The 57671-nt window shown below is 69.2% G+C and carries 46 protein-coding genes, 1 tRNA gene and 2 pseudogenes (1 of these 49 running past the window's edge); 22 read left to right on the top strand and 27 right to left on the bottom strand.

Annotation, left to right across the window (positions count from 1 at the left end; translation table 11 throughout):
• A protein-coding gene (locus ON31_RS28650) for a hypothetical protein (RefSeq protein ID WP_255222293.1) crosses the window boundary here: on the top strand, positions 1 to 497 show its end. 1369 nt of this gene lie to the left of the window's left edge; the window shows 497 of its 1866 coding nt (coding positions 1370-1866); the start codon falls outside the window, past its left edge; it ends in the stop codon at positions 495 to 497.
• Positions 498 to 742: 245 nt separating this feature from the next.
• Positions 743 to 2569: a phosphoenolpyruvate carboxykinase (GTP) gene (locus tag ON31_RS28645; protein ID WP_039818060.1), complete on the top strand. Its 1827-nt coding sequence runs from the start codon at positions 743 to 745 to the stop codon at positions 2567 to 2569.
• A 102-nt stretch (positions 2570 to 2671) separates the two neighbouring features.
• Here the strand turns inward: ON31_RS28645 and ON31_RS28640 are convergent, their stop codons facing one another.
• Entirely contained in the window at positions 2672 to 4117 is a 1446-nt protein-coding gene (locus ON31_RS28640; RefSeq protein WP_039818058.1) for an aldehyde dehydrogenase, read from the bottom strand.
• Between the two features lie 263 nt (positions 4118 to 4380).
• Between ON31_RS28640 and ON31_RS28635 the strand changes: the two genes are divergently transcribed.
• Complete coding sequence (locus tag ON31_RS28635; RefSeq protein WP_039818057.1) at positions 4381 to 4584, top strand: hypothetical protein; 204 nt, start codon at positions 4381 to 4383, stop codon at positions 4582 to 4584.
• 430 nt (positions 4585 to 5014) lie between these two features.
• On the opposite strand, the gene ON31_RS28630 is transcribed toward ON31_RS28635, so the two are convergent.
• Entirely contained in the window at positions 5015 to 5872 is an 858-nt protein-coding gene (locus ON31_RS28630) for a class I SAM-dependent methyltransferase (RefSeq protein WP_081592799.1), read from the bottom strand.
• Positions 5873 to 6047: 175 nt separating this feature from the next.
• Here ON31_RS28630 and ON31_RS28625 point away from each other — a divergent pair, with 175 nt between their 5' ends.
• Positions 6048 to 7223, top strand: a complete 1176-nt coding sequence (locus ON31_RS28625; RefSeq protein WP_039818085.1) for a glycosyltransferase family 4 protein — start codon at positions 6048 to 6050, stop codon at positions 7221 to 7223.
• A gap of 484 nt (positions 7224 to 7707) precedes the next feature.
• On the opposite strand, the gene ON31_RS38690 is transcribed toward ON31_RS28625, so the two are convergent.
• Positions 7708 to 9942, bottom strand: coding sequence for an MmpA family trehalose lipid delivery protein (locus ON31_RS38690; protein ID WP_255222295.1), 2235 nt, complete (start codon positions 9940 to 9942; stop codon positions 7708 to 7710).
• 429 nt (positions 9943 to 10371) lie between these two features.
• On the opposite strand from ON31_RS38690, the gene ON31_RS28610 reads away from it, so the two are divergent.
• Positions 10372 to 11589, top strand: coding sequence for a polysaccharide biosynthesis protein (locus tag ON31_RS28610; protein WP_255222294.1), 1218 nt, complete (start codon positions 10372 to 10374; stop codon positions 11587 to 11589).
• Positions 11590 to 11710: 121 nt separating this feature from the next.
• Here the strand turns inward: ON31_RS28610 and pgfA are convergent, their stop codons facing one another.
• Entirely contained in the window at positions 11711 to 12868 is a 1158-nt protein-coding gene (gene pgfA, locus ON31_RS28605; protein ID WP_039818054.1) for a cell envelope lipid trafficking protein PgfA, read from the bottom strand.
• A 540-nt stretch (positions 12869 to 13408) separates the two neighbouring features.
• Here pgfA and ON31_RS28600 point away from each other — a divergent pair.
• Complete coding sequence (locus ON31_RS28600; protein WP_169335046.1) at positions 13409 to 14467, top strand: acyltransferase family protein; 1059 nt, start codon at positions 13409 to 13411, stop codon at positions 14465 to 14467.
• A gap of 66 nt (positions 14468 to 14533) precedes the next feature.
• Here the strand turns inward: ON31_RS28600 and ON31_RS28595 are convergent, their stop codons facing one another.
• The 4 genes from ON31_RS28595 to ON31_RS28585 form a co-directional block, all read right to left on the bottom strand.
• Complete coding sequence (locus tag ON31_RS28595) at positions 14534 to 19003, bottom strand: alpha-(1->3)-arabinofuranosyltransferase (protein ID WP_081592798.1); 4470 nt, start codon at positions 19001 to 19003, stop codon at positions 14534 to 14536.
• Positions 18957 to 19127 (bottom strand): DUF2613 domain-containing protein, encoded by a 171-nt coding sequence (locus ON31_RS35915; RefSeq protein ID WP_081592797.1) that lies wholly within the window; start codon positions 19125 to 19127, stop codon positions 18957 to 18959. The genes ON31_RS28595 and ON31_RS35915 overlap by 47 nt, the downstream gene beginning before the upstream one ends.
• Before the next feature lie 178 nt (positions 19128 to 19305).
• On the bottom strand, positions 19306 to 20394 hold the full coding sequence (locus tag ON31_RS28590; protein ID WP_039818078.1) for an isochorismate synthase: 1089 nt from the start codon (positions 20392 to 20394) through the stop codon (positions 19306 to 19308).
• Between the two features lie 138 nt (positions 20395 to 20532).
• Positions 20533 to 21015 carry a universal stress protein gene (locus tag ON31_RS28585; protein WP_039818053.1) on the bottom strand — a complete coding sequence of 161 codons (483 nt, stop codon included), beginning with the start codon at positions 21013 to 21015 and terminating at the stop codon, positions 20533 to 20535.
• 202 nt (positions 21016 to 21217) lie between these two features.
• Between ON31_RS28585 and ON31_RS28580 the strand changes: the two genes are divergently transcribed.
• Both ON31_RS28580 and ON31_RS28575 read left to right on the top strand, forming a co-directional pair.
• Positions 21218 to 21769, top strand: coding sequence for a hypothetical protein (locus ON31_RS28580; protein WP_039818051.1), 552 nt, complete (start codon positions 21218 to 21220; stop codon positions 21767 to 21769).
• Positions 21766 to 23097, top strand: a complete 1332-nt coding sequence (locus tag ON31_RS28575) for an ADP-ribosylglycohydrolase family protein (protein ID WP_218007395.1) — start codon at positions 21766 to 21768, stop codon at positions 23095 to 23097. The genes ON31_RS28580 and ON31_RS28575 overlap by 4 nt, the downstream gene beginning before the upstream one ends.
• Before the next feature lie 92 nt (positions 23098 to 23189).
• Here ON31_RS28575 and ON31_RS28570 read toward each other — a convergent pair whose 3' ends face one another.
• Positions 23190 to 24512, bottom strand: coding sequence for an acetyl-CoA C-acetyltransferase (locus tag ON31_RS28570; protein ID WP_039818075.1), 1323 nt, complete (start codon positions 24510 to 24512; stop codon positions 23190 to 23192).
• A 162-nt stretch (positions 24513 to 24674) separates the two neighbouring features.
• On the opposite strand from ON31_RS28570, the gene ON31_RS28565 reads away from it, so the two are divergent.
• Entirely contained in the window at positions 24675 to 26033 is a 1359-nt protein-coding gene (locus tag ON31_RS28565; protein ID WP_039818050.1) for a 3-oxoacyl-ACP reductase, read from the top strand.
• Complete coding sequence (locus ON31_RS28560) at positions 26033 to 26899, top strand: MaoC family dehydratase (protein WP_081592796.1); 867 nt, start codon at positions 26033 to 26035, stop codon at positions 26897 to 26899. Before ON31_RS28565 ends, ON31_RS28560 begins: the two co-directional genes overlap by 1 nt.
• A 224-nt stretch (positions 26900 to 27123) precedes the next feature.
• Here ON31_RS28560 and ON31_RS28555 read toward each other — a convergent pair whose 3' ends face one another.
• From ON31_RS28555 to gnd, 3 genes are all read right to left on the bottom strand, one after another.
• A complete protein-coding gene (locus tag ON31_RS28555) occupies positions 27124 to 27729 on the bottom strand; it encodes a TetR/AcrR family transcriptional regulator (RefSeq protein ID WP_039818048.1) in 606 nt (201 codons plus the stop codon).
• 136 nt (positions 27730 to 27865) lie between these two features.
• Positions 27866 to 29029, bottom strand: a complete 1164-nt coding sequence (locus tag ON31_RS28550; RefSeq protein WP_039818047.1) for a glycoside hydrolase family 3 N-terminal domain-containing protein — start codon at positions 29027 to 29029, stop codon at positions 27866 to 27868.
• Between the two features lie 55 nt (positions 29030 to 29084).
• On the bottom strand, positions 29085 to 30113 hold the full coding sequence (gene gnd, locus ON31_RS28545) for a phosphogluconate dehydrogenase (NAD(+)-dependent, decarboxylating) (RefSeq protein WP_029930250.1): 1029 nt from the start codon (positions 30111 to 30113) through the stop codon (positions 29085 to 29087).
• A 334-nt stretch (positions 30114 to 30447) separates the two neighbouring features.
• On the opposite strand from gnd, the gene ON31_RS28540 reads away from it, so the two are divergent.
• Entirely contained in the window at positions 30448 to 32244 is a 1797-nt protein-coding gene (locus ON31_RS28540) for a VanW family protein (protein ID WP_051037874.1), read from the top strand.
• A 365-nt stretch (positions 32245 to 32609) separates the two neighbouring features.
• On the opposite strand, the gene ON31_RS28535 is transcribed toward ON31_RS28540, so the two are convergent.
• Positions 32610 to 34436: an acyl-CoA dehydrogenase gene (locus tag ON31_RS28535; RefSeq protein WP_039818073.1), complete on the bottom strand. Its 1827-nt coding sequence runs from the start codon at positions 34434 to 34436 to the stop codon at positions 32610 to 32612.
• A 403-nt stretch (positions 34437 to 34839) separates the two neighbouring features.
• On the opposite strand from ON31_RS28535, the gene ON31_RS28530 reads away from it, so the two are divergent.
• From ON31_RS28530 to ON31_RS28520, 3 genes are all read left to right on the top strand, one after another.
• Positions 34840 to 35469, top strand: a complete 630-nt coding sequence (locus tag ON31_RS28530) for an alpha/beta hydrolase family protein (protein WP_039818072.1) — start codon at positions 34840 to 34842, stop codon at positions 35467 to 35469.
• Positions 35470 to 35543: 74 nt separating this feature from the next.
• The gene (locus tag ON31_RS28525) at positions 35544 to 36398 is read left to right on the top strand and encodes an alpha/beta fold hydrolase (protein WP_039818046.1); all 855 of its coding nucleotides are present in this window, start codon (positions 35544 to 35546) and stop codon (positions 36396 to 36398) included.
• A gap of 39 nt (positions 36399 to 36437) precedes the next feature.
• The gene (locus tag ON31_RS28520; RefSeq protein ID WP_039818045.1) at positions 36438 to 37055 is read left to right on the top strand and encodes a dihydrofolate reductase family protein; all 618 of its coding nucleotides are present in this window, start codon (positions 36438 to 36440) and stop codon (positions 37053 to 37055) included.
• Here the strand turns inward: ON31_RS28520 and ON31_RS28515 are convergent.
• From ON31_RS28515 to ON31_RS28500, 4 genes are all read right to left on the bottom strand, one after another.
• A complete protein-coding gene (locus ON31_RS28515) occupies positions 37052 to 37744 on the bottom strand; it encodes a class I SAM-dependent methyltransferase (protein ID WP_039818043.1) in 693 nt (230 codons plus the stop codon). The genes ON31_RS28520 and ON31_RS28515 overlap by 4 nt on opposite strands.
• A 57-nt stretch (positions 37745 to 37801) precedes the next feature.
• Complete coding sequence (locus ON31_RS28510; protein ID WP_039818042.1) at positions 37802 to 38911, bottom strand: glycoside hydrolase family 183 protein; 1110 nt, start codon at positions 38909 to 38911, stop codon at positions 37802 to 37804.
• Between the two features lie 155 nt (positions 38912 to 39066).
• Entirely contained in the window at positions 39067 to 39825 is a 759-nt protein-coding gene (locus tag ON31_RS28505) for a crotonase/enoyl-CoA hydratase family protein (RefSeq protein WP_051037872.1), read from the bottom strand.
• A 9-nt stretch (positions 39826 to 39834) separates the two neighbouring features.
• Positions 39835 to 40608 (bottom strand): alpha/beta fold hydrolase, encoded by a 774-nt coding sequence (locus tag ON31_RS28500; RefSeq protein WP_039818041.1) that lies wholly within the window; start codon positions 40606 to 40608, stop codon positions 39835 to 39837.
• 122 nt (positions 40609 to 40730) lie between these two features.
• Between ON31_RS28500 and ON31_RS28495 the strand changes: the two genes are divergently transcribed.
• Genes ON31_RS28495 through ON31_RS28485 form a run of 3 tightly spaced genes read left to right on the top strand, consistent with a single transcriptional unit; the run spans position 40731 to position 41607 of the window.
• A complete protein-coding gene (locus ON31_RS28495; RefSeq protein ID WP_039818040.1) occupies positions 40731 to 40955 on the top strand; it encodes a hypothetical protein in 225 nt (74 codons plus the stop codon).
• On the top strand, positions 40942 to 41238 hold the full coding sequence (locus tag ON31_RS28490) for a hypothetical protein (protein WP_029930239.1): 297 nt from the start codon (positions 40942 to 40944) through the stop codon (positions 41236 to 41238). Before ON31_RS28495 ends, ON31_RS28490 begins: the two co-directional genes overlap by 14 nt.
• Positions 41239 to 41280: 42 nt before the next feature.
• Entirely contained in the window at positions 41281 to 41607 is a 327-nt protein-coding gene (locus ON31_RS28485) for a hypothetical protein (RefSeq protein WP_029930238.1), read from the top strand.
• 41 nt (positions 41608 to 41648) lie between these two features.
• Here ON31_RS28485 and ON31_RS28480 read toward each other — a convergent pair whose 3' ends face one another.
• On the bottom strand, positions 41649 to 41951 hold the full coding sequence (locus tag ON31_RS28480; RefSeq protein ID WP_039818039.1) for a DUF1905 domain-containing protein: 303 nt from the start codon (positions 41949 to 41951) through the stop codon (positions 41649 to 41651).
• Between the two features lie 361 nt (positions 41952 to 42312).
• On the opposite strand from ON31_RS28480, the gene ON31_RS28475 reads away from it, so the two are divergent.
• Positions 42313 to 42891 (top strand): class I SAM-dependent methyltransferase, encoded by a 579-nt coding sequence (locus ON31_RS28475; RefSeq protein ID WP_039818038.1) that lies wholly within the window; start codon positions 42313 to 42315, stop codon positions 42889 to 42891.
• 33 nt (positions 42892 to 42924) lie between these two features.
• Here the strand turns inward: ON31_RS28475 and ON31_RS28470 are convergent, their stop codons facing one another.
• Both ON31_RS28470 and ON31_RS28465 read right to left on the bottom strand, forming a co-directional pair.
• Complete coding sequence (locus ON31_RS28470) at positions 42925 to 43365, bottom strand: pyridoxamine 5'-phosphate oxidase family protein (protein WP_039818036.1); 441 nt, start codon at positions 43363 to 43365, stop codon at positions 42925 to 42927.
• A gap of 159 nt (positions 43366 to 43524) precedes the next feature.
• Positions 43525 to 43598 (bottom strand) — tRNA-Gly (locus ON31_RS28465).
• A 216-nt stretch (positions 43599 to 43814) separates the two neighbouring features.
• Here ON31_RS28465 and ctaD point away from each other — a divergent pair.
• A complete protein-coding gene (gene ctaD / locus ON31_RS28460) occupies positions 43815 to 45566 on the top strand; it encodes an aa3-type cytochrome oxidase subunit I (RefSeq protein ID WP_051037870.1) in 1752 nt (583 codons plus the stop codon).
• A gap of 24 nt (positions 45567 to 45590) precedes the next feature.
• A complete protein-coding gene (dcd, locus tag ON31_RS28455; RefSeq protein ID WP_039818068.1) occupies positions 45591 to 46169 on the top strand; it encodes a dCTP deaminase in 579 nt (192 codons plus the stop codon).
• Between the two features lie 114 nt (positions 46170 to 46283).
• Here dcd and ON31_RS28450 read toward each other — a convergent pair whose 3' ends face one another.
• Positions 46284 to 46820, bottom strand: a complete 537-nt coding sequence (locus ON31_RS28450) for a YdcF family protein (protein ID WP_051037868.1) — start codon at positions 46818 to 46820, stop codon at positions 46284 to 46286.
• A gap of 347 nt (positions 46821 to 47167) precedes the next feature.
• Here ON31_RS28450 and ON31_RS28445 point away from each other — a divergent pair, with 347 nt between their 5' ends.
• Positions 47168 to 48541 carry an Hsp70 family protein gene (locus ON31_RS28445; RefSeq protein ID WP_039818034.1) on the top strand — a complete coding sequence of 458 codons (1374 nt, stop codon included), beginning with the start codon at positions 47168 to 47170 and terminating at the stop codon, positions 48539 to 48541.
• A 992-nt stretch (positions 48542 to 49533) separates the two neighbouring features.
• On the opposite strand, the pseudogene ON31_RS28440 reads toward ON31_RS28445, so the two are convergent.
• The 3 genes and pseudogenes from ON31_RS28440 to ON31_RS28430 form a co-directional block, all read right to left on the bottom strand.
• Positions 49534 to 50808 (bottom strand): annotated as a pseudogene (locus ON31_RS28440) (YibE/F family protein); the annotation flags it as partial.
• 510 nt (positions 50809 to 51318) lie between these two features.
• Positions 51319 to 52569: a pyridoxal phosphate-dependent aminotransferase gene (locus tag ON31_RS28435; RefSeq protein WP_029930227.1), complete on the bottom strand. Its 1251-nt coding sequence runs from the start codon at positions 52567 to 52569 to the stop codon at positions 51319 to 51321.
• Positions 52570 to 52597: 28 nt separating this feature from the next.
• Positions 52598 to 53938 carry an NsdA family TPR-like regulatory protein gene (locus tag ON31_RS28430; RefSeq protein WP_081592795.1) on the bottom strand — a complete coding sequence of 447 codons (1341 nt, stop codon included), beginning with the start codon at positions 53936 to 53938 and terminating at the stop codon, positions 52598 to 52600.
• A gap of 256 nt (positions 53939 to 54194) precedes the next feature.
• Between ON31_RS28430 and ON31_RS28425 the strand changes: the two genes are divergently transcribed.
• Positions 54195 to 54644 (top strand): hypothetical protein, encoded by a 450-nt coding sequence (locus ON31_RS28425; protein WP_029930225.1) that lies wholly within the window; start codon positions 54195 to 54197, stop codon positions 54642 to 54644.
• 65 nt (positions 54645 to 54709) lie between these two features.
• On the opposite strand, the gene ON31_RS28420 is transcribed toward ON31_RS28425, so the two are convergent.
• The 3 genes and pseudogenes from ON31_RS28420 to ON31_RS28410 all read right to left on the bottom strand — a co-directional run.
• Positions 54710 to 55471 (bottom strand): copper homeostasis protein CutC, encoded by a 762-nt coding sequence (locus tag ON31_RS28420; RefSeq protein WP_051037867.1) that lies wholly within the window; start codon positions 55469 to 55471, stop codon positions 54710 to 54712.
• 370 nt (positions 55472 to 55841) lie between these two features.
• Positions 55842 to 56672: a lytic polysaccharide monooxygenase gene (locus ON31_RS28415; protein WP_039818062.1), complete on the bottom strand. Its 831-nt coding sequence runs from the start codon at positions 56670 to 56672 to the stop codon at positions 55842 to 55844.
• A 233-nt stretch (positions 56673 to 56905) separates the two neighbouring features.
• Positions 56906 to 57671, bottom strand: a pseudogene (locus tag ON31_RS28410) (Fe-S oxidoreductase); the annotation flags it as partial.

Below are 57671 nucleotides of genomic sequence, written 5' to 3'. Positions count from 1 at the left end.
GGGTGGCGCAGCGTGTCGCCGCGCCGCCCCGGGTCGGTCCGGATCCGGAGCCGCGCCACGTCGGTGCGGAGGACCGGTTGATGATCGTGATCGGCGCATCCGCCGGTTTCGGGCTGGGGCGCCTGATCGTCTCCCCGTTCGCGCTCATGCCCGCGCTGGATTACGCCACCGTCCCGCTGACCCTGCTGCTGGGTGCGGGGGTGGCCGCCTGGCTGGCGCGGGCGCGCGGTCAGCTGGCCGACCGGGCGCATTTGCGCCAGTGGATCGCGGATGCGCTGGTGAATGTGAAGGCGCACCTGGAGCAGCGGGTGGCCGCGGTCCTGGTGGAGGCCGAGGATCAAATCACAGACCAGTTGGTTCGGTTGGCGACCGAGAATGTGGTGGAAACAGACCGTCGGGTAGGTGAAATCGAGGACCTGCTCCGCGCCGCCGCAGCGCGCCGACCAGGGCAATTAGCGGCCTGTGAACGTGACCTTCGCACACTGGAATTCACATAACCGCTGGTCGGCGGTCTCGACCCGATACCGACTGGACAACCCGATTCCTACGCCCGGGATATATGGCGTTAACCTCTATAGCAGGAACCCGGGCGTCCGCTTCGTCCCTGTATGCCGTCCAGCCGGGACGTGCTATCGCGCAGACGGCGGGCGGGGGCCCGACCGCAATCGGTGGCAACAGGTGTCGCGAGCTGGACTCACGCCGGCTCGAGCCATCCGAGGCCACCCATCTCAGGAGAGTTTTCATGACCTCAGCGACCATTCCTGGTCTTCACGATGGCACCGCGCCCACCGAGCACAAGGAACTGCTTGCCTGGGTTCAGGAGGTCGCAGAACTGACCCAGCCCGACCGCGTGGTCTGGGCGGACGGGTCCGACGCGGAGTGGGACCGCCTCACCGAGCAGCTCGTCGCCGCGGGCACCTTCAAGAAGCTGAACGAGGCCAAGAAGCCCAACTCGTTCCTCGCGCTCTCCGATCCCTCCGACGTCGCGCGCGTCGAATCCCGCACCTACATCTGTTCGCGCACCGAGGCCGACGCGGGCCCGACCAACAACTGGGTCGATCCGACCGAGATGCGCGCCACCATGACCGAGCTGTACCGCGACTGCATGAACGGCCGCACCATGTACGTGGTGCCCTTCTGCATGGGCCCGCTCGGCGCCGACGACCCCAAGCTGGGCGTCGAGATCACCGACTCCGAGTACGTGGTCGTCTCCATGCGCGTCATGACCCGCATGGGCGCCGCAGCCCTGGAGAAGCTGGGCACCGACAAGCCGTTCGTGAAGGCCCTGCACTCCGTCGGCGCGCCGCTGGCCGAGGGCCAGGCCGACGTGCCGTGGCCGTGCAACGACACCAAGTACATCACCCACTTCCCCGAGGACCGCGAGATCTGGTCCTACGGTTCGGGTTACGGCGGCAACGCGCTGCTGGGCAAGAAGTGCTACTCGCTGCGTATTGCCTCCGCCATGGCGCACGACGAGGGCTGGCTGGCCGAGCACATGCTCATCCTCAAGCTCATCTCGCCGGAGAACAAGGCGTACTACATCGCCGCCGCCTTCCCGTCGGCCTGCGGCAAGACCAACCTCGCCATGATCCAGCCGACCATTCCGGGCTGGCGCGCCGAAACCCTCGGCGACGACATCGCGTGGATGCGCTTCGGCAAGGACGGCCGCCTCTACGCCGTCAATCCGGAATTCGGCTTCTTCGGCGTCGCGCCGGGCACCAACCACTCGTCCAACCCGAACGCCATGGCCACCATGGAGGCGGGCAACACCGTCTACACCAATGTCGCCCTCACCGACGATAACGACGTGTGGTGGGAGGGCCTGGAGGGCACCCCCGACCACCTGATCGACTGGAAGGGCAACGACTGGTACGAGCGCGAGTCGGAAACCCTCGCCGCGCACCCGAACTCGCGCTACTGCACGCCGATGTCGCAGTGCCCGATCCTGGCGCCGGAGTGGGACGACCCGCAGGGCGTGCCGATCTCGGCCATCCTGTTCGGCGCGCGCCGCAAGACCACCGTGCCGCTGGTGACCGAATCGCTCAGCTGGCAGCACGGCGTGTTCATGGGCGCGACCATGGCCTCCGAGCAGACCGCCGCCGCCGAGGGCAAGGTCGGCACCGTGCGCCGCGACCCGATGGCCATGCTGCCCTTCATGGGCTACCACGTGGGCGACTACCTGGGCCACTGGGGCAATATCGGCAAGAACGCCGACGCCGAGAAGCTGCCGAAGATCTTCTACGTCAACTGGTTCCGCCGTGGCGAGGACGGCCGCTTCCTGTGGCCCGGCTTCGGTGAGAACTCCCGCGTGCTGGAGTGGATCATCGGCCGCATCGAGGGCCGCAAGGAGGCCCGCCCGACCCCGATCGGCAATGTCCCCACCGCCGCCGACCTCTACCTCGACGGCCTCGACGTGAACGAGGCCGATGTGGACGAGGCCCTGGCCGTCAACCCCGAGGAGTGGCGTCGCGAGATCCCGCTCATCGAGGAGTGGTTCGAGTTCATCGGCGAGAAGCTGCCCTCGGGCGTCCGCGACGAGTTCGAGGGCCTCAAGCAGCGTCTCGGCTAGTCCGCCTCTCCGCGTCCTCAGCGTTCTGTGGGCAATCGGATTCGGATATCGAGTGGCCGCCCGCGCCGAGTTCGGTGCGGGCGGAACCGATTCGATGCCCGACTATGAACCCTGGTATCCCAAGGGCATGAGCAGGGATTTCTGTTCGCAGTAGGCGTCCAGGCCCTCGGGGCCGTTCTCGCGGCCGATGCCCGATTTCTTGTAGCCGCCGAAGGGGGCGCAGGGGTCGAAGGCGTACCAGTTGATGGCATAGGTGCCGGTACGCACCTTGGCGGCGACCGCCGCGCCGTGCTCGATATCGGTGGTCCACACCGAACCGGCTAGTCCGTAATCGCTGTCGTTGGCGATGGCGACGGCTTCGTCCTCGGTCTCGTAGGGCAGCACCGACAGCACCGGGCCGAAGATCTCCTCGCGCGCGATGGCCATGGAGTTCGCGACATCTGCGAAGACGGTCGGCTCGACGAACCAGCCCGGCAGGTCGTCGGGGCGTCCACCACCGAGGACGAGACGCGCGCCCTCATCCTTGCCCCGGGCGATATAGCCCTCGACGCGTTCGCGTTGCCGCTGCGAGATGAGCGGGCCGAGGGTCGCGTCGGGATCGCTCGGAATACCGGTCTTCATGGCGCGCACCGCGTCCGCGAGTCCCTCCACGATCTCGTCGTACCGGCTGCGCGGCGCGAGAATGCGGGTCTGCGCCACGCACGCCTGACCGGAATTCATCAGGCCCGAGAAGGCGAGGGTGGGCATGCTCGCGGCGATATCCAGGTCCGGCAATAGGATTGCCGCAGATTTGCCACCCAGCTCCAAGGAGCAGCGTTTGAGTTGGCCGCCCGCAATGGACGCGATCTTGCGACCCACCGCGGTACTGCCTGTGAAGGTCACCTTGTCCACATCGGGATGGGAGACAAGGTATTCGGAGACCTCCGCGTCGGCGGGCAGCACCGACAGCACCCCCTCCGGCAATCCCGCCTCGACGAACAGGTCGGCCAGCAGGTTGGTGGTCAGCGGGGTGAGCGGCGCGGGTTTGAGCACGACCGTGCAGCCCGCGAGCAGGGCGGGGGCGAGCTTGTTGACGGCCAGGAAGAGCGGCACGTTCCAGGCCGTGACGGCCGCGACCACACCGACCGGTTCGCGCGAGACCCGGCTGGTGCCGAACGCGCCGACGCGAGTCTCGTTCCAGGGGAAGGACTTACCGAGTCCGGCATAGAAGTCCAGGGCGGCCTTGGCCGGGAGGTGGTTGAGCGTATTGGCGGCCATGGCGGGTGCGCCCAGCTCCGCGCTGAGCGCGGCCACCAGGTCTCCGACCCGCTGATCGAGCAGTTGGGAGACGCGGGCGAGAACGTCGGCGCGTTGCTCCGGCGGAGTGGCGGGCCAGGGGCCGCTGTCGAAGGCGCGGCGGGCCGCGGCCACAGCGGCGTCGACGTCGGCGCGGCTCACCACCGGCACGGTGCCGACGGTTTCCAGGGTGGCGGGCGAGACGACCGGGACGCGTTCGGCGCTGGCCGGGGCCGTCCAGTGACCGCCGATGAACAAGCTCTGGTAATTCATGGGAACACGTTACAGTTTTGCTCCGAGGGTTGTCCGGATGATGGTCCGGACTGCTGTCCGGCGAGTGGGCGCGCCGTTCGTGTGGCGTTCGCCGTCGATGCGCTCATGCGTGCCCTATGCTCGGTGTGGTTTTCGTCTCACGGACCATCGGTCCGGTTGCTAAACATTAGCTATTCTTTTCAACTGAGGTTGTTCGCTGCTCGTCTTCGGCATGCGGTTCGGCCGGGGGGAGCTGAGCCGACTCGTGAAAGGCGGGCGATGGCATGACCGATCTGGATTTCGGCGCTTTCGTGCTCCCGGAGATCACCGACCTCCCGGCGGTGGCCGCCGGCACGCCCCTGCATCGGGAGGCGGGGAAGTTGCAGCGGGTGCTGCCGCCGGGTTGGCGGGTCGAAGTCGTGGCGGGTCCGCAGCGTGCGGATCGGGTGGGTCAGCCGGTATTGCGATTGGTCATGTCGGATCGGTGATCATCGAGATCGGCGCGAGCGCAGGGTAATTGGGCACATGTGTGGCAAATACCGGGCATTCGTAATCTCGAATTCCAACCTGTCGGTTCGCTTTTCGTGAAACGCACTATTGCATTCTGCAGCTGCTGCGAGCATGCTTATAGCTACCGCGGATTGCTCGTTCGATTCATGAACCGTTACGGCACAGGGAGTCCGAGTCATGTCGGTGCAAGTGATCGGAAGATCGCTGATGACCAGCGATCTCACGCCGCATCAGGCGAAAAGCGTTGGCGCCGGCGGCTGGGTGGTGTCATTCCTCCCCGGCCGGACACTGACAACCGAGCAAGCGACCGCCGCATTGCGAGCCGCCGAAGCCGTCGCCACGGTCAACGAACTCGCCGGACAAGTCGGGCTCACCGCCATGGAAACCGTGGGTCTCGCAAACCAGGAGTCACCGTGGAGCGAACCCGAATGCACGGGCGGATTGCGCCGACTCTGGCGTCGCGGCTGCCTCGAGCGTTGAATTCCGTTTACCGGCCACCACCACCAAATTGCTGACCAGTAATTCGCGCAGCCCCGGAATGCGCACCAGCCACCACGCCCAGCGCGGGTGGTAGCGCGGGAAGACCGCCAGAATCTCGATATCCGGCGGGGTCGAGTGGGCCCACCGCAGGCCATCCGCGGCACGCACCGCGAACAGTGACCGCCCGAATCGGTTCTTCGGCTCCCGGCCGTGCTTGCGCCGGTAACGCCGGGCCGCGTACTCCCCGCCCAGATAGTGCCACGGACCGGTCTCGTGCCCACCGAAGGGGCCCAGCCAGACGGTGTAGGACAGCACCATCAGGCCGCCTGGTTTGGTCACCCGCAGCATCTCGTCGGCCATCGCCCACGGCTGCGGCACATGTTCGGCCACATTCGACGACACACAGATGTCCACCGCGTCGTCCCGGAACGGCAGCGCCATCCCCGAACCGCGCACCGCACCCGGCACCGACAGCCCGGCCGCATGCATTTCCGAAGGATCCGGTTCGACCGGGATGTACCGCGCCCCGGCCTTGGCGAACTCGTCCGCGAAGTAGCCGGGACCGCCGCCGACATCCAGCACGACGGTCCCGCGCAGGGAACGCCCGGTCAGATCCCGGAAGAAGTCGCCGACCAGATCGGCCGTATCGGCGGCCACGCCCCCGTAGAACACGGCCGGATCCGTCTGCTCGAATTTGAAACTGCCCAGCAGACGCAGGGACCGCCGCAAGGTAGCGCGACGGGCGAAACGCGGACGTCGCCATGCGGATTGCGCGGCTCGAAGCATGGCGGCCAGTCTCGCACAGCGACCATCGGGCGAAGACCCCCACCCGGGCGCGGACGGCGGCGTTTTCCCGGCCCTGGGCTGGTCAGCTGACCACTGAGGGCCCGGAAACCGGGGTGGGCGGTTATGGTGGAGCCCGTTGTCTGCCCGCATCCGTGAGAACGACCTGGAGAAGCCCGTGCGTGAAGTGTTGCTGCTGTGTTGGCGGGACACCGGGCATCCGCAGGGTGGGGGCAGCGAGCGGTACCTGGAACAGGTCGGGGCGCACCTGGCCGCGCGGGGTGTGAAGGTCACGCTGCGCACCGCCGGATACCCCGGGGCCGCCCGGCGGGAACGGATCGACGGCATCGAGATCAGCCGGGCCGGGGGGCGGTACACCGTCTACCCGCGGGCGCTGGCGGCCATCGCCCTGGGACGGCTCGGGATCGGACCGCTCAAGCACGCGCGCCCGGACGCGGTGATCGACACCCAGAACGGCATCCCCTTCTTCGCGCGGGCCGCGAGCGCCGCGCCGACCGTGGTGCTGGTGCATCACGGACACCGTGAGCAGTGGCCGGTGGCCGGTCGGCTGGTCGGACGGATCGGCTGGTGGATCGAATCCCGGCTGTCGCCGCGCGTGCACCGCCGCAACCAGTACCTGACCGTCTCCCTGCCCTCGGCGGAGGAATTGTCGCTGCTCGGCGTCGAACCGGCCCGGGTGGCGGTCGTGCGCAACGGTGCCGAACCCGTGCCCGAGGGCGTCACGCCCGGCTCCGACTCCACCCGCACCGCGCATCCGAGCATCGTGGTGCTCTCCCGCCTGGTACCGCACAAGCAGATCGAGGACGCCCTCGCCGCCGTCGCGGCGCTGCGCCCCCGCATTCCCGGCCTGCACCTCGACGTCATCGGCGACGGCTGGTGGGCCGACAACCTGCGGGCGCACGCCGACGACCTCGGCATCGCGGACGCGGTGACCTTCCACGGCCATGTGGACGAGGAGCGCAAACACGAACTGCTCGCCCGCGCCTGGGTGCACGTGCTCCCCTCCCGCAAGGAAGGCTGGGGCCTGGCGGTCATCGAAGCCGCGCAACACGGCGTCCCCACCATCGGCTACCGCAGCTCGCGCGGACTCACCGACTCCATCGTCGACGGCGTCACCGGCCTGCTGGTCGACGACCCCGCCCAGCTCACCGCCGCCGTGGGCGAACTGCTCACCGCACCCGAAGCCCGCACCGTCCTCGGCGAGAAGGCCCGTGCCCGCGCCCGCGAATTCTCCTGGGAGCAAACGGGAAACGGGGTATACGAGGTGCTCGCGGCCGTCGCTCGCGGAGAACGCGTCTCAGGGCTGGTGACGGCGGCGAACGTCGAGGTGTAACCGGCACCGGGCGGCCGCGTCGTGCGGTGCGCGGGATCCGGTGTAGCCGAGTGGCTGTCGTACCACGACATACGTTGTCGCCGCGGCGGCCGGGCGTGCGTCACTCGGGTGCGCGTCGTGGAACCGACGGCGACGACCCGGTCGACAACCTCGTCCGCACTCCTCCAGCCCGCGACGCGTGCGGGGTGGGCGCGCGGATGTACTCAGGAATGACGGACGGGCCCGGGCCGAGCGCTGCGGCGAGAGGTGCGCCTGAGCGCCCCTGCTGCTGGCGGGGCCGACCAGCCGATGCGCGCGGCTCTGCTGGGGCGGATGTCAGGGGCTGCTGGGCCGGGTGTGTGGGTTAGCGCGCCGCGGTGTGGTGTGAGCGCTGCCAGGGTTCCCGCGTCGAGTAAGGCCGACCTGGTGAGGCGGGCGGCTCCGGCGGGGCAGCTGTGTTCAGGGCAGACCGGCGCTGTGGCGGCTCTATTGGGCGCGGATGTGCTCAGGGGGTGGCAGATGGCTCGGTCGGGTGTGTGGATTGCGCGCGACGGCGTGGTGTGAGCGCTGCCAGGGTTCCCGCGACGAGTAGGGCTGCCCAGGCGAGGTGGGCGGCTCCGGAGGTGCGGCGGGTGGCCGGGGTGGCGTCGTGGGCGGTGATCGGGCCGGGGACGCGGTAGAGCTGGAGCGCCGGGGTGTAGTAGACCGGTTCCAGCTGTGCCAGTGTGGTTTTCGATTCACCGACCGGTCCGGGGGTGCCGCCCTCGACGAGTACCCAGCCGACGCCGAGCCGGGCCAGTTCGGTCGCGGAGCCACCGCGCAGGAGCAACCGCTCGACCTCCCCGGCACGGGCCCCCTCACCCGCTACCGTCGCGCCCCGAACCGGCAGCTCGCCGGTCTGCAGGACATCGCGACGGAGCATGCGCGGCGCGGGGTCCAGCACCGGCGCGGGTCCGGAATAGCGGAACTTGCGGAACATGCCGCCCGGCAGCACCGCCACATCCCCCGGAGCGTCCACCAGTTCGGCCACCTCCCCCCACGCGGGCGGATAGTGCACCGGCCGCAGCTCACCGCCCACACCCCAGGCGAGGTCGGGCAGAGCGGCGATCAGCAGGGCGATGAAAAGCACTGCGACAGCGCCTGTTCGAGTCCGGCGGTCGCCGGGTGCCGTCGTGTCCTCGAAGCCGGCCGCATCCGCGACGGCGCTGCCGGTCGGGGTGTCGGACCCGAAGACGGGGTCGCTGGTCGAGGTGTCCAGGGCCATGTCGCTGGTCGGGGTGACGTTGCTTATCGAAGTGCCCCGGGTGGTGTTGCCAGTGGGCGATCCCGGGGCGGTGTCTCCGGTTGGCGCGTCCAGGTCAGGGGTACCCGTAAGCGCGGTCGAAGTGGCGTTGTCGGTGGGTGCGCCGGGGGCGGTGCGGTCGGCAGGGGGGGTCGAAGAGTCGCTGCCGCCGGGCGCGTTCGCCGCAGGGTCGTGGTCGGGCGCATCCGGGGCAGGGTCGCCAGCGGAGCCAGGTGAGTAAGCGAGTCGGGGTGCGTCTTCGAATGCGTTGCGGGGCTTGTCATCACCTTCCTCGGCTGCGTCGGGTGGCGGCATGGTGGGGACGCTCGCGACGACCGGTGTGCTGCGGCGGTCGCGAAACAGCAGACCGGCGGTGGTATGGCACCCGGCGGCGGCGCACAGGGCGAAGGCGGGCATCGCGAGTGCGACGTATTTCTGGGTGTCGCGCAGCAGTCCGGCGCCCGGGACGTGTTCGATCAGGGCTTCGCCGAGCGACAGGCCCCAGCCGGTCGCCGCCAGCGCGGGCAGCACGATGGCGAATGCCGCCAGCGCCAGGAGGATTCGGCGGATCCACCGGGTATCGCGGGCGCAGGTGGCCACCGTGCGCACACCGAGGACGACGATGCTCAACAGCAGCAGGGTGCCGATCACGGCGAAGAACGTGGTGCGGGAACCGGGGACCGCCGTGCTGTTCCAGATGCCGCCCAGCCCGGCCAGGCTGCCGAGTGTCCCCAGCCCGGGTTCCGCCCGCGCCGCGAAGGCCGTGACTCCGGCCGGGTCCGACGGCTCCGCGCCCGCTCCGGACAGCGCGGTGGCGGTGAGCCAGGGTGCCGCGGTCATCACCCACAGGCCAACCGCCCCTGCGAGATTGCGTCGTCCCACCACCAGCAGCGCCGTCACCCCGGCGAGCAGCGACCCGGTCGGAGTCAGCCCGGCGGCCGCCAGGCAGCCGCCGAGCAGCGCCCAGTTTCGAGCCCGCTCCCACCGGCCGAAGCCCGCTTCACCACGAATCCGCTGCGCCAGCACCGCGATCCACGGCAGTGCCGCATACCCGGTCAGCAGGCTCCAGTGCCCCTGCAGAAGTCGTTCCGCGACATACGGATTCCACACGGCGACGGTGGCCGCCACCAACCGCGCCCCCGGCGAAGCCCCCAGCAGCTCCCGCGCCAGCACCGCCGCACCCCACCCGGCCAGCCACAGCGCCCCCACCAGAATCGCCTTGACCACCACTCCGCCGTCGACCACCCCCGACAGCACCGCGACCAACGCATCCTGCGGCACCGCCCGCGGCGCGGCATCCCCCACTCCCAATGCGGCATCCGTCAGGTACGACCGCGGCGTACTCACCGCATCCCGCAGCAACAGATACCCCGACCCCAGCAGCGGCCCCACCACCACCAGCGCCAGCACCAGGCTGTACCCCGCGGGCACCCACCGCCACCACCGCTCCCGGACCACCGCGCTCACGCCCAGCACCCTACGTTCACCGCCCGGGGTCCGACGCGGGCAACCATCCCCGGGCGTGTACCGCGCCGCCAACGCGAACACCCGTGTCGTGTCGACTGCACCCGGGGGCCTCGCGGTAACAGTGGATTCGGCGGTCACCTCGGCCGGTCGCCCCCCGTAGCGGGTCGCCCGTCCGTCCCGCCGTGCAGTGAGCCGGTACGCGCCCGCCCTGAGGCCGACGACCTCGCTCATGAGGTCCGCAGCAGCGGCGAACCGTCGCACCCGGTGATCTCGTTCGCCACTTCCGCGCGGTGGGGCCCTGCACAGGTTTCGGACGGGGTGGGGGCGGGTCGTGGGCGTGCGGGTGGGAGCATTGCCGATGTGTCCGCTGTACGCCGTCTGCCTGTTGTCGCGGATCTGACGTTGGTGACGGTCGGGGCCATGACGGCGAATGTCGCGGGCTATCTGCTGCAATTGCTGGCCAGCCGGTGGTTGGGGGTGTCGGGATACAGCCCGTTCGCGAGCCTGCTGGCCGTGCAGTTGCTGTGCGCGGTTCCTGCGCTGGCCCTGCAGAACGTGGTGGCGCGGGAGGTGGTGCGCGGGGCGGGGATCGGTGCCGCGCGCGGGCTCGGGTGGCGCTGTGCGGCCCTGGTCGCCGCCGTGGCCGTGGTGTTGGTGCCGGTGGTGAGCACGGTGCTGGATGTCGGTTTCTGGGCGTCGGCCGCCGCGCTCGGTGCCGCGCCGGTGCTGGTCCTGCTCTCCGGTGAACAGGGGATTCTGCAGGGGCAGCGCCGCTTCCGCGAGTTGGCCACCGTGCTCGGCGGTGCGGGAGTCGCCCGCGTGACACCCGCGATCATCGTGCTCGCGCTCGGAGGCGGCACCTCCGCGGCCCTGTGGGCCGCCGCCGCCGGTATCGCTGTCGCCGCCGTCTCGGCCCGCCTCGCCGCCGGGGGCGCGCATACCGTGACCGAACCGACCGCGCGGGTACGGTCCGCAGGCTCGCGTCCGGCGTCGGCAAGGGCAGCACAGTGGCCGACTGCCGCCGAATCCGAATCGGCGGGGGTGGTGGCGGTGCTGCGGGCGGCGCAGTTGCAGGCCGCGCTCATGGCGTTGTCGTCGGCGGATCTGATCGTGTCCCGGATCGTGCTGGAGACCGATGATGCCGGTCGGTACGCGTTGGGCGCGGTGGCTACCAAGATCGCGTTCTGGCTGCCGCAGGCGGTGGGTGTGGTGCTGTATCCGCGGATGGCGCAGCCGCAGCATTCGGCGCAGGCGGTGCGCTCCGCGCTCGCGGTGCTGTCTGCCATCGGTGTGCTCGCGGTGGCGGGCGCGGCGGTCGCCGCCCCGCTGGCCCCGCTGTTCGCGGGTCAGGACTACGCCCCGGTACAGGGTCTGCTGTGGCTGTTCGCCCTCGACGGGGCGCTGCTGGCGGTATTGCAGGCCGCCCTGCTCTCCGCCATCGCGGCCGACCGCACCGCGCCCGCCGCCCTCACCTGGCTGGGTCTGGCCGCCGGGGTGGCCGCCATGCTCACCCTCGCCCACTCGGTTCTCGGCCTCATCACCATCGCCACCACCACCGCCGCGATCACCACCGCCGTCATTGCCGCGCTCGCCCTGGGCGCGACCCGCCGCCCGCAGCCGGTCACGACTTCCATCTGACGATTCTGGCTTCCGTAGGGGCGGCCTCGCTGTCCTCTTCGCCCTGGCAACGGCCCGCGGAACGACGGCGGCTCCCCACCTGTCGCAGGTGGGGAGCCGCCGGTACGGGATCAGTCCGAGATCAGGGTTTCTTCTCGGTGTCGATCTTGCCGATGTCGATCTGCTGCGTCGGCGCGTCCGAGAACGCGTCACCGGAACCCGGCCGCGGACCGGCACCCGAGCGGGCCGCGCCGCGGCGCACCGGATCCTTGCCGCCGCCGAGCAGGCCCAGCACCAGACCCGCGATCAGGGCGATGGCGCCCAGGACACCGAAGATGATCGGCATGACGCGGCCGTACATGGCCAGCTTGTCGGTGTTCTCCTTGGCGACCGCGATCTGCGATTCGATGGTGTTCTCGTCGAAGACCAGTTCGCCCTTGAGCACGGTCACTTCGGGCTTGTCGGCGCTGCGCGCGTAGTACTGGTAGATCTTCTCGCCACCCTTGATGACGGTGCCGGTCTGCGGCTCCACCCACACGTCACGGGTGTTGGTGTACCAGCGGGTCATGGTGACCGGCTCTTCGCCTTCCAGCCCCCACTTGGCGGCGGGCAGGCTCAGCTTGTTGGTCGGCGAGTTCACCACGGTGGAGAGGTCGACGGGCGGGATCGTCTGCGAGAAGTGGTAGACCTTCGTGTTGTTGATCTCCGTCTCCTCGACGAAGTTGATGTCGTAGGTCTGCCGGGCGTTGACGTCGAAGTACGGGTACGTCTTCTTCTCGGTGCCGATCGGGAAGCGGTACTGCAGACCGGTGTGCTGGACCGGGTCCATCACGGTCTGACCGTTCTTGTCCACGGTCGCGCCGATCGCGCCGTTCGGGCCGCCGTCGACCTCGTCGACCGGCATACCGGTCTTGCGGTCCACGGTGACGCGGTCGATGGACGCCGTCAGCAGGCCGGTGTCGCCCTGCTTGTCGGTGCGGCGCAGGGTCTGACCGGCCTGGATGGTCAGGATCTCCGCGCTGACCGGCTCCTCGATGGTCAGGAAGCGCTGCGAGAACAGCGGCACATTGGTGTCGACCTTCGCCGCGCCCTCGGGGGAGGTCAGCGACTTGGCGTCGAGGACCTCACCGGCGTTCTCGGGTCCATTGGTCGCGACAGTGGTGATCTCCAGGTCGAGCGGCGTCTTGGCGAGCTGGTTGACCGTATAGGTGGGGATCATCACCGCGGCGACGAGCAGCATCGCGCCCAACCCCACGAGTAGGCAGGCTACTGTCCTTCTGGTACCGGCACTCAGTGCCATGCAGGTTCTCCTCGTCGTCGAACAGGTCGTTCCGGCGCGGTACTGCGGTCGCCGCGCAGCACGCGTGAGCCCCGACACTAACAGTCCGGTCTGCCCTTACGCTGCGCCGAGGCCGGAAATCCCCGCGAAACGGCCCCAAGTCAAACACGGAGTGCTCACATCAGGCCAGACAAGGCACACTGGATCGCGATGACCACGACCCTGCACCCGTCCTCCGAACCCCCCCGACCGGTCGGTGAAGGAACCGAATCCGCCGAGGTAGCGGGCGCAATCGAGTCGAATTCCGCACCCGCCGGAGCGGGCGCGGACATCTCCGCCCCGCCGCGCGACGATTCCACCGAAGCGACCACCGCGTCCGACACCGGTTCGATGGCCGCGACATCATCCGCTTTCGCTATGGCACCGCGACACGGCGACGCCGCGGCGAGTGGAATCGAGAGGGACGCGGTCGAGCGCGCCGCGAACGTGGCCAGCGAACCCGGTGCGGCCTCGACCGAATTCCCGAGGCGGCCCGCCGGATTCCTGCCCGCCCTGGAGGGCATGCGCGGGATGGCGGCGCTCGGGGTGGTGGTCACGCACGTGGCATTCCAGACCGGGGCGACCAGTTTGCCAATGGTGGGACGCGTGCTGGAGCGGTTCGACATGGCCGTCGCGGTGTTCTTCGCACTGTCGGGATTCCTGCTCTGGCGTCCTCACGCCGCCGCCGCGCGCGGACTCGGCACCGCACCCACCGCCGGGCGGTACCTGCTGCACCGCGCCGCCCGCATCCTGCCCGCCTACTGGGCGGTGGTCTGCGCGGTGCTGATCCTGCTGCCGACCGCCGCGAGCACCGCCGGATTCCGGGTGTGGCTGGCGAATCTCGGTCTGGTGCAGGTATTCGTGCCGCTCACCCTGACCGACGGACTCACCCAGATGTGGAGTCTGTCGGTGGAGATGGCGTTCTACCTGCTGCTGCCGCTGCTGGCCGTCGCGGTGGCGTGGCTGCGCGGAGACCGGGCACGCTGGCGGGTGCCGGTGCTGCTGGCATTCGGAACGCTGTGTCTGACCTGGAATCTCATCCCGGTGCCGACCCCGGACGCCATCAACTCGGACAACTGGCTGCCCGGTTACCTGCCGTGGTTCGCCGCGGGCATGCTGCTGGCCGAACTCTCCGACCTGGCGGTGCCGCGGCTGCGCCGCCTCGCCGGAAATCCGTGGATCTTGTGGACGATCGCGCTGGTGGCGTTACTGCTCTCGGCCACCGATCTGGGCGGCCTGCCCGGACTCACCCGGGGTGCGCCCTGGCAGTACGTCCTGAAGATGGCCTTCGGTGCGATCATCGGCTTCACCCTGCTCGCCCCCCTGGTACTGCGCCCCGATATCCGCCACCGCTGGCTGGAGAGCCGCACCGCCGCCATGCTCGGCCGCTGGTCCTACGGCGTCTTCCTCTGGCACCTGGCCGTACTCTCCATCGTCTTCCCGGTCTTCGCCATCGTCCCCTTCAGCGGCGACTTCCCCCAGGTCCTCGCCCTCACCATCGCCCTCACCCTCCCCCTGGCCGCCGCCAGCTACGCCCTCATCGAAGAACCCGTCCGCCGCTGGGCGCGCCGCTTCGGCTGAGCATCGAGGGGGAACTGGTGGCGGGGACCTCTCGGGCGATGCCGCTACCGGTTCCCCCTCGATCTGTCAGCGGGGGTGGCGCGGGGGGAGGGCGGCGACGGCGACGGCGATGACGGCGACGAGGGCGGGGAGTTGGGTCCAGAGGGAGCCGCCCATGTAGGTCTCGGGGGAGCGCCAGGGGCCGGTGGAGAGCGCGGCGGCGGAGACGGCGGTGCCGCCAGCCGCCAGCGTGACGAGGATGCGGTCCCAATGGCGTGGGCGGAGCCGGTCGGCGATGAGAGCCGCTGCGCCGAGGGCGATTCCGACCGGTCCGGAGATCAGCCCGGCGACGGCCGCGATCCCCAGGGCGCCCACGGTCCGGCTCTGCCAGGGGCGGGGGGCGATCATGGGCGGGGCGTTGTCCACAGCCCGATGCGCGCGCAGTCGGCGCAGCCGCGACCCGAACAGCGCGAGGACCGACAGCGGCACCAGCAGGACCAGTCCGCCGAAGATCGCGAGGCGGTACCAGCGGTCGGCGGGGAAGGAGACGGTGATGGGCCCCTCTGTATCCGCGGGGACCAGCCAGGCCTGCTGCCAGCCGTCGATCACCACCGGCTCGAGCGCGGTGCCGTCGGCGGTATGCGCCTCCCAGCCCACATTCGTGCTGAGCGGCAGCACCAGCAGACGCGTGCCGGGGGCGGCGCGGACACCGACGGGAGGCGCGAAGGCGGCCGGAGGCGGAGTGGGGGCGGCTGTCGCGCTCTCTTCCGTTGCCGGCGCGTGCGAGCCGCCCAGCGCGGCGCGGTTCAGGCGCAGTTCGTCGACGGTGAAGAGTTCGGTCGGCGCGACCGTCACGTCCACCTGTCCGGCGGGTAGGCCGACCAGGTCGCCGCCGGTGCGGTCCCAGTCGTCGTCGACCGGTAGGTCGGGCGCGGCGGCGGTCACTTCCTCGGGGGTGCACAGGCGGGCGGGCAGCGGTGCGCCGGAACGTAACTCGTCGATCGTGCCGGTCACCGAGGTGTGCAGGGTGCGGCCGGCGACGGCGATGGTCGGGCCGTTGGCGCAGTCCACGGTGATCGGTGTGCCGGGGTCGGCGGCGGCCGGGTAGTCGGGGCCGAGGACGGCGACCTCCGCCAGGCCGGGCGGCTGTTCCTGCGCGAAACCCAGTGCGGTGCGGTCGAGCACCGTATCCCAGGTGTGGATGCTGAGTTCGATGCGGTCGGTGACGTGCGGATGCAGGTCGACGCGGGAGGTGACGCCGGACTCGGGATCCACCTCGCGGATCTGCGGCCCGTCACCGAGATTCACCGATACCGAGGTCGGATGGGCGGGCAGTTCGCCCGGTGACGGTGTGATGGCGATGCCCGTCACCAGGGTCGGCTCGGGCAGTTCGATGACCAGGGTCGGCTTGGGCCCCAAGATATTTCGTACCGTGGTCTCCGGCGCGACCCAGCTGGTGCGGGGATCGCCGTCGGTGGCCGCCACGGCCGCGCCCCGCGGATCGGCCACATCGGCGCGCCCGCGGGCGACGGGGCGGGTCGGATCGGAGAGCAGCCGCTCCAGCGCGGGTCCGGGCCGGGTGCGGACCATCAGCTCGGGCGATACGGCCAGCGGTTCGGGCACCGAGAGCATGCGCTCGAACACGCCGGGCTCCTCGGCGGCCAGCGCCAGTGCCTTACTGCATCGAATCCGGTCCGGTGCGTCGAAACAGGCGCTGCGGCCGGGGAATTCCTGGCCGAGACGCCAGCCGTCTATCCAGGCGCCCGCCGGGGTGGGCGGCAGCACGATGCGATGCTGGATGTCCACCCGCACGGGATCGTCGCGCCGACCGTAGTCGTCGAGGGTGAGTTCGCTGATGCCGAACTGCCCACCGCCCGAGCCGTTCTCGGTCTGCCGTGCGGTGATCTTGACCCACTGTGTCCGTCCCGGCGGAAGTGAGATGTTCACCGGCGTACCGGGCTCGGCGACACGTGCGGACACCGTGCCGCGGGCCGTCGCCACCTCCAGCCACTTCACCGGCGAACCGATGGCGGCCCGGCTGGTGGTCACCCGCAGTGCGCCCGCGTCGATCGGTTCGTCCAGATCGAGTCGCAGCCACTGGCCGATGGCGGTCTGGGTGCCGTTGCTCAGCCAGCCGGTGGCCGGATCGCCGTCGACCACCGCGGCGGTGGAGCTGCCGGGCGCGGCGCCGCCGAGCTGGGTGGCGTCGCCCGCCGAACTGGAGACCGTGATCGTGGCCCCCGACCACTCCCCGCGCACCAGCTGCGCGCCGGGCACCGGATAGTCGGGTACCAGGTTGAAGGTCCGTCGCGGATCGCCCTCCGCGCGCACGGCCGAGCTGTGGTTGTCGACGCGCCCGAAATCGGTCTCCCGGGCCATGGGGGTATCGGTGACGGTGACCGCCTCGATGGGCAGTCCGGCCCGCTCCGCATCGGCGGCCAGCAGTGTCGGTCCGGCGGGGATACCGGGATCGCGGGCCAGCCGCTCCAGGACCTCCGGACCGCCCTGCACCACGGGCACACCGTCCAACGGCACCTCGTACGCGCCCGGGAAGGACTCCGGCGCGCCTGTCCCACTGGTGATGTCGGCGGGCGTGCCCACCGGCCGCGGCTGCACGCGGTAGATCTCGACGGCCGGATAGCCCGGCCGCAGATCCCCGTCGGAGACCAGGCCGTCGGTCTTCCCGTTGGTGTCCACGGGATCGCCGAACTCCGCCACCTTGCGCAGTCCCGGCGAGCCCTCGATCGCCTGGTGCGCCAGCATGGGTCGCGTCGAGCGCGAGGTCTCCGGATCGAGATCGTTGCGCAGCACCAGCACACCGATGCCCTGCTCGGCCAGCGTGGCCGCGAGTCCCGCCGACGGTCGCCCGTCGGCGATGAGACGCTGCACCGAATCCATGGCGCGGATGGCGCCGGGGGGATTGAGCGGCACCGCGTCCCGGACCGCCCACGGGGTGCTCGCCAGGGCCTGGAGTGGTTCGTCGCGGGTCAGGCCCCACACCTGGCTGCCGAACGGCGCACCGGGCACCACCAGTGCGCGGGTGTCGGAGGCATTGTGCGCCAACCATTGCGCGGTCTGCTTCCAGTAACCCGGCACCTCGTCGTAGGCGCCGCGCGGGGCCAGCTTCCCGGTCCACGCCAGCGAGGTGGACAGCGCCAGGGCGGTGAGCACGAGCGCCGTCACCGCCACCATGCGGTGCCGTTCGGGATGGGCGAAGGCTTTGCGCCACACCGGCATCGGAACCGACGCGGGCAGCGGCACCCGGCTCAGCAGGTGTGCCAGGCCGACCACCAGCGGTATGCGGATGAGCGGTTCCAGTTTGTGCACATTGCGCAGCGGTGCGCCGCCGGAATCCAGGAACAGCCGTACCTGTTCGGCGAACGGCCCGCCCAACTGCCCGACGTATCCGGCGCAGATGCCGACCAGGCCCACGCACAGGATCAGGACGAAACGGCCGCGCCAGGGCATGGAACGCAGGGCGAGTCCGGCCATGCCCGCGGCGGCGAGCATGCCGGTGGCGAGCACGGCGGCGGGCTGGGTCACCAGCACCGCACCGGCGATGCGCTCGGGGGAGACGAAGGGGGTCCAGCTGTCGGTGCCGCGCAGCACCTCCGCCAGGGAGGCCCACTGGGTGGTCACCCCGGCGGACTCGATGTAGTCCAGGAACGGCGGGCTCACCCGGCCGAGCAGCAGCAACGGAACGACCCACCAGCAGGTGGCGAGAGCCAGCAGCGGAATCCAGGCGCGGGTGAAGCGCCACCACAGCGCATTGGGCCGGTAGGAGGCCCACCACAGCGCGGCGGGGAGGAAGGCGGCGGCCGTGGCGACGGCGTTGACCGAGCCCATGAGGGCCAGGGCGAACGCGCTGGCGGCGGGGGAGGTTACGCCGCGCCACGGGATGGGGCTGGGCGGTGTCGTGCCTCGCCCTTCGTGCGTGGGTTGTTCGGGTGCGGCTGTTCGGCGGCGGATCAGTGCCGCACCGAGGGCGGCGGGAGCCAGTAGGACCCAGGGCGCGAGCATCATCGGGAGGGTTTCCGATGAGATCGAGCCGAGGGTGGTCAGCACGCGGGGGGAGAGGGCGAAGGCGGTGGCGGCGATGACGCGGGAGCCGCGGCTGCCGATGCCGAGGGTTTCGCAGAGGCGGACGATGCCCCAGAAGCCGGCGAGCAGCAGCAGCGCCCACCAGATGCGCTGGGTCACCCAGGCGGGCAGGCCGAGCCAGTGCCCGAGGGAGAAGAACGCCCCGTGCGGAAAGAAGTACCCGTACGCCTGGTTCTGCACCTGTCCCATGGGTGCCTGGGAGCTCCACAGGTGGGCGGCGCGGGCGAGGAAGCCGAGCGGGTTCTGCGCCAGGTCGTATTTGGTGTCGGCGACGGTCTGGCCGGGGGCCTGCAGGAAGGTCAGCAGGAAGGCGGCGAGCACCGTGCCGATCAGCCAGCGCCGACCCAGCGGTGCGGTGGCCGGGGACCGGTCGGATAGACCGGTCTCGGCGGAATCAGCGGAGGTCAGTTCAGCGTGCGCCGTACTCGACGTTGTTGAGCAGCGAGCTCGAGGCATCTCCGCTGCGGTCGATGTCCGGGCGTGAGTTCTGGCTCGCCGCCATCGTCACCAGCAGCACGGCGACCAGTCCGAGCAGGGCTCCACCGGCAGCGCTCGCTACACCAGGGACGGCAAACTTCATCGCGGTACTCCCATACATCGACGCATGCGTAACTGGAGAGCCAACCTAGCAGGTCGATGGCGGGGAGGCAGACATGTACGTACCGGTAGCCCGGTTGTGGGCGGTTCCGCGCGCGGTCGTCTCCGGATGAGTCCCAGGTCACAGGGCTGATGGCGGGAACGGCGCCGATCCGGCGGTGCTAGGTGGGAAGCTCGCAGCGCAGCCCACCCAGGAAGGTGCGCAGCTTCGCGCTGGTTTCGTCGAGTTCGGCGCGCGGGTCGGAGGCGGCGACGATCCCGCCGCCGCCGAAGGCACGCAGCGCCCGGCCGTCGGCGGACAGTTCGGCGCAGCGGATGGCGACCACCCACTCGCCGTCGCCGTGGGCGTCGCACCAGCCGACCGCGCCGCCGTAGAACCCGCGATCCTCCTCGAGTTCGGTGATGGCGTCGAGCGCGAGGTCGGTCGGGGTGCCGCAGACGGCGGGGGTGGGGTGCAGCAGGACGGCGAGGTCGAGGGCCGTGACGTCCGCGTCGCGCAGCCGCCCGGTGATCGGGGTGGCCAGGTGCCAGACCTCGGCGGTGCCGATGATCTCCGGCCCGTCCGGAACGGTGAGTTCGGCGCAGACGGGCGTGAGCCGCTCGCGAATCCACTCGATCACGAAGGCGTGCTCGTCGCGGTTCTTGGTGCTGGCCAGCAATTCCCGGGCCTGGGCGGCATCGTCGGCCGGGTCGGGTCGCCGCGGCAGCGTTCCGGCCAGGGGGCGCAGCGTGACCGTGCGGCCGTGCCGGGCGACCAGCACCTCGGGGGTGGCGCCGATGAGCGCTTCGCCGTCGCGCCCGGCCGGGCCCAGATCGACGGCGAATACGTTCGCATTCGGGTGTCGTGTAATAAGATGCGCCGCAATGACTTCCGGTTCCAATGGCGACTCCGCCGCCGCGATGAGCGAGCGGGCCGCCACCACCTTGCGCAGCGGTTGCCCCGGATCCGCGAGCTGTTCGACCAGTTTGGTCACCCGCGCCACATGCTCTGCCGCACTGGGTATTTCGGTGACGACCCGGACCGGCGGCAGTTCCGGCAGCGCGGCGGGCCGCCACGGCCCGGCGGTGTACGCGGAGCGCTCGGGTACCGCCAGGGCGGCCGGTCGCCGCGGGTCGAAGGCGAGCGCGCCGACCACCAGTTCCGCCCCGTCCCGCAGTGCCGCCGCCGCGCCCTCGGCGGTATCGAGGGCGGCGCGCACACCGGCGGTCCGCAGGACCGCCCCGGGAGTCGCGAGCAGGAATCCGTCCATGATCTTTCCGACCATAGTCCGGTCCCGCGGCCGCGCGGCGGCGGAGCGACGAAGGTCTCAGCGTGCCCCGAAATCCCGGATCGGGGCGGTTCCCGGCGCCGCCTGCACGGGCGCGGGCGGCGATTCCACGGCGCGGGATCAGTGATCCTTCGGGTCCCGGCCGGGCGGTACCAGCAGGACCGGCCGGTGGCAGTGTTTGAGCACGGCGTCGGCCACGCTGGAGTGCAGCAGCGCCCGGATGCCGGTGGCGCCGCGCGTGCCCGCCACGATGATGTCCACGTCCAGGTCGTCGGCCACGTCCACGATGGCGTTCCAGATGGTGGTGGTGCACTCCACGGTCCGCGCCTCGGCGTTGAGCCCGGCCAGTCCGGCCAGTTTCGCGCCCTCGGCATTGATGTTCTTGGCGTCGGTGTAGGCGACGTCCTCGATCTCCTCGTCGGTCACCCACTCCGGCTGCAGGACGCCGGAGATACCGGACAGCCGCGCGGCCTGGCGCACCATGGGCTCCCAGGCGGTGAGCACGACGGCGCGGTTTGCGGTGAGGAAGCGGCCCGCGTATTCGACGGCCCGCCGGGCGTTCTCGGAGCCGTCGTAGGCAATCAGCATCAGGTCGCACGGCATGACGAACCTCCTGGTAGGAGCGTTGGTCCCTGCCTCGAGGGTACCCCGCGACGCGCCGGTTCACCCGCAAGGACGGCGGTGGGCGACACCGTCTCGCGTCGTTCCCGTGTTCGGGGTGTTACCGGCACGTTCGCGCATGCGCACCGGTCGGTACGAACCAGCTGCGGATCGAACACTGTTTGCGAACGATTCACCCAAACCCGTGGCGACCGAACGGGACGGGGTCTTCACTGGATTCGTCGGCCTCGCGCCGACGATCGACAATGCCGTCGTTGTGCAGTATTTCGAGCATCGAGGTGTGTGGATAGTGCGGTTGGAGGAACTGACCACCCCGCAGGACTGGGCGCATGTGTACCGCTCCCTGTTCGGCCTGCCGCATGTCCACGTGACCACGCCGGGGTTCGTGGTGCTACCCCTCGTCGACACCGTCGCGGCGCTGAACACCCCGGAACCGTTGGGGGCGTTGATACTCGGTGAGCTGACGGTGCGTGGCATCCCCGGACCGGTGCTGGTGCGCGAGAAACCGCCGCGCCGGACGTTCCTCGCGGTCTTCGATGGGTACCCCACGGTGGAATGCATCGAACAGTTGGAGCGCAACAGCGTGGATATCGGGCCCCACCGCAGCAATGTCATCCTGCCGACCGGTTTCGGCCGCCACACCCACGAGGGTCGGTGGTGGGCGCGCGCACCCCAGCGCGATGAATCGCTGCCGCTGCTGTCGGAGGTGCTGGCCGCCGCGAAAGCGGTGCTGTGAATCCGATCCAGACCGCGTTCTTCGGTCACCATGAGGCCGATCCGCGCGCCCTGCTGCACTACGAATGGCATCAGCGACACGAATCCGGTTGGGCGGTGGACGAGTTCGAGCAGGAGATGCTCGAACTCACCGACACCCAGCGGCCGGTTCCGGCGGCGTGCTGGCGGCTGCTGGACCGCATCGAGGCCGCCGAGCGGGTGCCGGAGTGGCCGTACACGGAGTGGGAGGATCCGCGCGAGCCGGAGCCCGCGGTGGTCGCGCCCGCGCCCGCGGTATCGGTCGCCGAGCTGTCGGACCGGGTGCGTGGCGGATGGCTGGGCCGCTGTGTCGGCTGCACGCTCGGCAAGCCGCTGGAGAACGGATTCGTCTGGACGCCACGACATATCCGCGACTATCTGGAGCCGATCGGCAGGTATCCGCTGCGCGACTATGTCCCGGTGCGGGAGCCGATGCCGGATGGGTACGAATTGCATTGGACCTGGCGGGAATCCACGCTCGGCAATATCGCGGGCTGCCCGCGTGACGACGATATCGACTACACCATTCTCGGCCTGCACCTGATCGAACGGCACGGCACCGAGTTCACCCCCGACCATGTGGCGGCGCTGTGGCTGGAACATCTCCCGTTCCTGCAGACCTACACCGCCGAACGCGTCGCCTACCGCAACCTCATCGACGGCTACCTGCCGCCCGCGACCGCCACCCACCGAAATCCCTACCGCGAGTGGATAGGCGCGCTGATCCGCGCCGACATCTACGGTTACGTCTGCCCCGGCGAACCGGCCCGCGCCGCCGCCCTGGCCGCCCGCGATGCCTCGCTGTCGCACACCGGCAACGGCGTCTGGGCCGCGAGCTGGGCCGCCGCGCTCACCGCCGCCGCCTTCATCGCCCCCGATCCGGAGACCGCCCTGGCGGCCGCGCAGGCCGTCGTCCCAGCGGGCTCCCGCCTCGCGGTGGCGCTCGCCGAGGTGGCCGACGATCGTGCCCGCGACCTGACCTGGAACCAGGCCGTGGCCGCCATCCACGCCCGCCACGGCCACTACAACTGGGTGCACGCCATCGGCAACGCCTGCCTGATCAGCGCCGGACTGCTCTGGGGCGAAGGCGATTTCACCCGTACCATCGCCCTCACCGTGCAGGGCGGCTGGGATACCGACTCCACCACCGCCACCGCGGGCTCGGTGGCGGGCATCCTCACCGGCGCCCACGCCATCCCCACCCACTGGACCGCCCCCCTCCAAGACCGCGTGCACAGCTCCGTAGCCGGCTACTGCGACCCCCACATCACCGACCTCGCCACCCGCACCCTCACCCTGCTAGCCCACTGACCGCGAATCCCGCACCGCGGCAGCAGGTCCCGAACATGCGCCGAGCGGCCCCGGTCCGATCGGACCGGGGCCGCTCGCGCATTCGGATCTGGTTACCGCTCGACGATCGCGACCACACCCTGGCCGCCCGCCGCGCAGATGGAGACGAGCGCCCGGCCCCCGCCCTTCTCCTCCAGCAGCTTGGCGGTCTGCGCGATGATGCGTCCGCCGGTCGCGGCGAACGGGTGGCCGGCCGCCAGCGAGGAACCGTTCACGTTCAGCTTGGTGCGGTCGATCGGCCCCAGCGCACCGTCCAGGCCCAGCCGCTCCTTGCAGTACTGGTCGGACTCCCACGCCTGCAGGGTGGCGAGCACCACGGAGGCGAACGCCTCGTGGATCTCGTAGTAGTCGAAGTCCTGCAACTTCAGCCCGTTGCGCGCCAGCATGCGCGGCACCGCGTAGGTGGGGGCCATGAGCAGACCGTCCGGCCCGTGGATGTAGTCGACGGCCGCGACCTCCGAATCCACCAGGTAGGCAAGCGGCTTCAGGTTGTGCGCGGCGGCCCACTCCTCGGAGCCGAGCAGCACCGCGGACGCGCCGTCGGTGAGCGGGGTGGAGTTGCCCGCGGTCATGGTGGCGTCGCCCAGCTTCACGCCGAAGACCGGCTTCAGGGTGGACAGCTTCTCGATGGTCGAGCCGGGTCGCAGGTTGTCGTCGCGGGTCAGCCCGAGGAACGGGGTGACCAGGTCGTCGAAGAAGCCGCGGTCGTAGGCGGCTGCCATGTTCTTGTGCGACAGGTAGGCCAGCTCGTCCTGCGCCTCGCGGGCGATGCCGAATTCCTTGGCGGTGATGGCGGCGTGCTCACCCATGGACAGTCCGGTGCGCGGTTCGGCGTTGCGCGGAATTTCGATGCCGACCATGGACGGGCGCAGGCGGCCGACCAACTTCACGTAGTCGGAGTTCTTGCGGGCGCGGTTGGCGTCGAGCATCCACTCGCGCATGGATTCGCTGACGCCGATCGGCGCGTCGGAGGTGGTGTCGGTGCCGCCGCCGATGCCGGACTCGATGCGGCCCAGCGCGATGCCGTCGCCGACGGTCACGATGGACTGCAGGCCGGTGCCGCAGGCGAGCTGCAGGTCGTGGGCGGGGGTATAGGGGGACAGGGTGGAGCCGAGCACGCTCTCGCGGATCATGCCGTGCTCGCCGACGCGCTTGAGCACCGCACCGCCGACGACCATGCCGAGGCGCTCGCCCTGCAGGCCGTACCGGGCGACCAGTCCGTCCAGCGCCGCGGTGAACATGTCCTGGTTGGAGGCGTGCGCGTACTTGCCGTCGGAGCGGGCGAACGGAATGCGGTTGCCGCCGAGGATGGCGACGGGGCGCGCCTGCTTGGTGTTCTTGGCCGCGGCCTTCGCCGAACGGGCTTTGGTGGTCACTCGAGTCTCCAGTGTCTCGTCGGGGTCCGGCATGCCCGGTCAGCGAGACCGGGCCTGGTTTACATTAAACTTACTCTGGAGTAAGTTCATTGTCGACACCGTACCCCGCCCATGTGCGCGACATCGCTTCCGGGCACCGACGAGAAGAGAAGGTAGGAACCAGTGGCTGCCAGCAAGAGCAAGGGCGCTCCCAACCTGTACGGATCGTTCATCCACTCCGCCCCCGGCGCGTTCCTGGCGAACAAGCTGGGTCTGCCGCAGCCGGAGACCCTGCGCCGCTACCGCGCCGGTGAGCCCGCGCTCCCGGGTCCGGTGCTCGTCGGCGGCAAGGGCCGCGTCGCCGACGCCGTGCGGAACCTGCTGTCGGACTACACCTTCGTGGATTCGGTGTCGCCGGGCGTGAAGTTCGGCGCGCTGGTCTTCGACGCCACCGGCATCCGCACCATCGAGGAGCTCGAGCGGCTGTTCGAGTTCTTCCAGCCCGCCATGCGCAGCATCGCTCCCTCCGGCCGCGTGCTCGTGGTCGGCACCACCCCCGAGTTGTCCGCGTCCGTGGACGAGCAGATCGCCCAGCGCGCGCTCGAGGGCTTCACCCGCTCGGTCGGCAAGGAACTGCTGCGCGGCGCCACCTGCAACCTGGTGTACCTGCACCCGGAGGCCGCGGCCGCCGCCACCGGGCTGGAGTCCACCCTGCGCTTCATCCTCTCGGCCAAGTCGGCCTTCGTCGACGGCCAGGTCTTCCGGGTCGGCAAGGACGATTCCACCGCCCCCGCCTCCTGGGACAAGCCCCTGGACGGCAAGGTCGCCGTGGTCACCGGCGCCGCCCGCGGTATCGGCGCGACCATCGCCGAGGTGTTCGCGCGCGACGGCGCGACCGTGATCGTGGCCGATATCCCCGCCGCCGGTGAGGCGCTGGCCGAGACCGCCAACAAGGTCGGCGGCACCGCCCTGGCCCTCGACGTCACCTCCCCGGACGCCGCCGAGAAGATCGCCGAGTTCGCCACCGAGCGCTTCGGCGGCGTCGACATCATCGTGCACAACGCCGGCATCACCCGCGACAAGCTGCTCGCGAATATGGACGAGGGCCGCTGGAACTCGGTCATCAACGTGAATCTGGCCGCCCCGCACCGCATTACCGAGGGCCTGGTCGCCAAGGGCGCGCTCAAGGAGGGCGGCCGCGTGATCGACGTGTCCTCCATCGCCGGTATCGCGGGCAACCGCGGCCAGACCAACTACGGCGCCTCCAAGGCCGGTGTCATCGGCATGGTGAACGCCGAGGCCCCGAAGCTGGCCGAGAAGGGCATCACCATCAACGCGGTGGCCCCGGGCTTCATCGAGACCGCCATGACCGCCGCCATTCCGCTGGGTACCCGCGAGGCGGGCCGCCTGCTGTCCTCGCTGCTGCAAGGCGGCCAGACCGTGGACGTGGCCGAGACCATCGCCTACTTCGCGTCCCCGGCCTCGAACGCCGTGAGCGGCAACGTGGTTCGCGTCTGCGGCCAGGCCCTGATCGGAGCATGATGACCGAGACCATCACGCTCACCGAAACCCCGAAGAACAGCAGCCTTTTCGTCAAGGCGGCGCTGGGGGCCATTCCGGTGCCGGGTCTGTCGAACCGGCCGTCCACACTGCCCGACCGGGTGGTGAAGTTGCAGGGGCTGCGGGTCGATCCCGATCACCTGTCGGCCTACTGCCGGGCCACCGGTCTGCGCTTCGGCGACGCGCTGCCGCTGACCTACCCGTTCATCCTGAGCTTCCCGCTGGCCATGCAGCTGGTGGTGGCCCGCGACTTCCCGTTCGTCGCGGTGGGCGCGGTGCACGCGCAGAACCTGATCGAGCGCACCCGCGACATCTCGGTGTCGGAGCCGCTGGATTTCGAGACCCATATCGAGAACCTGCGCGAGCACCCCAAGGGCCTGCTGGTGGACGCCGTCACCGCGGTGAGCGTCGGCCGTGAGCAGGTGTGGCGGCAGGTCACCACCTTCCTGCACCAGCAGCGCACCTCGCTGTCGGGTGGCCCCAAGCCCGAGCCCAAGCCGGACGAGGTGCCGCCGCCGCCGATGCGCCAGACCCGCGTGGATCAGCAGATGATCAACCGGTACGCCGCGGCGTCGGGTGACCACAACCCCATCCACACCTCGGCGCTGGGGGCCAAGGCGTTCGGCTTCCCGAAGCCCATCGCGCACGGCATGTGGTCGGCGGCGAACGTGCTCGCCAATATCGAGGGCCGTGTCCCCGGCAAGGCCACCTACGACGTCAAGTTCGGCAAGCCGATCCTCCTGCCGTCCACGGTGAACGTCTACGCCGACCAGGTGGAAGGCGGCTGGGACCTGGCCCTGCGCCACCCGAAGAAGGGGTACCCGCACCTGACCGCTACGCTGCGTTGAGTTGCCGGGCGGTCGGATCTCTCGACCGCCCCGCGCGAAGCTCGACCCCGGACCAGGGGGACCGGAGCCGCGCACCGTCCCAACCGAATGTCGGCTCGCAGGGGTATCGACATCCGGTTCGGTGACCCGGTGCGCGGCTCTGTGCTTTCGAGGGGCAGCCGTTCCGTGCAGGGCCGCGCCGCAGCCGCTCGCGGTGGGCGCGCTGGAACCGCGCGGCGGCCGCCCTACTCGGCGGGTTCCGGTTTGCGTCCGGCCAGACCGCGCCAGGCCAGATTGTCCAGCAGGTCCACGGCCTGGCGGACCTCGACCTCGCCGCTGGCGACGCGGTCGGCGATGGCCTCGCCCGCGCCGATCACGGCGACGGACACGATCTCGAAATTGGTGCCCGGTTCGGCGTACTTGGCGCTGGATTCCAGCAGTTTGGCGGTGAGTTCGATGATCCGGTCGCGGCTGTTGATGATGTCCGGCGCGAACGGTTGCTGGTTCAGCGCCTGCCGGTAGAGCACCTGCCAGGACAGCCGATTGTTGTCCACGTAGGACAGGAAGGCCTCGAGGCCCGCCCGCAATTGCTCGTGCGGGGTCAGTTTCGGGTTGCCCGCCACCGCGACGGCCTCGATGAAACGCATGCTCTCGCGGTGGATGCAGGCGCGGAACAACTCGTCCTTGGAGCCGTAGTACAGGTACAGCATGGGCTTGGAGATCTTGGCCTCGGCCGCGATCGCGTCCATGGAGGTGTCGTGATAGCCCTTGTGCGAGAACACCGTTACGGCGGCGTCCAGCATCTGCTGCTCACGAACCGCCCGGGGTAGCCGCTTCGTTCCGCCTGCCATCCACACTCCTAGGACATGTCGAAACCCTTATCTTACTCCATGGTAAGTTCCGCGAGCTCAACATTGCGGAAGATTCGCTCGCGATACGCACCGTGCAGCGTCGATAAGGGCTTCTCGGTCGCCGGTCGTCCAGACGTCAGCAGCGCGGCCCAGTGCCCTTGAACCTTGCCATGCGCAGTACCGAGGCATCCACCTGGCTATCCGGCAGACGGCCACTGGCGACCGCCTGCTCGAGTCGGTCGAGAACGCTCGTCACCGCGTCGGTGGTAATCCACAGGGCATTGTCCGCCCCCGCGACCAGGGCGGATTCCACCGCCTCCGCGATCGACATCCGATCGGTGATGGCCGCCATGCCGCCCAGATCGTCGGTGAAGATCACTCCGTCGAAGGGTGCCGCACCGTAGCCGGTACCGGTGCGCAGCAGTGCCATCACCTCGGGACTGATACTCGCGGGCACATTCGGGGTGGTGAGTCCGGGCACATCGAGATGTCCGATCATGACCGCCGCGCCGGATTCGATCAGCCCCCGAAACGGCACCAGATCGCGGTCCAGCAGCTGTGCCAGCGGCGGCGTGCGCACCGCGCCGGTGTGCGAATCGCCCGACCCCGCGCCGTGGCCCGGGAAGTGCTTCATGACCGTGCCCACCCCGGCCTCGTTCATGGCCCGGATGAACGCCCCGGCGTACTCCGTGACCACCTGGGGATCGTCGGAGTAGGACCGGTCGCCGATCACCGAGTCGTCGGGCTGGCTGCTCACGTCCACATCGGGCGCGAAGTCCACGGTGATGCCGAGCGCCTTCATCTTCCGACCGCGCTCCAGACTGAGCTGGTAGTACTCCTCCACGCTCATGGTCTGGGCGACCGCCCGCGCCGACGGGGCCGAGCCGATGAGGTCGCGCAGCCGCGACACCCGTCCGCCCTCCTCGTCGACGGTCACCATGAGCGGGGTACGCGACGCCGCCAGCACCGCGTCGATCTGCCCCTGGCCCAGCAGCGCCTTATCGGTCCAGCCGCCTACGAAGATGCCGCCCACCTGTTCGGTGCGCACTACGTTCTCCGCGTCCGCGGCGTCGGTGACACCCACGGTGATCAGCTGCGCCAGCTTCTGCCGCAGGGTGAACTGCGCCAGGTACCCCGCGGCGCAATCCTGTTGCGCCGCAGTGCTGGTCGTTCCGGTGGTGGTGTCGGTGGCACCGGTGGTGGTGGAGGACCGGTCGGCGGCGGTCTCGCCACCGCCACCGGAGCAGGCGGTCAGCACGACCGCGGCCATGGCGAGCACGATCCCGGGGAAGATGCGCATGCCCCGACGGTAGCCGCCACCGGCACGGCCGCCCACCCCGACTCCGGCCCGGCGGCTACTTCCCGGGTAGCTCGTGGTGTCCGCCGAACGCCTGGCGCATGGCGGAGAGCACCTTGTCGGCGTACAGCGATTCACCGCGCGAGGAGAAGCGCTGGAAGAGCGCGGCGGCGAGCACGGGTGCGGGCACTCCCTCGTCGATGGCGGCGTCGAGGGTCCAGCGGCCCTCGCCGGAGTCGGAGACGCGACCGCCGAAGGAGTCCAGGTTCGGGTCGGCGTGCAGTTCGGCCGCGGTGAGGTCGAGCAGCCAGGAGGCGACCACCGAACCGCGCCGCCACACCTCGGTGACCTCGGGAATATCGATGTCGTAGCGGTAGTACTCGGGATGTTCGAGGGGGGTCACCTCGGCGGAGTGCTCGACATCCCGCTGCTTGCCCACATTCGCCTTGTGCAGGATGTTCATGCCCTCGGCGTAGGCGGCCATGGCCCCGTACTCGATGCCGTTGTGCACCATCTTCACGAAGTGGCCCGCGCCTGCGGGGCCGCAGTGCAGATAGCCCTGCTCGGCGGGCGACGGTTCGCCGGTGCGGCCGGGGGTGCGCGGCGCGGCCTCGACCCCGGGGGCGATGGACTTCAGCAGCGGTTCGAGGTATTCCACCTGTTCGGCCTCGCCGCCGATCATCAGGCAGAAGCCCCGGTCGCGGCCGAACACGCCGCCCGAGGTGCCGATGTCCAGGTAGTGAATCCCCTTGGGCCGCAGCGCTTGCGCCCGTGCGATGTCCTCGTGGTAGCGGCTGTTGCCGCCGTCGATGATGATGTCGCCGGGCTCCAGCAGGTCGGCGAGCTGGTCGATGACCGCGCCGGTGGCTCCGGCGGGGATCATCACCCAGACCACGCGGGGGGTCTCCAGCATGGCCACGAACTTCGGCAGGTCGGTGGTGCCGGAGAAGCGGTCGCCGAGTTCCGCGCCGAGCTCGTCGACATGCGGGCCGTTGCGGTCGTATCCCACCGCGGTGTGTCCGGCGGCGGCGATGCGGCGCACGATATTGGCGCCCATCCGGCCCAGGCCGATCATTCCCAGCTGCATACTCATCTCCCTCGAGTCGTCTCGATCCTCGGCGTGGCCGAGCGCTGCGGTAGCAACCTCCTCGATTGTCCCGCTCGCCGGTTTCGAGTTATTTCCGGGATTCCCGGGCGCGGGGTGTAACGCACGCTGACGGGGCTCGATAGAGAGGGTGGCTCCGTGCTGTTGCCAGACCCCCGACCCGGCAACCGCACGGGGCTCTTTCCTTGTTCAGTGACCTGTTGCACAGGGTTTGCCGTGGGCCAGGGAATCGTCGGATGCCGGTGTCTCCCATTATGGTGTGCGGTGAGCTCGCGTGCGCGGGTGCCCTTTTCTCCGACCATCGGGAGGGTGGTTCGTGACCAGCGGATCCAGTACCGGTCGCCACACGCCGACTCGGAACACCGGTCCGGAGCCCGAGCCCGGCACCCGGTTCCTCGACTCGGCTACCGCCCGCCGCGCCGGAATCGCAGCCGGTGTGCTGATGGCGCTGTCCGGTATCGCCTACGCCGCGGACTGGGCGACGTCCTCCGGCGAGGTGCCGCGCGGGGTCCAGGTGGCGGGCATCGAGATCGGCGGCATGGACCGCGCCGCCGCGCAGTCGGTCCTGGAGCTGGAGCTGAACAGCCGTGCCACCCAGCCGCTGACCGTCCGCGTCGGCGACGAGAGCGCGACCTTCGTGCCCGCCGATGCCGGCCTGGGGGTGGACTGGACCGCCACCTGGGACCGGATCGGCGGCCAGCCGCTCAACCCGTTCGTCCGGCTGGCGTCGCTGTTCACCGATCGCGCGGTGTCCCCGGTCGCCGCTGTCGACGACGCGGCGCTGGACCGGCAGGTGCAGGAACTGCGCGCCCTCGACCGGCAACCGGTCGAGGGCACCGTGCGTTTCGAGGACGCCAGACCCGTGCCGGTGTATCCGGTACCCGGTCGAGTACTGGACGCATCGGCTGCCCGTACCACCCTGCTCGAGCACTGGGCCGACGGCGGCGTCCTGGACCTGCCGGTGATCTCGACCCGCGCGGAGGTGACGCGGCAGGGTGTGGACACCGCGGTGAGCACCCTCGCCGAACCCGCTGTGCAGTCGCCGGTGACGTTCACCGGCAAGGGCGGCAACGGGACCCTCGAACCCGCGCAGCTCGCGACCGTGCTGCGCTTCACCCCCGACGGTCACGGTGGTCTGACCCTCGCCTACGACAACGATGCCGCGATCGCCGCGCTCGCACCGCAGCTGGCGCCGACCGAGGTGGAACCGAAGGACGCCACCTTCGAACCCGGCGGCAACCGACTCACGCTGGTGCCCGCCGTGGTGGGCGACAAGATCTCCTGGCCGAAGACCCTCGAGGCGCTCCCGCAACTGGTGAGCGCCACCGGTGAGCGCACCGCGGCGGTGGTCTACGAGCCGGTGCAGCCCAAGCTGACCACCGAGGCCGCCGAGAAGCTGGGCCTGGTCGAGGTGGTGGGCTCGTTCACCACCGGCGGATTCAGCGGGCCGTCCGGCGTCAATATCCGCACCGTGGCCGCCAAGGTGAACGGTGCGATCGTGCTGCCCGGAGATACCTTCTCGCTCAACGGTTTCACCGGTACCCGCGGGGCCGCCGAGGGCTATGTGGAATCCGGCATCATCGACAAGGGCCGCCCCAGCACCGCGGTCGGCGGCGGTATCAGCCAGTTCGCCACCACGCTCTACAACGCCGCCTATTTCGCCGGTATGGAGGACGCGGGGCACACCGAGCACAGCTACTACATCTCGCGCTATCCGGCCGCGCGTGAGGCCACGGTCTTCGACGGCGCGATCGACCTCCAGTTCCGCAACAACACCCCCTACGGCGTCTACATCGAGGCCAGCGCCGACAGCTCCACCGTTACCGTGCGCCTGTGGAGCACCAAAACCGTTGACGTGGAATCCATCCCGGGTCCCCGCACCAAGGAGACCGAACCCACCACCATCACCCTCCCCAAGGGCGACGACTGCATCGCCACCGAGGGCGCACCCGGTTTCACCACCTCCGACACCCGCGTCATCCGCGACTACCGCACCGGCAAGGAGATCTCCCGCCACACCCGCACGGTGAAGTACGACCCCATCCCGGTCGTGAAGTGCGTAGCGCCGGGCGAGGATTCGGGTGACGACGCGGACGAGGACTCGGGCCGCTGACCTTCTCTCCTGCCGAAAACCTCCACGGCGCAACACCATCGGGTTATCCACCAGCTGTGGATAACCCGATGCACAGCTGTGGAGAACCGATGTGAGTTGTTACCTGAGGTAACCGAATCGACATATGCCGTTGGCCCGATGGACAGCCTGACCGAACCGTCCACACACAGCACTGCGGCCCGGGACCGCCGGGCCGCAGTGTTTTCCGGTATGGAACTTGTGAATCACACGAGGTGACAACTGATTTCGCGAGGTCCGGGGTAACTCACCGGGTACGACCAGAATGGTTTCGGCAGTCGACCGCCGGCACGCGTGCACGACGGTCGACGGCTCTCAGCCGCGCGCTGAAGACCCGGAGAGGCGGACTAGAACGCGGCCTCGTCCAGCTCCATGATGTCGTTGTCGAGGTTCGACAGGACGGTGCGGACGGAGGTCAGCTCCGGCAGGACATTGCGGGCGAAGAACTGCGCGGTGGCAACCTTGCCCTGGTAGAAGGGTTCGGTCGAGCCGCCGTCGAGGGCCTTGATGGCGACCTCGGCCTGCGCCAGCAGCTGCCAGCCGATGAGCAGGTCACCCACGGCGAGCAGGAAGCGCACCGAACCCAGGCCGACCTTGTACAGCTCCTTCGGATCCTGCTGAGCGCCCATCAGGTGCCCGGTCAGGGTGGCGGCCATGGCCTGCACATCCTCGAGGGCGGTGGCGAGCAGCTTGCGCTCGGCCTTCAGGCGGCCGTTGCCACCCTCGCGCTCGATGAACTTCTGCACCTGACCGGCCACGTGGGCCAGCGCCACACCGCGGTCGCGGGCGATCTTGCGGAAGAAGAAGTCCTGCGCCTGGATGGCGGTGGTGCCCTCGTACAGCGAGTCGATCTTGGCGTCGCGGATGTACTGCTCGATCGGGTAGTCCTGCAGGAAGCCGGAGCCACCGAAGGTCTGCAGCGATTCGGTCAGGTACTGGTAGGCGCGCTCGGAGCCGACACCCTTGACGATGGGCAGCAGCAGGTCGTTGACGCGGAAGGCCAGATCCTTGTCGGCACCCGAGACCAGCTCGGCGATATCGGCGTTCTGGTGCGCGGCGGTGTACAGATACACGGCGCGCAGGCCCTCGGCGTACGCCTTCTGCATGGCCAGCGAACGACGCACGTCCGGGTGGTGGGTGATGGTGACGCGCGGCGCGGTCTTGTCGGTCATCTGGGTCAGGTCGGCACCCTGCACACGAGTCTTGGCGTACTCGAGGGCGTTCAGGTAGCCGGTCGACAGGGTGGCGATGGCCTTGGTGCCTACCATCATGCGAGCGTTCTCGATGACGTCGAACATCTGCGCGATGCCGTTGTGCACCTCGCCGACCAGCCAGCCCTTGGCGGGCACGCCGTGGCCGCCGAAGGTGACCTCACAGGTGGCCGAGACCTTGATGCCCATCTTGTGCTCGACATTGGTGACGAACACGCCGTTGCGCTCACCCAGGGTCTGGGTCTCGAAGTCGAAGTGGTACTTCGGCACGTAGAACAGCGACAGGCCCTTGGTGCCCGGTCCCGCGCCCTCGGGGCGGGCCAGCACCAGGTGCATGATGTTCTCGAACAGGTCGTCGGAGTCACCGGAGGTGATGAAGCGCTTGACGCCCTCGATGTGCCAGGAGCCGTCCTCCTGCTGGACGGCCTTGGTGCGGCCGGCGCCGACGTCCGAACCGGCGTCCGGCTCGGTCAGCACCATGGTGGCGCCCCAGTTGCGGTCGGCGATGACCTGCGCCCACTTCTTCTGCTCGTCGGTGCCGTTGTTGTAGAAGACCTGCGCGAAACCGGCGCCGGCGGCGTACATCTGGGCCGCGGGGTTGGCGCCGAGGATCATCTCGCCCAGCGCCCAGCCGATGACGCTCGGGGCGCCGAGGCCGCCGAGCTCCTCGCGCACCGGAACCTTGGACCAGCCGCCGTCCTCGAGGGCCTTGTAGGACTTCTTGAAGGATTCCGGCAGGGTGACGGTGTGGGTGGCCGGATCGAAGGTCGGCGGGTTGCGGTCGGCGTCGGCGAAGGACTCCGCGAGCGGGCCCTCGGCGAGGCGGCGGACCTCCGCGAGCATTTCCTTCACCGTGTCGGTGTCGAGATCACCGTAGGCGCCGCCGTCGAGGAGGCTGCCGATGCCGAGCACCTCGAAGAGGTTGAACTCGAGGTCGCGAACATTGCTCTTGTAGTGACCCATGGCCGTGTACTCACTCTCCATTGAGATGGGTGCGGTTCGGTGGTTGCCGTTCCCGCCCGTCGGTCCTCCGGCTAGACAGCGTAAAGGCAGGCTACTAGCGGGTAACTTATGCGCCATGTTACCCACGGGTAGGGCCTCCGCCAAGAACATCTCGGCCCAATGTGACGAGAAGCACGCGGGTTGCTGATCGCCCGCAGCCGCCTTGCGCCCGAGGGATTTCCGTTGTCGCAGCTAGGAGGCCATCCGGGCAGGTGGGGGTGGGTTGCCGCGCACCGTGCGCGATCACTCACGGTGAGGTCGGCAGGGCGGGGAATCGGACGTATCGGACGCATCGGCAATTGCCGCGCAGCACCCCGGGGTGTGGCGCGCGCGGGTCGGCCGGGCGGGTGGATACCGTGCGTTCATGCGCATCGAGACGAGTGCCGGACCGGCCGAGGTGGAGATCGCCCGACCTGCGGGGAAGGCCGTGTTCCTGCTGGTGCTGACGCACGGATCCGGCGGCGGCACGGATGCGAAAGATCTTCTCGCCGTGCGTGATCGGGCACTCGCACTGGGCGGGGCGGTGGCCCTGGTGACACAGCCCTACCGGGTGGCCGGGCGGCGCGCACCCGGCTCGGCCGTCACCCAGGACGCGGCCTGGCTGGAGATCGTCGCCGCCGTGCGCGCGAAGTTCGCGAAACTCCCCCTCGTCCAGGGCGGCCGCAGCAATGGCGCGCGCGTGGCCTGCCGCACCGCCGGCGCGGTCGGCGCGCGGGGCGTGGTGGCGCTGTCGTTCCCGCTGCACCCGCCCGGGAAGCCGGAGAAGTCCCGGCGCGAGGAACTGCTCGCCCCCGGGGATATCGAGGTCGTCGTGGTGAACGGGGCACGGGATCCCTTCGGCATCCCCGAGCCCGGCGACGCCGCCGAAGTGCGGGTGATCCCCGGCCAGGCACACTCCTATCGGGCCGGTTTCGACGACATCGCCGACACGGTCGAGACCTGGCTGCGCCGCTGGACCGCGGCCGACCCGACCCGGTCCCGGGCGCGCCGATGAATTTCGGAACGCACCGCCGTCCCCATCGGTGTTCGCCGCACACAGGTGCGCGAGCCGGACGAAAGGAATAACCCGTGGAGACCATCACCACGCCCGCCGGAATAACCCTCGCATTCGATCGGTACGTGGGCGGTGACGCGGGCACGGTGATCCTGATCGGCGGCGCGTTCAGCTATCGCGAATTCCCGAAGATGGTCGAGTTGGCGCGGCGGCTGGCCGACGAATACGGGCTCACGGTGATCAATTACGACCGGCGCGGTCGTGGCGACAGCAGTGACGTGCCGGGCATCTACAACGTCGAGAACGAGATCAACGACCTGATCGCGCTGCTGGAGGCGGTCGGCGGCAGGGCGACCCTGTTCGGCTGGTCGTCCGGCGCGGTGCTGGCACTGCGGGCGGCGAATTCCGGGCGGGTGCCGGGCATCACGGGTGTGGTGGCCTTCGAACCGCCGGTGGTGGCCACCCGCGACCACTACGTTCCGCCCGCCGATCTGGACAAGAAGCTGCACGAACTGATCGCGGCCGACCAACGCGGCAAGATCGTGCGCTACTACATGGTCAAGGCCATGGGGGTGCCGCGCATGTTCGTCGCCGCCATGCGCCTGTCCGGATTCTGGAAGAAGCTGACGGCCACCGCGCCGTCGACCGCGCACGACTGGGCGGTCATGGCCCCCTTCATGCGCGGCACAGCGCTGCGCCCCGCCGACTGGGCCGGGGTCACGGTGCCCACCCTGGTGATCTCCGGCGGCCGCAGCGGCGCGCTGTTGCAGGCCGGGGCGCGGGCGATCACCGAGGTGCTGCCCGACGCCCGGCACGTGGAGATCCCCAAACTCAGCCACGACCCGGATATCTCGCTGCTGCTGCCGCCTGCCGGTGAATTCATTTCGGGCACCGGCGAATATGCGGATTGGTCACCCGCGAATCCGTAGGCTCGCGACCGAGTCCGATTCATCCTCAGGAGCTATCCGATGCGAAAGATCACCGCAGGACTTTTCATTTCCCTCGACGGCGTCATCGAAGACCCGCAGGACTGGCATTTCCCGTACTTCGACGACGATATGGGCGAAGCGGTCGGCGCACAGCTGGGTGGTGCCGACACGTTGCTGCTCGGCCGCAATACCTACGACGGTTTCGCCGGTGCCTGGCCGGAGCGCGAGGCCGCGGGCGGCGACGACGCCGTCTTCGCCAAATCGCTCGGTGACGCCCGCAAAGTCGTTGTCACACACCGAGAATTGGATTCGGACTGGCGCAATTCCGAGGTGCTGAGCGGTGACTTGCTCACGGCCGTGCGGGCGCTCAAACAAGAGCCCGGCGCGACCGATATCGCCATGAGCGGTTCACCGTCGGTGGTGCGTCAACTGCTCGCCGCCGGTCTGCTCGACGAACTGCACCTGATGGTGCATCCGATCGCGGTGCGCAAGGGAATGCGGCTCTTCGACGAGGGCGACCCGATTCCGCTGAAACTGCTGTCGGCGCGCACCTTCTCCTCGGGTGTGCAGTACCTGGTGTACACCTCGGCGGAAGCTCCCGTGGACGGCGGTTACGAGCAGGCGAAAACCCATCTCCCCCATACGGAGCAGGGCTAGGACTCCAGTTCCTTCGAAACCTCCGGCGCGGGGGCGGGCTTGGTGGCGATCACCAGGGCGTCGATGGCGTCGCGGTGCTCGGTCGGGCGTTGCAGCCGCTCGGCCACCCGCACCCGGATGCGGTCCCCGGCCGGGGCGAGATCGGCCACGATGTCCTCGACGGTGAACAGCAGCGCCGGATCCGATTCGCCGCCATAGCCTTCGGTGAGATTGCGGGTGTCGTGGCCGAGGACCAGCAGCACACCCTCGGGCGAGAGCATGTCGACGGCGCGCAGCAGCAGCGACCGTCGCTGCTCCGCGGGGAGATGCACGTAGGCCAGCAGCACCAGTTCGTAGGGGCCGGTGATCCCGAGGGCGTCGAGATCGGTGATATCGCCGTAGCGCCAGTTGATGCGGTTGCGCACCGACCGGGACAGCCGCGAGGCCACCGTGCGGCCCTTGTCGATGCCGACCTGTGCGAAATCGACCGCGTCCACCTGCCAGCCGTGGGTGGCCAGCCACATGGCATTGGCCCCCTCGCCGCAGCCGAGGTCCAGCACCCGCGGCAGTTCGGGACGCGGCGCGCCGGGGCCGCCCGGCGGGAACCGCCGCTCCAGCCCGAACACCTGCTCGACCACGGTCGCGCTCGGCGGTGCGCCCCAGACCAATTCGGTGCTGGCGTACTTCTCGTCCCACGCGGCGGCGTCCATACCCCGAGTCTATGAGCGCACCCGGCCGCGTCGGCGGGCGGACATCGGGGTCGCGCGCTACAGCCCGGTGTGCATGAGGAGCACGTTGTACTGGCTGTGCACCGTGGTGAGGAAGTACAGGTCACGCCCGGTCTGGTACGGGAAGATCGACGGCGCGTAGGCGGTGGGGAGTTCCCGCGCGTCGATCAGCACCTCCGGTCCGCTCCACGGCCCCTCCGGGCTGGGCGCGCGGTGCATGACCACCGAATTCCACGGGTCGGTGGTGAGCATGATGTATTGACCCAGGTAGTCGTTCCACATGACCGACATCTCGGCCACCCCGCCGCCGATCACCGGGGTCGCGGCGTTCACGTCCTCGCGCACCCACTTGCCGTCCGAGAAGTACTCGTACTGCGTCAGATCGCCGATGGCGGCCTCCGGCACCCGTGCCAGGAAGGCGGGGTTGTTGCGGCCGGAGGCGGTGCCGTACTCGTAGACGAAGCCATCCGCCTTCAGGAAGGCGTTCATCTGGAAGTTGGCGTTGCCGCCCTCGTCGGGCCGCCGGGTAGCGGGCAGTTCCACCCAGTTCTCGCCATTGTCGCCGGAGACCGCGAGGCCGGAGAAGTTGGTGGTCCATTGGCCGGGTTCATCCCAGCTGTGCACGGACATGAGGCTCATGTACTGCGTACCGCCCACCGAGATGCCCGCGGTGGGAATGCGGCTGATCTCGATGAAGGGGATCTTGGGGCTGGGAATGAGGTCGCGCGCCTGCCCGAACCAGTCCCGCACCACCGAGTCGAAGTAGATGCCGTTCGACGGGTCCTTGGTGTGCGAGCGGACCAGGATATTGGAGCGCCACGCCCAGGTGCTGCCGACCAGCAGATTCGGGAAGCCGAGCCCGGCGGTGTCACCGAAGGCGGTGAGCATCTCGCCGTGCCCGTTGTCCCACATGATGCCCAGATCGGTGCCGAGCACGTTGTAGGACTGGGTGTTGTTCGGACTGGCCATACCGGTCACCTGGAACACCGCCTTGGTGCGTCCGGGCAGATTGGGCAGGCCGTGGGTGCCATTGAGCACCGGAATGGGGTTGATGGCGTTCGGGTTGGCCGCAGCCGGTGAGGTCGCGGTGAGGAGCAAGGCCGTGGTTCCTGCGATGGCGGACATGAGCAGGGATGCGGTCTTCGTCAACGCGGACAAACCTCCGGTTCTCGCCGAACAAGTGCGCGGGCCGTGCCTAACCTACGGACCGCGCGGTCATTCGGCTCGCTGGCAAAGTGTGAAGATGCTAACAGCGTGACCGGAGTGGGTGGGATCGCAAACCGACTTGTTTGCTGTGAATTGCCTTACTTGTTGTCTTTCCGGCCGAGGGCGCGACGCAGGATCAGCGGCAGCTGAGTGGCCCGCTCGATCGCGAAGGTGCGTCGCAGCGAAGACTCCCAGGAGCGGTCGAACAGCCGTTTGGCGCTCGCCACCGCGTGCGGGGAGCGCACCGCGATGCGGTCCGCGAGCTTCTCCGCCTCGGCCCGCGGGTCCGCGGCCACCTCGGTGACCAGGCCGATGCGCTGGGCGTAGGCGGCGTCCACCGGATCGGCGGTCATGGTGAGCAGCAGTGCCTGGTCGATGCCGACGAGCCGTGACAGCGTCGCCGCCCCGGTCATATCCGGAATGAGGCCGTGCTTGGCCTCCATCACCGCGAACTCGGAATCCGGTGTGACGAAACGGAAGTCGGCGGCCAGCGCGAGTTGCAGCGCGCCGCCGTAGCAGCGGCCGTGCACCACCGCGAGCACCGGCTGCGGCAGCCGCCGCCACGCCCAGCAGGCTTCCTGGAAGGTATTGGTGCCGCGCCACGGCAGCGGAATGAAGTTGGGCACGATGGACATCGGATTGCCCATGGCCTTGGCGATATCGAGGCCGCTGGAGAAGCTGGGACCGTTGCCGGACAGGATAACGGTGCGAATATCGCTGCGGTTCTTGATGATTCCGGCGACCCGGACCAGCTCCCGCAACATCTCGACGGTGAGGCCGTTGTGCTTGTCGGGCCGGTCCAGGGTGACGTAGGCGCGATCGCCGGAGAAGGTCAGCTCGATATTGTCGCGTACCATGCGCAGTCCTCACTTCTGGTCCAGGAGCAGCCGCGCACAACCCTCCGGATCGTCGTAGAAGGGTGTGTGGCCGCTACCGCGCAGGGTCACGTGCCTGGCAGTCGGGTGCAACTGGCGGGCGCGGCGACTCTGCGTGGCGTAGGTCAGCAGAATGTCACGATTTCCCCAGGCGATGGTCACCGGGATATCGGGCAGCGCCCCGGCGGTGACCGGCCGCACCCGGGTGAACGAGGCCAGCGCCGCGTCGAAGCCCCCCGCGCCGAGCAGTCCCTCCACGGTGAGCACCGCGGCGTCGGCGGGCAGCTGCCAGGGCTTGCCGAAGACCAGGCCCATGAGGGCGCTGCGCCCCGCGGTACTGCCGAGCAGGGCGGGCACGGCCGGGCGCAGCAGCTGACAGAGGTTCTTGGCTCGGCCCAATGCCTGCTGACACCAGATGCGACCGGGGGTGTCCCAGAATCCGATGGGGGAGTAGGCGGTGACACTGCGCGCCAGCCCGCGCGCGGCCAGATCGAGCACGATATGGCCGCCCATCGAATTGCCCGCCAGATGCGGCCGCTCGATGCCCTGCTCGGTCAGGAAGTCGGCCAGCGCGTCGGCGAGCGCGGGCACATCGGTGCGCGGAAGCGGCTGGCTGGCACCGAAACCCGGCAGATCGACCGCGATCACATCGAACGACTCCGCGAGTATGTCGATGGTCGGCCCCCACACCTGCCAGCGACTGCCCACCCCGTGCACGAGGACCAACGGATCACCCGCCCCCACCCGGTGATGGTTCAACGTCATGCCAACCTCCCGCGAACTGCACCGACGCCTCACCCTAACAACGCCGCGCAGCCGCCAATCGAGATTTTCGGCCGTCTCCGGAACCCCATCCCATCGGCCTTCTCATCGGTACGATAAAAGGTATGGCAACCCGTAAGGTGACTTTGTCGCTGGACGAGGCCGCCTGGTCGTACGCCGAGCAGGCCGCCGCTCGGGCCGGTATGTCGCCGTCGGCGTGGATTTCCCGCGCCGCGCGGCGGGAAGCGGTCCGGACCGGCTGGGGCCCGACGCCCGACCCGGCGGATCTCGCCGCGATGGACGAGGCGGAGTTGGCGGCCGCCGAGAAGGAGTTGCGTGCGCAGGGGTGAACTCTGGGTCTACCACCCGCACGGCACGCCCCGACGCCGCAATATCGTCCTCATCAGCAGCGACGGCATCAACGAATCGCCGCGCCCGTGGCTGATCGCCGCGGAGGTGCTGGCCGAGGACCCGCTGGATATTCTCGCCGTGCCCATCCCCGGGCACGGCTGGGTGCACGCCGGGAATCTGGGCCGCATCTATCGCCCCTGGTTGGCGGAACGCATCGGTGCGGTGGACACCGAGACCGAGGAGCGCATCGACACAGCCCTGCGCGCGGCCATGGATCTGTGAGAAGGTTCCTCCGGCATTCCGCTCGTGAGAATCGAGGTACCCGTGAGGATTTCCCTGCTCGCCGCCGCGTTCGTCGCCCTGCCGCTGCTCGCCGCGTGCGGTAGCGACAGTGCTGAGGCTCCCGCCGTCACGCAGGCGGACCTGTCCAAGGCGCTGCAGGACAGCGGCCTCAAGGACACCGCCCTGGCCGACTGCGCGGCGAAGCTCTATGTCGATGAGGGGATTTCGCAGGACGGGCTGCGCGTCATGATCGACAAGGAAGCCAATGTGACCGGTTCGGTGGAGCCCGAGGAGCTCGGTATGAGCAAGGAGGACTCCGACAAGGCCAAGGCCGCCACCAACCGGATCGTGTCGGAGTGCCTGCAGTAGGCGGCGGCGAGTCCGGATGGGCCGCCGTGACCCGCCCGGACTCACACCAGGACCGTGATCTCCACCCGTGCCGAATCCCCTGCGGACAACCCCTCTGATATCCGCACGGGCTTCTTCACGGGCAGCAGATACGTGCCCCGCTTCTTGTCCGGGAACAGCGATGTCGCCCACCGGCTCGCGCCGATGACGACCTCGACCCGGACCGACCCGAATCCGCCGACCCGATGCCCGTACATCTCCTCGATCTCGTCGGCTATCGCCTCCGGGACGTTGAGGAAGTACCACGCGGCGGGCCCGTCGTACTCCCAGAGTTCGGCGGTGAACGTGTAGTGGTCGTGGGCCATGGCGGCGAGATTATCCGGGAGGACCGACAGGTAGTCGGTGCGCGCCGGGTGTCGATGACGTTGTCCGCGAGGAGAAGTCCTGCGGCGGCGTGGGGTCGCAGGCGTGGAACGCGAGCGCAAGGACGACGAATGCCGCCCCGGCGATCAGCGCGCCATTGCGCGAGGTGTGCGGGTTCGGGGGAGAGCTCATTGTTCCTACATGCCTGGGTGCAACTCGAAAAGGGTGTGGCGAAAGAAGAGTCCGGCGGGGACTCGAAAACAAGACCGGGTAGTCGAATAGAATTGATACCAATCGGCAGGGATTGGTACAGGATGGATCGGCCACCCGTGTCCGGGCGTTACCGCCCGTAAGCTCGCCGGAGTGCGTGACCCCTACTGGAATCACAACACCCACTACCACCCGTGGCTGCTCGCCCAACTGCCGGCCACCGCCGACACCGCCCTCGACATCGGCTGCGGCGACGGCCTGCTGGCCCGCAAACTGGCCCGGCACTGCCCCAGCGTGCTCGGCGTGGACATCGACGCGCCGGTCCTCGCCGGTGCCGCCCCCGCCCCGAACGTCACCTACCGGCAGGCCGACTTCCGTTATCTCACCGGCACTTTCGACTACGTCACCGCCGTCGCCACCCTCCACCACGTCCCCGTCGACGAGGGCCTGACCGCCCTGCGCCGCCTGGTCGCCCCCGGCGGCACCCTCGCCGTGGTCGGCCTCTGGTCCATGAGCCTGCGCGCCGACTACGACTATCTGCTCCGCTACCCCCTCATCAGAGCCGTCGACCTGCTGTACCGCAAGAGCGACCCACCCGCCCCGACTCACGACCCCGAGGAAACCCTGGACGACATCAGACGATCCGCCGCCGAGATCCTCCCCGGCGCGACCATCCGCAAGCGCCTGCTCTGGCGATACACCCTGCTGTGGCACCGGCCCGCATCCGGATAGCGCTCCGGCGCAGAGGCCGACCGGGACGCCCGATCAGCGCCGTTCGGTGACCCGCACCCCGCTGCCGGGCCGCCAGTGCTCGATGACCAGCAGTTGCGTGGTCTCGTCGACGCCGGTGAGCACCGCATCGGTGAGTTCGAGCCGATAGTCGTGGACGCCCGGTGGTGATCCGAACGGCTCCTTCGCCGCGCCGGTGATCTCGACCGCCACACCCATGACCTTGGCGTCGCCGTCGCCGGGGTGGGCGTGGATCGCGCACCGTCCGTCCCGACGTAGGTCATCGGCCTTCCTGGCCCCCGGCATGGACCCGAACATCAGATCCGGCCCGATGAACTCCACCTCCGACCCGCTCACCCGGGGCGCGCCATCCCGGCGCAGTGTGGCCAGCACATGCGTTTTGTGCGCCTCGAACCTCGCCCGCACCCGCGCGGCCAAATCCGGTGCCTCGTCCTCGAATTCCCGCCACGTCGCCATCGTCGCAGTATGCCCGAAGCCACCGACAGGTCAGCGCGCCGAAGAGATGGCCGAAGGAATGGCACGTGTGTGGCACGTTGGCTACAGATTTGGCGACAGTGCCCGCTTGCTCATACTGGAGCCGGAGCTATATGGCCTGGTCAGGGCGTTGCTGTTACGTGGAGCCGGTGACGGGAATCGAACCCGCACTCTCAGCTTGGGAAGCTGATGTTCTACCACTAAACTACACCGGCCGGTGCGCGTAGACGCTCCGCGACTCTATCAGAATCGGGGTCGTCGGATGCAAGTCGGCGGGAGAAGCGGGTCGGTAGGGGATTCGGCGAAGTGGGGGTGATCGTCTACGGGCGGTCGTAGACTGATCACCGGGTCGAAAGCCCGTCCACCACAGTGACTTTGGATGCGCTGGGCGTTTGCTGATCGCGGTTCGGTGTGTCCTGGAGGAGGACGCGATGACCGCGGTGCCCTCGAAAGACGTCCCCCAGCTCGAGCCCGCGCGGCCGTATCCGGCGCGGATGGCCCCGAAGGGGTCGTATCTGTGGCGCATCGTCACGACCACCGATCCCAAGCTGCTCGGGATGATGTACATGGTCACCGCCATCTCGTTCTTCCTGATCGGCGGGTTGATGGCGCTGCTCATGCGGGCCGAGCTGGCGCGGCCGGGGTTGCAGTTCCTGTCGCCGGAACAGTACAACCAGCTGTTCACCATGCACGGGACGATCATGTTGCTGTTCTATGCGACACCGATCGTCTTCGGATTCGCCAATGCGATACTGCCGCTCCAGATCGGCGCCCCCGATGTGGCGTTTCCACGGTTGAACGCGTTGAGCTACTGGCTGTACCTGTTCGGCGCGACCATGGCCACGGCCGGATTCATCACCCCGGGCGGGGCGGCGGACTTCGGATGGACGGCCTACACGCCGCTCAGCCTGGTCGATCACTCCCCGGGGGTCGGCGGCGATCTGTGGATCATGGGGCTGGCCGTCTCCGGTCTGGGCACCATCCTCAGCGGCGTCAACTTCATCACCACCATCGTGTGCCTGCGCTGCCCGGGCATGACGCTGTTCCGGATGCCCATCTTCACCTGGAACATCCTGGTCACCAGCATTCTGGTACTGCTGGCGTTCCCGATCCTCACCGCGGCGCTGATGGCGCTGGCCGTCGACCGGCACCTCGGCGGGAACATCTACGACCCGTCCAGCGGCGGCGCGATCCTCTGGCAGCACCTGTTCTGGTTCTTCGGGCATCCCGAGGTGTACATCATCGCGCTGCCGTTCTTCGGCATCATCTCCGAAGTGCTGCCGGTGTTCTCCCGGAAACCGATCTTCGGCTACACCACCCTGGTGTACGCCACCCTGGCCATCGGCGCGCTGTCCATGGCGGTGTGGGCGCACCACATGTTCGCCACCGGCGCGATCCTGCTGCCGTTCTTCGCCATGATGACCTTCCTCATCGCCGTGCCGACGGGCGTGAAGTTCTTCAACTGGGTGGGCACCATGTGGCGCGGGCAGCTCACCTTCGAGACGCCCATGCTGTGGGCGGTCGGCTTCCTGGTGACCTTCCTGTTCGGCGGCCTGTCCGGCATCATCCTCGCCAGCCCGCCGCTGGACTTCCACGTCACCGACTCGTACTTCGTGGTCGCGCACTTCCACTACGTGCTGTTCGGCACCATCGTGTTCGCCACCTTCGCGGGCATCTACTTCTGGTTCCCCAAGATGACCGGCCGGATGATGGACGAGCGGCTCGGCAAACTGCACTTCTGGAGCACCTTCTTCGGCTTCCACCTCACCTTCCTGGTGCAGCACTGGCTCGGCGACGAGGGCATGCCGCGCCGCTACGCCGACTACCTGCCCGGCGACGGGTTCACCGCGCTCAATACCGTGTCGACCATCGGGTCGTTCGTCCTGGGCCTGTCGATGGTGACCTTCGTGTGGAACGTCTTCAAGAGCTACCGCTACGGCGAGGTGGTGACGGTGGACGACCCGTGGGGCTACGGCAACTCCCTCGAATGGGCCACCACCTGTCCGCCGCCCCGGCACAACTTCTACGAGCTGCCCCGCATCCGTTCCGAGCGGCCCGCCTTCGAACTGCACTATCCGCACATGGTGGAGCGCATGCGCAGCGAGGCGGAGGTCGGCTGGTCGGCACGAAAGCCGCAGGCGGTCTCGGAGACCGTGGGTGAGAGCCCTCCGACCGCGGGCTGATCACCTGGCACTACGCTCTTGCGCGTGCTGCTTTCCGATCGCGACATCCGCTCCGAGATCGCCGCTGGCCGCCTCGGGCTCGACCCGTTCGACCCGAACCTGGTCCAGCCGTCGAGTATCGACGTGCGGTTGGACAGCCTGTTCCGGGTGTTCAACAACACTCGCTACACCCATATCGATCCGGCGCAGCGCCAGGACGAGCTGACCACCATGGTGGAGCCGACCGCGGGGGAACCGTTCGTGCTGCACCCCGGCGAGTTCGTGCTCGGCTCCACCCTGGAGGTGTGCAGCCTGCCCGACGATCTGGCCGGTCGGTTGGAGGGCAAGTCGAGCCTGGGCCGCCTGGGGCTGCTCACCCACTCCACCGCCGGGTTCATCGATCCGGGGTTCAGCGGGCACATCACCCTGGAACTGTCGAATGTGGCGAATCTGCCGATCACGCTGTGGCCGGGGATGAAGATCGGCCAGCTGTGCCTGTTCCGGCTGTCGAGCCCGGCGGAGCATCCCTACGGCAGCCAGGCGGCCGGGTCGAAGTACCAGGGACAGCGCGGGCCGACGCCGTCGCGGGCCTACCTCAATTTCCCGCTGTCCAACGGGCACTGAGCGTTTCGCCGTCCACCGGGCACTCCGGCGTTCCGCTGCCCGTCGGACGCTGAGCGTCTGGTCGAGCGTGGCCGCGCCGGAAGCGCGGCGTACGCCGAATCGTCCGCATGTCAGTCAGCAGTCCTCGGTGAAGGCTTTCAGATAGGCCGCGGTCTGATAGGCGTACTGGTACACCCAGCGCAGCGGGCCGATGCGGGGGCGGGCGTCGATGACGAGCAGCTCACCGTCCCAGCATTTTCCGAGGATGTAGCGGGTGCGGGAGATGTGCGGGGTGAAGGTCACCACGATCACCCGCCGCCAGCCCTCCGCGCGGGCTCGCTCCGCCAGGTAGCGGCCCTCACCGCGCGTGGTGCGCGGTTCCGGATCGAAGCACTCCACCGCGAAGCTGTAGCCGCCGTGGCAGATCCGGTTCACCAGCGGGCTGTGCTCGTACGGATCGGAGATCAGCACCCGGGGCGCGACCCCGTCGTGGGCGAGGCCGAGTCCCAGCTCCTCCCGGCCGTCGTGGGCGCCGCCGAGCACCAGAATGGCGTCGGCCGGGCGCGGGGTGTCGACGCGCGGACGCACGAACACCGGCCAGAGTGCGCCGATGTACACCGACACGGCACACAGCAGCGCGACCGCGGTGACGGTACGACGGGACAGGCGCACGCCGCCGATGCTAGAGCCCGCGCGCCGCGAACCCGCACCGCGTGGCGCACGCGTCGTCCGGCCGTGGGAAGCCGACCGCCCTTACCCGGGGCACCGGCGTGGATGTCGCTCTCGCCCAGTGCGGTACGTCCCGCCACCGGTGTTCGCATCGCCACTCGCGGGCCCCGCGCGGCTGTCCCGAATGCGCCGAACCAGGTGGTCGTAGGCGGGTGTACGGAAGACGCGGCAGGCCGTAGTGTGTCACCGACAGGTACAGTGACCCCACCGCAAGTGTGACGCGACGCTGGCCATCCGCAGGCGGCGGCCCGCTCGCACGTCGTGGGAGCGTGAATCGAGATGGGCTGCAGATGAGTTCGGTACTGGGAGTGTCGGTGGGGGTGAGCGCGGTGCGCGTCGCGCGGCCGCTCGCCGAGGCCGATGCCTACTCGCGCGCCGGATTTCAGCAGGCCGAGCCGTTCCACGACGGGTACCGCGGTGCCCCGCAGACCTTCGACACCCAGGACATCCCGGTCGGTGAGCAGCGGGTGGAGGAATTGGTGGCGGACGCGGTCGGCGCCGTGCTCGCCGCCGATCCGTCGATCACCGCCACCGCCATCGCGTATCGGGACGAACAGCACGCCCGCGGTATCCGCGCGGAGCTGGCCCGCCGCCAGCTCATCAATTACGAGCTCATCCCGGATGTGGTGGCGGCGCTGGAATTCCTGGAGTACTCCGGTGATATCCAGGGTTTCGGCACCGTCGCCGTCTACGACCTCGGTGCATCCGGTTTGTCCATTACGGTGGTCGACACCGCCTCCCGGCAGATCCATCACACCGAGCGCACCAGCGATATCAGCGGCGACTATCTGGACTCGCTGATCCGGGAACAGCAGATCGCCTCCGGACGCATCGCGCATCCGCCGGACGCGGCCGGGCTGGCCGCCATGGACGAACTGTGTCGCAAGGCCAAGGAACAGCTGTCCACCAGCACGGCGGTGGCGCTGCCGTCGCCCGAGGGGCTGGTGCTGCTCTCCCAGGAGAATTTCGAAGCCCTCATCATGCTGGCCGTGGAGTCCTCGGCGCGCATGGCCCGCGATGTGATCCTGCGCTCCGAGCAGCCGGTGGAGGCGGTCGCCGTGATCGGCGGGTGCGCCCGGATTCCCTTGGTGGCGCGGGTGTTGCGGCGTTGGCTCGGCATTCCCGTGGTGGTCGCCGACGGTCCCGAGACCGCCGCGGTGCGCGGCGCGGCGATGCTGGCCCGCCCGGTGCGGCAGCGGCAGCCGCTGGCCCAGCCGCAGCCGGACTTCGACGAACCGGCCCCCCGGCCGCGGTCCCAGCCCACCCACACCTGGCTATCCGGCGCGGAGCCGGGGGAACGGTCCGGGCGTCGCCGGGAGATCAGCGTGGCCGGGGTGGCCGTCGGCGCGCTGGTGGTGGTATCCGCCATCGGCGTGACCCTGGGCTGGCGGCCGACGGCCTTCGAACCCGATTCGCAGAGCCGCGATTCGAGCACCACCGCCGAAACCACCTCGACCGCGCCGCACACCACCTCCGCGCCCGCACCGACCACCGAGGCGACCAACGAATCCGTCGCCGCCCCGCCCCCGCGCTACAACCCCACCACCACGAGCGAGGAACCGCCCCCGCCGAGCGCGAACACCATCACGGTCATCCCGGGCCTCCCCCCGATCGTGGTCCCCACCATCCCCCCGCTGTTCCCACCCGCCCCGGCCGGCCAGTAGAGCGCCGGTGCTCGTCCCACCTGCCTGGGCCGGACGGTAGTCGCCGCGCCGTTCTAACGACCGGGCAAGCGATCGGGTCAGCCCCTCGGGCAGCTGGTGCAGAGTTCGGACGAAGCGGTAACGCGCCCCCGCCCTGTCGATCAGCGCCATGCCGCCGTATCGACCAGCTGCACCTCGGACCCGCAGGTCGGCTCCCGGTCGGACCGTGGCCACGCCCCGACCGCGCGGCCTGCGGCCGTGTCGGTGTCGCTCGCCCTGCGGCTTTGCTCGCGGGTGCGGACCCGCCCGGGGAACCCTTGCAAGGAACGGTGCGGGCTTGTCGGACCCGCGACTGGCCAGCCTCCGATCACAGCCGGAGTTCGCGTCCGTTCTTCTCGGTGCGCCCACCCGGAGTCGCGGTGCCGCGACGTGCTTTCCCGGACGATCATCGGGTTGCTTGCTCACGGGGCGCGGGTTGGAGACGGGGGTGGCTACTCCTCGAACCAGTCCTTGGCGTGGCGCGGGCGGCGCGGTGGATCGGGCTGTTCCGGAGTGGGTGGCCACGCGGGCAGTTCGCCGGTCAGCGGTAGCCGGAGTTGGGGATCGGTGGGGTATTCGTCGGTGTACGGAGGCTCGGGTGCGGCGGGCACCGCCGGGTGGGCTCCGCTCTGGGCGGCGAGGGTCCAGGACGGCTGCTCGCCACTCGACGCCGTGGACGTGCGTGGCACCGTGGTCTGCTCGCCGGTGCCGGGACTCGACTGCCGGTGACCGTGTGCGGGTGGCTCGTCGCCATGCGGCCCGGCTATCGGCTGTTCACCGGTCGCGGGTGCCGCGCCCCGGCCGGGAGTCGCCGACGGATCGCCGGTCGCGCGCGCTGATTTCCGCGCGGTGGCCACCGGTTGTTCGCCGGTGGCCAGGGCCGAGTTCCGTCCGGACACCGCCGGTTGTTCGCCGGTGCGGGTCCGGCGTGCGGCGGGCCGCGCACCGGTGCGGCGCGCACGGGCGGCGGGACGTTTGCCTCGCGATGCCCGTCCGCTGGGGGCGGTGCGGTGCATGTGGAAGGGCCGGGCGAGCATGACGGCGATGCCGGTGGTCAGCGGCACCGACAGGGCGAGGCAGATGCCGCCGACGGCGGAGCGGGTGATCTCGATGGCGACCGCGTCACCGGTGAGGACGTCGCGGATGGAGCGGCCCGCCACGCTGAACAGCAGCAGTAGCGGCAGCGCGCCACCCGCGTAGGCGAGCACGAGCGTGTAGACGGTGCTGGCGATGTGGTCGCGCCCCACCCGCATGGTGGCGGCGAAGATGTCGCGCCGGGACGCCTTCTCGTCCAGCGCGGCCAGTTCGAAGGCGGCCGCCGCCTGCGTGATGGTCACATCGTTGAGCACACCGAGCGAACCGATGATGAATCCGGCGAGCAGCAGCCCGGTAATGCTGACGTGCTCGATATAGGTCGCCACATTGGTGTTCTGCTCCTCGGACAACCCGGTGAGATGGGTTATCTCGATGGCCACCCAGGACAGCACGGCGGCCAGCAGCATGGAGGTCAGCGTGCCCAGCAGCGCCGAACTGGTGCGCAGGTTCACCCCGTGCGCCAGGTACAGCACGGCGTAGAGGATCAGCGAACCCGCCACCAGCGCAACGGGAATGGCGGGTTTGCCGTCCAGCAGCGCGGGCAGCAGGAACATCACCAGCACCCCGAACGCGAACCCGAGCCCGAGCAGCGCCCGCAACCCGCGCCACCGCGCCACCGCCACGATGACGATGACGAATGCCAGCACGATCAGTGTGAGCGGCAGCCCGCGCGCGTAGTCCTCGAAGGAGTACATGGGCGCACCACTCGGGTCGGACTGGCGAACCAGCCGGATCTTGTCCCCGGCGTGCAGCTCCGGCTGCCCCGGTCCGGGCGCGATCTCGAACAGCGTCTTGTTCCCGGCGTGCGGCCCGGAGTCGATGGTGATGATGCTGCGCTGGCAGTCATAGGTATTGGCGCGCGGCGGCGCGGGATCGTCCGGGAACACCCGCCCCAGCGACGGACTCCCACACGGCCCCCACTCCTGCATGACGACGGTCCCGGCCTCGGTCGTCACCGCCCCGCCCCCCGCGTTCTGCATAGGCAACGGAATCTCGACATGCTGCTTGCTCGGCCACAACCACACCAACCCCACCAGCACGGCCACCCCGATGACCACGAGCAACCCCACCACCACCCGCGCGGCCGTGTCTCCGATCTCGAGCGGCCCGGAGTGGCTATGGCTGTGGCTGTGGCCGTGATGGTGATCGCTCACCCGCGCGAGCCTAACGAAAACGATTCCCGCCCGTAGCCGCGAGGGGACTTAGCGGCCGACAAGTCACCGCAAAGCCACAACAAAGCCCACGTCTGCCAAGGTGACAACTGATTTCGCACCGTTCGGGGTAACTCACCGGGAACCCCCAGAATCGTTTCGCACCCTGACCGCCGGCACGCGTACACAAGTGACAACGGCTCTCAGCTGTGCGCTGAAGTCGCGGGGAGGCGGGAATGCAACGGCTCTCAGCCGTGCGCTGAAGTCGCGGGGAGGCGGGAATGGGCGGGGGAGCGGGCGGCGGAGAGCAGGGGGATGTCTCCGCCGCCCGGGGATCGGCGGCCCAGGGGGGGTAGGCCGACCAACCCAGGGCTGGACGGCCCAGGGGGGGTAGGCGGTCCAGCCGGGGCACTCTAGGTGCCGAGGACTACTGTACACAAAAGGGGGATCTTTGCGCTAGCTAAGTCTCTAAAAACCTGACTTTTTCGAACTCATGGTCTGTTTCGTTTGGAACTACTGTCGGTAGCTCGCGAGGAAGTTGCCAAATCTTTCGATCGCGACGGCCAGATCCCGAGCCCACGGCAGCGTGACGATCCGCAGGTGATCGTGATGCGGCCAGTTGAACCCGGTGCCCTGCACCATCAGGATCTTCTCCTGCAGCAGCAGATCCAGCACCAGCTTCGAATCGTCGTGGATCTCATGGACTTCCGGATCCAGGCGGGGGAACGCGTACAGCGCGCCCTTGGGCTTCACGCACGACACACCCGGAATCGAGTTGAGCCGCTCCCACGCCACATCGCGCTGCTCGAGTAGTCGCCCGCCCGGCAGGATCAGATCCTCGATGCTCTGATGTCCGCCCAGCGCCACCTGGATGGCGTGCTGTGCGGGCACATTCGGGCACAGGCGGGTGGAGGCCAGCAGGTCGATGCCCTCCAGGAAGCCCGCGGCATGCTCCTTCGGTCCGGTGATCACCAGCCAACCGGCCCGGTACCCGGCCACCCGGTAGGTCTTGGACAGGCCGTTGAAGGTCAGGCAGAGCAGATCCGGCGCGAGCGTGGCCAGCGAGATGTGCTTGGCGTCGTCGTAGAGGATCTTGTCGTAGATCTCGTCGGCGAGCAGCAGCAGCTGGTGTTTGCGCGCCAGATCGACGATCTGCTGCAACACCTCCGTCGAGTACACCGCACCCGTGGGGTTGTTCGGGTTGATGACCAGCAGCGCCTTGGTCTTGTCGGTGATCTTGGATTCGATATCGGCGATATCGGGCTGCCAGCCGTTGGACTCGTCGCACAGGTAGTGCACCGGGGTGCCGCCCGAGAGCGAGGTCATGGCCGTCCACAGCGGATAGTCCGGGGCCGGGATGAGCACCTCGTCGCCATTGTTCAGCAGCGCCTGCATGGTCATGGTGATCAGCTCGGACACGCCGTTGCCCAGGTAGACGTCGTCGACGTCGAATTCCGGGAAGCCCGGCACCAGCTCGTAGCGGGTGACGATGGCGCGGCGGGCGGGCATGATGCCCTTCGACTCCGAGTAGCCCTGCGCGTACGGCAGCGCCGCGATCATGTCGCGCATGATGACGTCGGGCGCGTCGAAGCCGAACGGCGCGGGATTGCCGATATTGAGCTTGAGGATGCGATGCCCCTCGGCCTCCAGCCGTGCCGCGTGCTCGTGTACCGGTCCTCGGATCTCGTAGAGGACGTTCTGCAGCTTGGTGGACTGCTCCAGGGTGCGCGGCGCGCGGTACGGATGGTTGCTCACCCGTCCCATGGTGCCATTTGCCCGCAATGGAGTTTTCTCACCTGGGTTGATCGCCCGGTGGGATGCCCTTCGCGGCGGTGGTGCCGCAGAACTCCTCGATGCGTTCGTCCAGGCGGCGGGCCTCGATGGCCTCGCGGAAGGTGGGTCCGGCCAGCCGCTGGCGTAGGCCGGTCAGGCGTTCCTCCAGCTGGGCGATGCGCTTGTCCTCGTCGAGTTGCAGGACCGGTTGCAGGGCCTCGGTGGCCCCGTCGAGACTGCCGTTGATGAGGTGCGCGGCGGCGCTGTCCACCCGCGCGAGGGCCTCCGCTCCGTAGGAGCGCTGCTCGGTCGGACCGTTGGCGTAGAGCTCGATGGCGCGCCGGGTGGCCTGGAGCGCGGGTTCGGCCTGACCCAGATGGATGTAGGTCGCGCCCGCGTAGTACTGGCTCTTGGGTTCGTTGAATCCGAAGACGCCGCCCACCTCGTCGTGCAGCGAGTCGTTGGCGCCGCTGGAACCGCGGGCGGCCTCGGCGGCGCGGATGCAGTTCTCGGTGTCGGCGCTGCTGCCCAGCCGCGACCAGATGCGCGCCTCGATATTGTGCAGCCGCACCTGCGCCGTGGTGGATTCCGCGTACTCCTGCCCGTTCTGTGCCAGCAGCACCGCGCGGCGCGGCCGCTCGGACCAGTACTCGATCAGCGCCTGCATGCCGCGCGTCCAGGCCCGTAATCCGTTGTGCCCGCACAGCTCCGCGTAAGCCCAAGCGGCCCTGGCCTGTTCGCCCGCGGCATCGTAGTAGCCGAGGTCGGTGCTGGCATTGGCGAGCAGTCCGGACAGGGTGCCCGCCAACAGATACAGGTGCGAGGTGTCGGCCGGTCTCTGATGCCCCTCGAGCAGCCGGTACACCCGGCGTCGCACGCGCAGCATCTCCACCATCATCGGGACGGGAGGCACGTGCACGTAATCGTTCGCGATGCGCGTGACATCGGCGTCGAGCTGTTCCAACGTGGTGGATCCCACATTGGTGCTCTCGGCCCGCCCGGCGTGCTCACTTGCTTCATGGGCAGCCGCCATGATCAGATCCCTCTCCGAAATCGCCGCTAACGCATCGCCCCTCATCGCACCCGTATCCACGAGTGACAGTAGTTCCGCGTCGCTGGAATAAATGGCCTGCGCCGAACTGCTCTGGCGCGCACTGAAACCGGGCCCGGGACGGTCGATCAGAGGCTGATCGATCAATGCCGCGAACCGCGCCCGCACAACGTCGTCGGACCTGGCCAGGGAGGTATCGAGGGCGGCCTGATTGATGGGTCGGGGATGCACCCGAATTCCCCCGGCCTCCCATTTCGACACCAAGCGTTCGTGGACACCGAGATGCGCCGCGAACTCTCGGATACTCATCCGCTTGGCATCGCGAAGGGCGCGGGCCTCTTTACCTGACCAGTGCCGGACCACGATGTCCATCCCTTCCGAACGAACTCCGATGTCCAGGGTACGAGCGTGTCGTGACATGGGCCACAAGCGAAACCGAGCTGGTATCACCGGGTCTACGCGCCGGTAACAGTGGCGGCGGAAGGGCAGCGTAAGGAGGGCGTGCGGGCGTTCTCACACGGCCGGTTCGCGGGCGACCCTGGATTCAGCAGGCAAGGAGTTCGGGGTGAATGCGGACAAGCTGAGGACCGTCGGGGACTGGGTGGCGTTCTACCGCCACGAGTTCGGTCTCCCGGTGATCGAGCGCGGCGGATTCGTAATGCTTCCGATCACCGGGCGCATAGGAGTTATCCACCTGCCGGTGGTGCGGGCCGAAAAAGTCCGCGCCGCACTGGAACAGCAAGGGGAGTCGGCGCCCATGCTGGCTCGCCAGATCCGCTGGAGTTTTCTCGTGGCACCCGATTCCCGGCCGGGCGAACAGATACTCCAGGTGCTCAACCGTCTCGACATCGGCATACCGCCCGTCGGTTCCGCCGTCATGCTGCCCACCGGACTCGGGCAGTGGACGCGCGAGGGCTGCCACTGGGTGGTGCCGCCGAGCCGAGACAGCAAACTCCCACCGCTGTCGATGCTGATCACGACGGCTCTGGCGGTGGGTTCGGGTAGCGAGGACTGACGCCACCTCGCAACCCACCGGGTCCGCCCCATTCCTGGCAGTCGACGGGGCGGACCCGGTGGGGGTCACCCGCGCGGACGCGCGACCTCGCAGAGTGCGGCCACTCCGGCCACATCCGTCGCGAAATGGTCGAAACCCTGTGGCGCACCGGGTTCGGCGAAGGACACCTCCGCACCCTCTACCAGCAGGCCCGGCACCGGGATGCGGACGGCGGCGTGCAGATCGCGCACCCCGGTGCGTTCCAGCACCTCGGCGGCATTGTCGGCGCGCAGGCCACCGCACGCCATGACGTCGATGCGGCCCTGCGCCCGGGTGACGAGTTTCGCGATGAGCGACGCGCCCTCGACGACCGAAGGCTGCCGTCCCGAGGTGAGCAGCCGAGTGAATCCGAGTTCCATCACCTGCTCGAAAGCGGTGTAGGGATCGGCGCAGACATCGAAGGCGCGATGGAAGGTGACCTCCATATCCTCCGCGGCCTCGATGAGCGCGGCGTTGGCGGCCATATCGACCTGGCCGTCGGCGTCCAGCACACCGAACACCACCCCCGCCGCGCCGAGTCGGCGGACCTGGCCGATATCGGCGCGCATCAGCGCGACCTCCGCGGCGGAGTAGTGGAAGTCGCCGGGACGTGGGCGGATGAGCACGTGCACCCGGGTGCTCGAGGTGAGTTCGAGGGCCTTGGCGACCAGTGCCGGACTCGGGGTCAGCCCGCCCGCGCAGAGTCCGGTGCACAGCTCGATGCGATCCGCACCGGCGCTCTCCGCCGCCTCCACACCGCCCAGCGTCTCCACCGCGATCTCGACCCGAACCGTTCCCGCCTCCGCCATACCTATCAGTATTGACCAGCTCGCGCGCCTTCGCTTGCTGGCGGTTAGCCCGGCGCGTGTTCCTGGGCGGGCGCCGCCGGAGTCCGTGGTGGTCACCCCGTCGCGCGGGAATGCGGCGTGCCGCCCGCGTGATCGACGGCGGCCACCACCGTCGCTCGGCCCGCAGACGGCGAGACCCGCGCGGGATATCCGGTCTGACAGCGCCGAAGGTGCGTCCGCCGCCGCGATCACCGCCGATGTTCGCGCAGGTCGATGCGGTTTCAACGGGATTCATGGCGTGGCGGTAGGTGTGCGATGGGTCGGTCGTCGCCCGTGTGGGGCGAGGTGGCGGCATCGGCGCCACCTCACCCGGTACACCACCCGCGTGCGGCTACAGGCGTTGCCAGAGGGCCGGGGTGTTCGGCGGGGTCCAGTTCGGGTCGTGGACGGTGTGGGCCTGGCGGCAGCTGTAGTGAATGCCGTTGTAGGACACCACGTCACCTATGCGATACGTGGCTCCCTGGCGCCAGGGCTCGGCGGTGGGTCGGTCGGTGGTGGGGTGCTGATGCGGCGGCGTGGTCGGCGGTGGAGCGGTCGTGGTGGGTGGGCGCGGCGTCGTGGTCGTCGGGGGCGCGGTGGTGGGCGGTGCTGCGGTGGTCGGTGCTGTGGTCGTGGGATGCGTTGGGCTGGTGGGGGATCCGCCGCCGTTGATATCCAGGTCGATACAGGAGTAGAACGCATTCGCGGTGTCCCCGATGTTCCAGATGGCGAGCAGCCGGTGCCGCCCGGTGATATCCCCCAGGTCGATACTGTGCGTGAAGGTCTGCGGCGGCGGCTCGTTGCCGCCGTCCACGAAGCCCACCCGAGTGTCGCCGATGTAGTACTCCCAGTTGGCGGTTCGGTGTGGAGCGGTGACCTTCCAGGTGAAGGACACGGTCCGCCCGACCGGGTGCACGCGCCAGCCCTTGTCATCGTCGTCCAGTTCCGCGAAGCGGCCGACACCGCCGCTGCAGCTGCGTAGGCCCTTCGGTCCCTCCGCGCTCTGCGGTTCGTACCTGATATCCCCGCAGCTGACGACACCCTGGGCACACTGTGCCTGCCTGCTGGCCGGGGACGACACATATCCGTGGGCGTGGGCGACACCGGCGGGCATGACCGCGACGACTATCGGCGTGATCCCGGCAAGGGCCGCGACCGTGGACAGCACTCTGCTACGTACCACCTGAATCTCCTTGTGAGACAAGAGGGCAGCGGAGGCCGGCATGCTGTCCTGAAACGGATCTGTGACGTGATCCAGACCACTTTGAAGCAAAAGCGTGCTCTAAAAGGTAGGTTCCGGCAACCGTTCAGTCAAGGGCATGTCCCAGTTCAGCCATGAAAGTTTGCTGGCCAGCAAACATTTCGAATGAAAAGAGCCCGGATCCCTTGGGATCCGGGCTCATTCACGAGCGGTGATCAGCTCTTGCGGCCGGGGGCCTTCGCATTGGACTTGAAGCCCAGGCCGCCCGGCTTGGCGGCCGGCGGCTTCGCGGCCCCGTTGCCTTCGGACGCGCCCGTGCTCTCGGCGGTGCCGCTGTCTTCGGAACCGCCCTCGGCGGCCTTCGGCTCGGATGCGGCGGCCGGGGCATCGGCCTCCGCCGGAGCCGGATCGGCCGGAGCCGCAGGCGCTTCGGCGGCCGGGGCCGCCTTGGCACCCGGAGCCTTCGGCCCGGGCCGCTTGAGCCCGGACTTCATGGCCAGACCCTTGGGTGCGATGGACGGCTTGGCCTCCGCGGGTGCGGCCGAGGAGGACTCGGCCGGTGCGGCAGCGGACTCGGTCGCCGACTCCGCCGTGGCCGACTCCGCCGGAGCGGCTTCAGCCGGTGCGGCGTCTTGCGCGGGAGCGGCCTTGCCGGGGGCCTTGGCGGCCCCCTTCATGGCCAGACCCTTGCCACCCGGAGCCTTGAGTCCGCCCTTCATGGCGAGCCCGCCCGGCTTGGCGGCCGGAGTCGCGGGTGCTTCGGAGGCGGGAGCGGCGTCGGCGCTCTCGGCGGGCTGCGCGGCCGATTCGGCAGGCGCCTTCGCGCCGGGTGCTTTCAGGCCGCCCTTCATCTGCAGGCCCTTGCCGGGTGCCTTGGCCGGACCCTTCATGGCCAAACCCTTGGCGGGCGCGGCGGGGGCTTCGGAAGCCTCGGCGGGAGCGGCACTCTCGGCCGGAGCGGCCTTCGCACCCGGTGCCTTC

The sequence above is a fragment of the Nocardia otitidiscaviarum NBRC 14405 genome (assembly GCF_000308635.1).
Taxonomy (GTDB): Bacteria; Actinomycetota; Actinomycetes; order Mycobacteriales; family Mycobacteriaceae; genus Nocardia; species Nocardia otitidiscaviarum.
Note: the sequence above shows the minus strand (reverse complement) of the source record. Positions and strands in the feature narration are given on the sequence as shown.

What these genes read in the sequence shown, in the direction of transcription:
- ON31_RS28520 (WP_039818045.1), top strand. Translation starts at nt 36,438, where the DNA reads ATGCGAAAGATCACCGCAGGACTTTTCATTTCCCTCGACGGCGTCATC.
- ON31_RS35915 (WP_081592797.1), bottom strand. Translation starts at nt 19,127, where the DNA reads ATGAAGTTTGCCGTCCCTGGTGTAGCGAGCGCTGCCGGTGGAGCCCTG.
- ON31_RS28470 (WP_039818036.1), bottom strand. Translation starts at nt 43,365, where the DNA reads ATGGCGACGTGGCGGGAATTCGAGGACGAGGCACCGGATTTGGCCGCG.
- ON31_RS28595 (WP_081592798.1), bottom strand. Translation starts at nt 19,003, where the DNA reads ATGCCTCGAGCTCGCTGCTCAACAACGTCGAGTACGGCGCACGCTGAA.
- ON31_RS28435 (WP_029930227.1), bottom strand. Translation starts at nt 52,569, where the DNA reads ATGGGACGGGTGAGCAACCATCCGTACCGCGCGCCGCGCACCCTGGAG.
- ctaD (WP_051037870.1), top strand. Translation starts at nt 43,815, where the DNA reads ATGACCGCGGTGCCCTCGAAAGACGTCCCCCAGCTCGAGCCCGCGCGG.
- ON31_RS28420 (WP_051037867.1), bottom strand. Translation starts at nt 55,471, where the DNA reads ATGGCGGAGGCGGGAACGGTTCGGGTCGAGATCGCGGTGGAGACGCTG.
- ON31_RS28640 (WP_039818058.1), bottom strand. Translation starts at nt 4,117, where the DNA reads ATGAATTACCAGAGCTTGTTCATCGGCGGTCACTGGACGGCCCCGGCC.
- ON31_RS28590 (WP_039818078.1), bottom strand. Translation starts at nt 20,394, where the DNA reads ATGGACGGATTCCTGCTCGCGACTCCCGGGGCGGTCCTGCGGACCGCC.
- ON31_RS28550 (WP_039818047.1), bottom strand. Translation starts at nt 29,029, where the DNA reads ATGCGCATCTTCCCCGGGATCGTGCTCGCCATGGCCGCGGTCGTGCTG.
- ON31_RS28610 (WP_255222294.1), top strand. Translation starts at nt 10,372, where the DNA reads ATGACGGCGAATGTCGCGGGCTATCTGCTGCAATTGCTGGCCAGCCGG.
- ON31_RS28500 (WP_039818041.1), bottom strand. Translation starts at nt 40,608, where the DNA reads ATGACGTTGAACCATCACCGGGTGGGGGCGGGTGATCCGTTGGTCCTC.
- ON31_RS28445 (WP_039818034.1), top strand. Translation starts at nt 47,168, where the DNA reads ATGAGTTCGGTACTGGGAGTGTCGGTGGGGGTGAGCGCGGTGCGCGTC.
- ON31_RS28600 (WP_169335046.1), top strand. Translation starts at nt 13,409, where the DNA reads ATGCGCGGGATGGCGGCGCTCGGGGTGGTGGTCACGCACGTGGCATTC.
- ON31_RS28585 (WP_039818053.1), bottom strand. Translation starts at nt 21,015, where the DNA reads ATGCCGTGCGACCTGATGCTGATTGCCTACGACGGCTCCGAGAACGCC.
- ON31_RS28645 (WP_039818060.1), top strand. Translation starts at nt 743, where the DNA reads ATGACCTCAGCGACCATTCCTGGTCTTCACGATGGCACCGCGCCCACC.
- ON31_RS28480 (WP_039818039.1), bottom strand. Translation starts at nt 41,951, where the DNA reads ATGGCCCACGACCACTACACGTTCACCGCCGAACTCTGGGAGTACGAC.
- ON31_RS28535 (WP_039818073.1), bottom strand. Translation starts at nt 34,436, where the DNA reads ATGGGTCACTACAAGAGCAATGTTCGCGACCTCGAGTTCAACCTCTTC.
- pgfA (WP_039818054.1), bottom strand. Translation starts at nt 12,868, where the DNA reads ATGGCACTGAGTGCCGGTACCAGAAGGACAGTAGCCTGCCTACTCGTG.
- ON31_RS28515 (WP_039818043.1), bottom strand. Translation starts at nt 37,744, where the DNA reads ATGGACGCCGCCGCGTGGGACGAGAAGTACGCCAGCACCGAATTGGTC.
- ON31_RS28630 (WP_081592799.1), bottom strand. Translation starts at nt 5,872, where the DNA reads ATGCTTCGAGCCGCGCAATCCGCATGGCGACGTCCGCGTTTCGCCCGT.
- ON31_RS28495 (WP_039818040.1), top strand. Translation starts at nt 40,731, where the DNA reads ATGGCAACCCGTAAGGTGACTTTGTCGCTGGACGAGGCCGCCTGGTCG.
- ON31_RS28505 (WP_051037872.1), bottom strand. Translation starts at nt 39,825, where the DNA reads ATGGTACGCGACAATATCGAGCTGACCTTCTCCGGCGATCGCGCCTAC.
- ON31_RS28555 (WP_039818048.1), bottom strand. Translation starts at nt 27,729, where the DNA reads ATGGCAGGCGGAACGAAGCGGCTACCCCGGGCGGTTCGTGAGCAGCAG.
- ON31_RS28560 (WP_081592796.1), top strand. Translation starts at nt 26,033, where the DNA reads ATGACCGAGACCATCACGCTCACCGAAACCCCGAAGAACAGCAGCCTT.
- ON31_RS28530 (WP_039818072.1), top strand. Translation starts at nt 34,840, where the DNA reads ATGCGCATCGAGACGAGTGCCGGACCGGCCGAGGTGGAGATCGCCCGA.
- ON31_RS28430 (WP_081592795.1), bottom strand. Translation starts at nt 53,938, where the DNA reads ATGAGTATCCGAGAGTTCGCGGCGCATCTCGGTGTCCACGAACGCTTG.
- ON31_RS28635 (WP_039818057.1), top strand. Translation starts at nt 4,381, where the DNA reads ATGACCGATCTGGATTTCGGCGCTTTCGTGCTCCCGGAGATCACCGAC.
- gnd (WP_029930250.1), bottom strand. Translation starts at nt 30,113, where the DNA reads ATGCAGCTGGGAATGATCGGCCTGGGCCGGATGGGCGCCAATATCGTG.